This is a genomic window from Mesorhizobium sp. M1365 (genome assembly GCF_040317865.1).
GTDB lineage: Bacteria > Pseudomonadota > Alphaproteobacteria > Rhizobiales > Rhizobiaceae > Mesorhizobium.
Genome location: NZ_JAMYLG010000021.1, coordinates 1 through 55,045, shown reverse-complemented (window position 1 = coordinate 55,045; position 55,045 = coordinate 1). Strand labels below are relative to the sequence as shown.

55 protein-coding genes (1 of these 55 cut by a window edge) are annotated in these 55,045 nt (G+C 63.5%); 17 read left to right on the top strand and 38 right to left on the bottom strand.

All coding sequences use genetic code 11. The features are described from left to right. The 5 genes in view from NKH04_RS21345 to hmgA are tightly spaced (at most 48 nt apart) and all read right to left on the bottom strand, a layout consistent with a single transcriptional unit that may run on beyond the window. Positions 1-99, bottom strand: partial view of a DinB family protein gene (locus NKH04_RS21345; RefSeq protein WP_353044896.1) — the 5' portion only. The gene continues 450 nt to the left of window position 1, outside the view; the window shows 99 of its 549 coding nt (coding positions 1-99); its start codon is at positions 97-99; its stop codon lies beyond the left edge, outside the window. A gap of 4 nt (positions 100-103) precedes the next feature. After that, positions 104-397: a hypothetical protein gene (locus NKH04_RS21340; protein ID WP_352617748.1), complete on the bottom strand. Its 294-nt coding sequence runs from the start codon at positions 395-397 to the stop codon at positions 104-106. Further along, a complete protein-coding gene (locus NKH04_RS21335) occupies positions 394-1,416 on the bottom strand; it encodes a fumarylacetoacetate hydrolase family protein (RefSeq protein ID WP_353044895.1) in 1,023 nt (340 codons plus the stop codon). The genes NKH04_RS21340 and NKH04_RS21335 overlap by 4 nt, the downstream gene beginning before the upstream one ends. Before the next feature lie 48 nt (positions 1,417-1,464). Continuing rightward, positions 1,465-2,364 (bottom strand): MBL fold metallo-hydrolase, encoded by a 900-nt coding sequence (locus NKH04_RS21330; RefSeq protein ID WP_353044894.1) that lies wholly within the window; start codon positions 2,362-2,364, stop codon positions 1,465-1,467. Between the two features lie 10 nt (positions 2,365-2,374). After that, entirely contained in the window at positions 2,375-3,688 is a 1,314-nt protein-coding gene (gene hmgA / locus NKH04_RS21325; protein WP_352922647.1) for a homogentisate 1,2-dioxygenase, read from the bottom strand. Positions 3,689-3,842: 154 nt separating this feature from the next. Here hmgA and NKH04_RS21320 point away from each other — a divergent pair, with 154 nt between their 5' ends. Then, complete coding sequence (locus tag NKH04_RS21320; protein ID WP_352473669.1) at positions 3,843-4,280, top strand: MarR family winged helix-turn-helix transcriptional regulator; 438 nt, start codon at positions 3,843-3,845, stop codon at positions 4,278-4,280. Positions 4,281-4,310: 30 nt separating this feature from the next. Here the strand turns inward: NKH04_RS21320 and NKH04_RS21315 are convergent, their stop codons facing one another. Genes NKH04_RS21315 through NKH04_RS21305 form a run of 3 tightly spaced genes read right to left on the bottom strand, consistent with a single transcriptional unit; the run spans position 4,311 to position 7,223 of the window. Next, positions 4,311-4,934, bottom strand: coding sequence for a DUF4304 domain-containing protein (locus NKH04_RS21315; RefSeq protein WP_353044893.1), 624 nt, complete (start codon positions 4,932-4,934; stop codon positions 4,311-4,313). 18 nt (positions 4,935-4,952) lie between these two features. Beyond that, the gene (tdh, locus tag NKH04_RS21310) at positions 4,953-5,987 is read right to left on the bottom strand and encodes an L-threonine 3-dehydrogenase (protein WP_352452270.1); all 1,035 of its coding nucleotides are present in this window, start codon (positions 5,985-5,987) and stop codon (positions 4,953-4,955) included. A 48-nt stretch (positions 5,988-6,035) separates the two neighbouring features. Further along, a complete protein-coding gene (locus tag NKH04_RS21305; protein WP_352774953.1) occupies positions 6,036-7,223 on the bottom strand; it encodes a glycine C-acetyltransferase in 1,188 nt (395 codons plus the stop codon). 265 nt (positions 7,224-7,488) lie between these two features. Here NKH04_RS21305 and NKH04_RS21300 point away from each other — a divergent pair, with 265 nt between their 5' ends. Next, positions 7,489-9,561: a putative bifunctional diguanylate cyclase/phosphodiesterase gene (locus NKH04_RS21300; RefSeq protein WP_352473631.1), complete on the top strand. Its 2,073-nt coding sequence runs from the start codon at positions 7,489-7,491 to the stop codon at positions 9,559-9,561. A gap of 11 nt (positions 9,562-9,572) precedes the next feature. On the opposite strand, the gene NKH04_RS21295 is transcribed toward NKH04_RS21300, so the two are convergent. From NKH04_RS21295 to NKH04_RS21285, 3 genes are all read right to left on the bottom strand, one after another. Beyond that, positions 9,573-10,010, bottom strand: a complete 438-nt coding sequence (locus NKH04_RS21295) for a type II toxin-antitoxin system VapC family toxin (RefSeq protein ID WP_352473630.1) — start codon at positions 10,008-10,010, stop codon at positions 9,573-9,575. Positions 10,011-10,027: 17 nt separating this feature from the next. Further along, positions 10,028-10,270 carry a type II toxin-antitoxin system Phd/YefM family antitoxin gene (locus tag NKH04_RS21290; RefSeq protein ID WP_352473667.1) on the bottom strand — a complete coding sequence of 81 codons (243 nt, stop codon included), beginning with the start codon at positions 10,268-10,270 and terminating at the stop codon, positions 10,028-10,030. 79 nt (positions 10,271-10,349) lie between these two features. Further along, positions 10,350-10,775 (bottom strand): MarR family winged helix-turn-helix transcriptional regulator, encoded by a 426-nt coding sequence (locus NKH04_RS21285; protein ID WP_352473629.1) that lies wholly within the window; start codon positions 10,773-10,775, stop codon positions 10,350-10,352. A 117-nt stretch (positions 10,776-10,892) separates the two neighbouring features. Between NKH04_RS21285 and NKH04_RS21280 the strand changes: the two genes are divergently transcribed. Beyond that, positions 10,893-11,300: a hypothetical protein gene (locus NKH04_RS21280; RefSeq protein ID WP_023674396.1), complete on the top strand. Its 408-nt coding sequence runs from the start codon at positions 10,893-10,895 to the stop codon at positions 11,298-11,300. A gap of 140 nt (positions 11,301-11,440) precedes the next feature. Here the strand turns inward: NKH04_RS21280 and NKH04_RS21275 are convergent, their stop codons facing one another. Continuing rightward, entirely contained in the window at positions 11,441-13,486 is a 2,046-nt protein-coding gene (locus NKH04_RS21275; protein WP_353044892.1) for an oxidoreductase, read from the bottom strand. 113 nt (positions 13,487-13,599) lie between these two features. Here NKH04_RS21275 and queF point away from each other — a divergent pair, with 113 nt between their 5' ends. After that, on the top strand, positions 13,600-14,061 hold the full coding sequence (gene queF / locus NKH04_RS21270; protein WP_023674394.1) for a preQ(1) synthase: 462 nt from the start codon (positions 13,600-13,602) through the stop codon (positions 14,059-14,061). A 14-nt stretch (positions 14,062-14,075) separates the two neighbouring features. Here the strand turns inward: queF and NKH04_RS21265 are convergent, their stop codons facing one another. The 6 genes from NKH04_RS21265 to NKH04_RS21240 all read right to left on the bottom strand — a co-directional run bounded on the left by NKH04_RS21265 (position 14,076) and on the right by NKH04_RS21240 (position 20,556). Next, positions 14,076-14,861 carry an alpha/beta hydrolase gene (locus NKH04_RS21265; RefSeq protein WP_353044891.1) on the bottom strand — a complete coding sequence of 262 codons (786 nt, stop codon included), beginning with the start codon at positions 14,859-14,861 and terminating at the stop codon, positions 14,076-14,078. 110 nt (positions 14,862-14,971) lie between these two features. Continuing rightward, positions 14,972-16,156 carry a mandelate racemase/muconate lactonizing enzyme family protein gene (locus NKH04_RS21260; RefSeq protein ID WP_353044890.1) on the bottom strand — a complete coding sequence of 395 codons (1,185 nt, stop codon included), beginning with the start codon at positions 16,154-16,156 and terminating at the stop codon, positions 14,972-14,974. 11 nt (positions 16,157-16,167) lie between these two features. Next, positions 16,168-16,725, bottom strand: a complete 558-nt coding sequence (locus NKH04_RS21255; protein WP_353044889.1) for a hypothetical protein — start codon at positions 16,723-16,725, stop codon at positions 16,168-16,170. Between the two features lie 4 nt (positions 16,726-16,729). Next, entirely contained in the window at positions 16,730-17,209 is a 480-nt protein-coding gene (locus NKH04_RS21250) for a DUF3828 domain-containing protein (protein WP_352747026.1), read from the bottom strand. A 105-nt stretch (positions 17,210-17,314) separates the two neighbouring features. Further along, positions 17,315-18,964: an ABC transporter substrate-binding protein gene (locus tag NKH04_RS21245; RefSeq protein ID WP_353044888.1), complete on the bottom strand. Its 1,650-nt coding sequence runs from the start codon at positions 18,962-18,964 to the stop codon at positions 17,315-17,317. Positions 18,965-19,005: 41 nt separating this feature from the next. Beyond that, entirely contained in the window at positions 19,006-20,556 is a 1,551-nt protein-coding gene (locus NKH04_RS21240; RefSeq protein WP_353044887.1) for a trimethylamine methyltransferase family protein, read from the bottom strand. Positions 20,557-20,647: 91 nt separating this feature from the next. On the opposite strand from NKH04_RS21240, the gene NKH04_RS21235 reads away from it, so the two are divergent. Then, positions 20,648-21,550, top strand: coding sequence for a LysR substrate-binding domain-containing protein (locus NKH04_RS21235; RefSeq protein ID WP_352820510.1), 903 nt, complete (start codon positions 20,648-20,650; stop codon positions 21,548-21,550). Between the two features lie 17 nt (positions 21,551-21,567). Here NKH04_RS21235 and NKH04_RS21230 read toward each other — a convergent pair whose 3' ends face one another. Further along, positions 21,568-22,557: a zinc-dependent alcohol dehydrogenase family protein gene (locus tag NKH04_RS21230; protein ID WP_353044886.1), complete on the bottom strand. Its 990-nt coding sequence runs from the start codon at positions 22,555-22,557 to the stop codon at positions 21,568-21,570. Between the two features lie 102 nt (positions 22,558-22,659). On the opposite strand from NKH04_RS21230, the gene NKH04_RS21225 reads away from it, so the two are divergent. Both NKH04_RS21225 and mutL read left to right on the top strand, forming a co-directional pair. Further along, complete coding sequence (locus NKH04_RS21225) at positions 22,660-23,562, top strand: LysR family transcriptional regulator (RefSeq protein WP_353044885.1); 903 nt, start codon at positions 22,660-22,662, stop codon at positions 23,560-23,562. A gap of 88 nt (positions 23,563-23,650) precedes the next feature. Further along, positions 23,651-25,501 carry a DNA mismatch repair endonuclease MutL gene (mutL, locus tag NKH04_RS21220; RefSeq protein WP_352541553.1) on the top strand — a complete coding sequence of 617 codons (1,851 nt, stop codon included), beginning with the start codon at positions 23,651-23,653 and terminating at the stop codon, positions 25,499-25,501. Between the two features lie 205 nt (positions 25,502-25,706). Here the strand turns inward: mutL and NKH04_RS21215 are convergent, their stop codons facing one another. Then, positions 25,707-26,600: a DMT family transporter gene (locus tag NKH04_RS21215; protein ID WP_352817380.1), complete on the bottom strand. Its 894-nt coding sequence runs from the start codon at positions 26,598-26,600 to the stop codon at positions 25,707-25,709. 90 nt (positions 26,601-26,690) lie between these two features. Here NKH04_RS21215 and NKH04_RS21210 point away from each other — a divergent pair, with 90 nt between their 5' ends. Together NKH04_RS21210 and NKH04_RS21205 are read left to right on the top strand one after the other, a co-directional pair. Further along, positions 26,691-27,617 (top strand): LysR family transcriptional regulator, encoded by a 927-nt coding sequence (locus tag NKH04_RS21210; RefSeq protein WP_353044884.1) that lies wholly within the window; start codon positions 26,691-26,693, stop codon positions 27,615-27,617. Between the two features lie 234 nt (positions 27,618-27,851). Next, positions 27,852-28,085, top strand: coding sequence for a DUF2093 domain-containing protein (locus tag NKH04_RS21205; protein ID WP_031211156.1), 234 nt, complete (start codon positions 27,852-27,854; stop codon positions 28,083-28,085). A gap of 249 nt (positions 28,086-28,334) precedes the next feature. Here the strand turns inward: NKH04_RS21205 and lpxK are convergent, their stop codons facing one another. The 7 genes from lpxK to NKH04_RS21170 form a co-directional block, all read right to left on the bottom strand. Further along, positions 28,335-29,363 (bottom strand): tetraacyldisaccharide 4'-kinase, encoded by a 1,029-nt coding sequence (lpxK, locus tag NKH04_RS21200; protein WP_353044883.1) that lies wholly within the window; start codon positions 29,361-29,363, stop codon positions 28,335-28,337. Between the two features lies 1 nt (position 29,364). Next, on the bottom strand, positions 29,365-30,681 hold the full coding sequence (gene waaA / locus NKH04_RS21195; protein ID WP_352474386.1) for a lipid IV(A) 3-deoxy-D-manno-octulosonic acid transferase: 1,317 nt from the start codon (positions 30,679-30,681) through the stop codon (positions 29,365-29,367). Then, positions 30,678-31,457, bottom strand: a complete 780-nt coding sequence (locus tag NKH04_RS21190; protein WP_353044882.1) for a lysophospholipid acyltransferase family protein — start codon at positions 31,455-31,457, stop codon at positions 30,678-30,680. The genes waaA and NKH04_RS21190 overlap by 4 nt, the downstream gene beginning before the upstream one ends. 5 nt (positions 31,458-31,462) lie before the next feature. Then, positions 31,463-31,708 carry a DUF4170 domain-containing protein gene (locus NKH04_RS21185; protein WP_023674378.1) on the bottom strand — a complete coding sequence of 82 codons (246 nt, stop codon included), beginning with the start codon at positions 31,706-31,708 and terminating at the stop codon, positions 31,463-31,465. A gap of 61 nt (positions 31,709-31,769) precedes the next feature. Next, positions 31,770-32,588: a 3'(2'),5'-bisphosphate nucleotidase CysQ gene (locus NKH04_RS21180; RefSeq protein ID WP_352873244.1), complete on the bottom strand. Its 819-nt coding sequence runs from the start codon at positions 32,586-32,588 to the stop codon at positions 31,770-31,772. After that, on the bottom strand, positions 32,575-33,918 hold the full coding sequence (locus NKH04_RS21175) for a TldD/PmbA family protein (RefSeq protein ID WP_353044881.1): 1,344 nt from the start codon (positions 33,916-33,918) through the stop codon (positions 32,575-32,577). The genes NKH04_RS21180 and NKH04_RS21175 overlap by 14 nt, the downstream gene beginning before the upstream one ends. A gap of 253 nt (positions 33,919-34,171) precedes the next feature. Next, positions 34,172-34,861 carry a DUF8692 domain-containing protein gene (locus NKH04_RS21170; protein ID WP_352685493.1) on the bottom strand — a complete coding sequence of 230 codons (690 nt, stop codon included), beginning with the start codon at positions 34,859-34,861 and terminating at the stop codon, positions 34,172-34,174. Between the two features lie 89 nt (positions 34,862-34,950). On the opposite strand from NKH04_RS21170, the gene NKH04_RS21165 reads away from it, so the two are divergent. Then, complete coding sequence (locus NKH04_RS21165) at positions 34,951-35,085, top strand: hypothetical protein (RefSeq protein ID WP_352474393.1); 135 nt, start codon at positions 34,951-34,953, stop codon at positions 35,083-35,085. Positions 35,086-35,211: 126 nt separating this feature from the next. Here the strand turns inward: NKH04_RS21165 and epmA are convergent, their stop codons facing one another. Then, positions 35,212-36,258, bottom strand: coding sequence for an EF-P lysine aminoacylase EpmA (gene epmA / locus NKH04_RS21160; protein WP_353044880.1), 1,047 nt, complete (start codon positions 36,256-36,258; stop codon positions 35,212-35,214). A gap of 114 nt (positions 36,259-36,372) precedes the next feature. Here epmA and efp point away from each other — a divergent pair, with 114 nt between their 5' ends. Continuing rightward, the gene (gene efp / locus NKH04_RS21155; RefSeq protein ID WP_023674374.1) at positions 36,373-36,939 is read left to right on the top strand and encodes an elongation factor P; all 567 of its coding nucleotides are present in this window, start codon (positions 36,373-36,375) and stop codon (positions 36,937-36,939) included. Positions 36,940-37,071: 132 nt separating this feature from the next. On the opposite strand, the gene NKH04_RS21150 is transcribed toward efp, so the two are convergent. Next, complete coding sequence (locus tag NKH04_RS21150; RefSeq protein ID WP_352685496.1) at positions 37,072-38,079, bottom strand: AraC family transcriptional regulator; 1,008 nt, start codon at positions 38,077-38,079, stop codon at positions 37,072-37,074. Positions 38,080-38,305: 226 nt separating this feature from the next. On the opposite strand from NKH04_RS21150, the gene NKH04_RS21145 reads away from it, so the two are divergent. From NKH04_RS21145 to NKH04_RS21125, 5 genes are all read left to right on the top strand, one after another. Then, positions 38,306-39,688: an FAD-binding oxidoreductase gene (locus NKH04_RS21145; RefSeq protein WP_353044879.1), complete on the top strand. Its 1,383-nt coding sequence runs from the start codon at positions 38,306-38,308 to the stop codon at positions 39,686-39,688. A 661-nt stretch (positions 39,689-40,349) separates the two neighbouring features. Next, a complete protein-coding gene (locus NKH04_RS21140) occupies positions 40,350-40,502 on the top strand; it encodes a hypothetical protein (protein WP_352474399.1) in 153 nt (50 codons plus the stop codon). 142 nt (positions 40,503-40,644) lie between these two features. After that, entirely contained in the window at positions 40,645-41,625 is a 981-nt protein-coding gene (locus NKH04_RS21135; protein ID WP_023674370.1) for a hypothetical protein, read from the top strand. After that, positions 41,625-42,659 (top strand): hypothetical protein, encoded by a 1,035-nt coding sequence (locus tag NKH04_RS21130; RefSeq protein WP_352922766.1) that lies wholly within the window; start codon positions 41,625-41,627, stop codon positions 42,657-42,659. The genes NKH04_RS21135 and NKH04_RS21130 overlap by 1 nt, the downstream gene beginning before the upstream one ends. Before the next feature lie 113 nt (positions 42,660-42,772). Then, positions 42,773-43,513 (top strand): gamma-glutamylcyclotransferase, encoded by a 741-nt coding sequence (locus NKH04_RS21125; RefSeq protein ID WP_353044878.1) that lies wholly within the window; start codon positions 42,773-42,775, stop codon positions 43,511-43,513. Here the strand turns inward: NKH04_RS21125 and NKH04_RS21120 are convergent. The 6 genes from NKH04_RS21120 to NKH04_RS21095 form a co-directional block, all read right to left on the bottom strand. After that, positions 43,500-43,649, bottom strand: a complete 150-nt coding sequence (locus tag NKH04_RS21120) for a hypothetical protein (protein WP_353044877.1) — start codon at positions 43,647-43,649, stop codon at positions 43,500-43,502. The genes NKH04_RS21125 and NKH04_RS21120 overlap by 14 nt on opposite strands. Continuing rightward, the gene (locus tag NKH04_RS21115; RefSeq protein WP_353044876.1) at positions 43,628-44,503 is read right to left on the bottom strand and encodes a class I SAM-dependent methyltransferase; all 876 of its coding nucleotides are present in this window, start codon (positions 44,501-44,503) and stop codon (positions 43,628-43,630) included. The genes NKH04_RS21120 and NKH04_RS21115 overlap by 22 nt, the downstream gene beginning before the upstream one ends. A 201-nt stretch (positions 44,504-44,704) precedes the next feature. Beyond that, positions 44,705-45,211, bottom strand: a complete 507-nt coding sequence (locus NKH04_RS21110; protein ID WP_352474406.1) for a hypothetical protein — start codon at positions 45,209-45,211, stop codon at positions 44,705-44,707. A 14-nt stretch (positions 45,212-45,225) separates the two neighbouring features. Further along, positions 45,226-46,275: a methyltransferase gene (locus NKH04_RS21105; protein ID WP_353044875.1), complete on the bottom strand. Its 1,050-nt coding sequence runs from the start codon at positions 46,273-46,275 to the stop codon at positions 45,226-45,228. 168 nt (positions 46,276-46,443) lie between these two features. After that, the gene (locus tag NKH04_RS21100; protein ID WP_353044874.1) at positions 46,444-48,960 is read right to left on the bottom strand and encodes a two-component system VirA-like sensor kinase; all 2,517 of its coding nucleotides are present in this window, start codon (positions 48,958-48,960) and stop codon (positions 46,444-46,446) included. Beyond that, on the bottom strand, positions 48,957-49,871 hold the full coding sequence (locus NKH04_RS21095) for a cytochrome-c peroxidase (RefSeq protein WP_352474410.1): 915 nt from the start codon (positions 49,869-49,871) through the stop codon (positions 48,957-48,959). The genes NKH04_RS21100 and NKH04_RS21095 overlap by 4 nt, the downstream gene beginning before the upstream one ends. 233 nt (positions 49,872-50,104) lie before the next feature. On the opposite strand from NKH04_RS21095, the gene NKH04_RS21090 reads away from it, so the two are divergent. Beyond that, complete coding sequence (locus NKH04_RS21090; RefSeq protein ID WP_352749434.1) at positions 50,105-50,884, top strand: response regulator; 780 nt, start codon at positions 50,105-50,107, stop codon at positions 50,882-50,884. An 18-nt stretch (positions 50,885-50,902) separates the two neighbouring features. On the opposite strand, the gene NKH04_RS21085 is transcribed toward NKH04_RS21090, so the two are convergent. Genes NKH04_RS21085 through NKH04_RS21075 form a run of 3 tightly spaced genes read right to left on the bottom strand, consistent with a single transcriptional unit; the run spans position 50,903 to position 54,702 of the window. Further along, entirely contained in the window at positions 50,903-52,888 is a 1,986-nt protein-coding gene (locus tag NKH04_RS21085) for a glycoside hydrolase family 127 protein (RefSeq protein WP_353044873.1), read from the bottom strand. 27 nt (positions 52,889-52,915) lie between these two features. Continuing rightward, positions 52,916-53,773, bottom strand: a complete 858-nt coding sequence (locus NKH04_RS21080) for a carbohydrate ABC transporter permease (protein ID WP_254817449.1) — start codon at positions 53,771-53,773, stop codon at positions 52,916-52,918. Further along, positions 53,773-54,702: a carbohydrate ABC transporter permease gene (locus tag NKH04_RS21075; RefSeq protein WP_352452309.1), complete on the bottom strand. Its 930-nt coding sequence runs from the start codon at positions 54,700-54,702 to the stop codon at positions 53,773-53,775. Before NKH04_RS21075 ends, NKH04_RS21080 begins: the two co-directional genes overlap by 1 nt. Positions 54,703-55,045 lie beyond the last annotated feature (343 nt).

Here is a 55,045-nt window from a genome sequence, read left to right as displayed (position 1 = left end):
GAATTCGCCGGGCTCAAGCTGCAGCACGGCGCGGTAGAGCCGGTCGTTGGACCACAGATTGTTGGCTGCCATGCGCCGGAAATGGTTCAGCAGGTCCATGACTTCACGGCGCGACCCGGAATAGCGACACACCCGCCCATAGAAGCGCAAACCCAGCCAAAACAATTAGCAGCAGCCCGATCATGTGCCGCCGCATGGCTTGCGTTTCCTGGTCCAGCGCGACATTCGTGTTGGTGACGGTGTGAAACATCATCGCCTTGCGCGGAAAGCCGCTGCGGTTGGTCAGGCCTGGCGAGCGCGCCTCGATGCGATAGCTCAGGCGGATCGCCAGGATGAAGATCGCCAGCATGACAAGGGCCCAGACACCGCACAGTAGATAGAATGTCTCGCCCGTCATTCTCTTGCCCCCTCGTACTTCTCGACCCTCTGCTCGATGGCGCCGAAGATCGAATGCCCACCCCTGTCCTTCATCTCGATGCGCACGCTATCGCCAAAGCGCAGGAACGGCGTTTTCGGTTCGCCGGTTTCGATGGTCTCGATCATACGCAGCTCGGCGACGCAGGAATAGCCGGCGCCGCCCGCCGAGACAGGCTTGCCCGGCCCGCCGTCGAGCTTGTTGGAGACGGTGCCCGAACCGATAATGGTGCCGGCGGCCAGCGGCCGCGTTTTTGCGGCGTGAACAATCAGCGCCGGAAAGTCGAAGGTCATGTCGATGCCGGCGTTCGCCCGGCCGAACGGCTTGCCGTTGAGATCGACCAGCAGCGGCAGGCTGACCTTGCCGCCGTCCCAAGCATCGCCCAGCTCGTCCGGCGTCACCGCAACCGGCGAAAAGGCCGATGACGGTTTCGACTGGTAGAAGCCGAACCCCTTGGCGAGCTCGGGTCCGGTCAGGCCGCGCAGCGTTACATCGTTGACCAGCATGACGAGCCGGATCGCCGCCCGCGCCTCATCGAGGCTTGCGCCTATCGACACATCGTCGACGATGACGGCGACCTCTCCTTCCATATCGATGCCCAAGGCCTCGTCGGCCATCCGGATCGGGTCGCGCGGTGCGAGAAAGGAGTCTGAGCCGCCCTGGTAGATCAGCGGGTCGGTCCAGAAGCTTGGCGGCATCTCGACGCCGCGCGCCTTTCGCACCAGCTCGACATGGTTCACATAGGCCGAGCCGTCGGCCCATTGATAGGCGCGCGGCAGCGGCGAATGGGCGTCATGCTCGTGAAAGCGGACAGACGGCACCGCATTATTCTCAAGCGATTCGGCCATGGCAGCGAGATGCGGCGCGATGCGATGCCAGTCGTCGAGTGCGGCCTGCAGCGTCCGCACCAGGAACGAAGCGTCGGTAAACCGCGTCAGGTCGCGCGAGACGACGACGAGCTTTCCATCGCGCGTCCCGTCCTTCAATGTGGCAAGCTTCATGCGGTTTCCTCTCCTGGCGCAGCTTTGGCGCTGCTTTGATTTTTTGTTCTACGCATGATCTCTTCCGAAAACCGGTTCCCACTTTTCGGGATCATGCTCCAGCCTCACAACAAGGCCGTCGCGGGCGATCGTCAAGTCGCCGGCCCATGTTTTCCTGACGGCGGCAATCCAGTCGGCTTCGCCGATCTCGGGATCGTCGGCCGGAATGAGGTGGTTGACGACCAGTCTTTTGACGCCTGCGTCGCTGGCGATGCGGCCCGCCTCCTCGGCAAAGCTGTGGCTGGCAAGCAGGTGTTCCCTCAGCCTTGCGCCGTTGCCGGTCTTCGCGACCAGCCGCTCGATACCCACTTCCAGCATGGCCTCGTGGACCAGAATGTCGGCGCCCTCGGCGAAATCCGCCAATGGCGGAAAGAACGCCGTATCCGACGAAAAGACGATGCCTTGCCCCGCATGATCGAAGCGCAGCGCAAAGCAGTCCGTCACCGGCGGGTGGTCGACACGCAGCGCCGATATTTTGAGACCGCGCTCTTCGGCCACCTGGCCTTCACCAAATTCGACGATCGAGACCAGGTCGCGGAGATCCGGCCTGCCTTCATCGGCGATGCGGATCTCGATGTCGAACTCCATCGCCTGGCAAAAGCGCTGCCAATAATGGCCGATGCCGGGCGGGCCGAACAAAGTGACGGGCGCCGCCAGGCCGGCGGTCCAGGCGGTGTGGATGAGAGGTCCGAGTTCCAGAACATGGTCGGAGTGCAAATGCGTGATGAAGATCAGGTCGAGCGCCTTCAGGCTGATGCCGGCATCGGTCAGCCCGCGCGTTACGCCCAGCCCGCAATCGACGACGATGGTGCGGCCGCCAATCTCCAGCAGCGACGAACTCGGCCACGGGCCGCCCGGCCGCAGCGCCGGGCCACCCTTCGAACCCAGAAGCACCAGACGATCCGTCACGCGACGGCGCTCAAGACCAGTCGCCCTCTGGCGTGCCGTTGAAGCGCTTCTTCAGGCCGGCCCAGCAGTCGATGTAATTGTCCTGCCGGGTTTCGAGCTCGGCGCCATAGCGGGTCACCATTTGCGGAAAGCGCGTCTCGAACATGAAGGCCATGGTGTTGTCGAGCTTGACCGGTTTCAGCTCCGCGCGCGAGGCTTTTTCGAAACCAGACGCATCGGGTCCGTGAGCCAGCATCATGTTGTGCAGGCTGATGCCGCCGGGCACGAAGCCCTCTTCCTTGGCATCGTACTGACCATGAATCAGGCCCATGAACTCGCTCATGATGTTGCGGTGATACCAGGGCGGGCGGAACGTATCTTCGGCGACCAGCCAGCGCGGCGGGAAGATGACGAAATCGATATTGGCGGTGCCTTCCTCGCCGCTCGGCGCGGTCAGCACGGTGAAGATCGACGGATCGGGGTGGTCGAACAGGATCGCACCGACCGGCGAAAAGGTCGCAAGATCATATTTGTAGGGCGAATAATTGCCGTGCCACGCCACCACATCCAGCGGTGAATGATCAATCTCGGTGACGTGGAACTGGCCACACCATTTCGCGATCAGCCGACAGGGCGTGTCCTTGTCCTCGAACCAGGCGCAGGGCGTCTTGAAATCGCGCGGATTGGCCAGGCAATTGGCGCCGATCGGGCCGCGATCCGGCAGCGTCAGCTTGGCGCCGTAATTTTCGCAGACATAGCCGCGCACTTGCGGATCGACCAGTTCGACCTTGAACACCAGGCCGCGTGGCAGCACGGCAATCTCGCCCGGCCTGAGTTCGATAACACCCATCTCGGTGACGAAGCGCAAGGCTCCAACCTGGGGCACGACCAGCAACTCGCCGTCGGCGTTGAAGAAATGATCGTCGACCATCGAGCGATTGGCGACATAGACGTGTGCCGCCATGCCGGTCTGGCCGAGCACGTCGCCGGCGGTGGTGATCGAGCGCATGCCGGCGATGAAATCGGTCGGTTCCTTCGGCATCGGCACGGGGCTCCAGCGATACTGGCCGAGTGCGAGCTGATGGTCGCCGACGTTCGGCGCGCTTTTCCAAAGCGGATAATTCGCCGCTTTGAAGCGACCGGTGTGCCTGACGCTCGGCCTTATCCGATAAAGCCAGGAGCGCTCATTGGTGCCGCGCGGCGCGGTGAAAGGAGAGCCCGAAAGCTGCTCGGCATAGAGGCCGTAGGCCGGCCGCTGCGGCGAGTTTCGCCCTTGCGGCAGCGAGCCCGGCAGAGTCTCGGTCTCGAAGTCGTTGCCGAAACCCGGCATGTAGGAATAGGCCATGGAATCCTCCCGAATTCATGGTCTCGGAGCATCGTTTGCGCATCCGCAAAGATGCTCCGAGTTGACCATACCGGTTTCATTTGTAACCATTGAAAATGTAACCATCAACGGTGATTTCGGCATGAGCCGCCAGCATGCCCAGTCAGGGCCAACCATGGAAATTCTCGAGCTGGAATCCTTCCTGCCTTACCGGCTCTATCGGCTTGCCGATGCCGTCAGCCGCGAATTCTCAAGGATATACAAGGACCGCCACGGCCTGACCCGGCCCGAATGGCGCACGCTTGCGGGACTTGGACAGCACGGCACGATGACGGCGACGGCGCTCGGCGAGCAATCGGCCATGCACAAGACCAAGGTTTCGCGCGCGGTCGCCGAACTCGAGCGGCGCCGCTGGCTGACCCGCACGCCAGACGAGAAAGACCGTCGCGTCGAGCATCTGACGCTGACCAAAGCGGGGCTTGCCGCCTATCGCGAAATGGTGCCGCTGGCGAAGGAGTTCGAGCGCGAGCTGCTGGAGAGGCTTGGTGCGGAAGAGCGGGCGGCGATTGTCAGTGGGGTAGCGGCGCTGGAGGCAAAACTCACAGTGGGTTGAAATCCTCCATGGGTTTGACCGTCGTAGAAATCAGATCGCTATTGCGGCAGGTAACGCTCCTAGACCGTAGTAGGCGCGTTCGGCTACAATGAAGCCTCTGACACGGCTTCGAAATGCTATCGGATCATCGATGTAGCCCAAGAGAAGCTGCGCCTGCGAAGCCGCATGTCTCTGAGCGCTTTCAAACAGCCGCCTTGCCGTTTCAAAATCACCAGCCAAACCGGCCACCACCCCGGCGTGGAAGGCCGCCCACTCGCCGTAGGCGCCCGGCTGCAATTCATTCACGAGGATTGTCGCTGTCGCCTGCACGGAAGGGAACATTGATCGGTGAACCCGATCGATTTCGACGGCCTTCTTGGCCATTTGATCAACCGCGAGCAGAAACTGTGCCGGGCTCTCGAACGGAACGAACTGTCCAATGCGCTGAGGACGATCGAAGGTAACTGTTTCAGGGAGCGAACCCCAGAGCCAGTGGACTGCTACGTTAAGGTAAGTGCCTTTGGACCAAGAGCTGGGCTGGAACTCGACTACACTTAGCCAGAAGCCGCGATCGGCGATCCAGATTCGAGACTTCCCTTTGCGTTGAAATCCGGCGGGCTTCAGTACGATCTTTGCCTGCGAGGCAATGATGCGACCGTGCTCACTATCCGCCATCTTGCACCCCTATATGCCTCACCAATCCATCACCACCTTGCCGGAATTGCCACTCTTCATCGCCTCAAATCCCGAAATATAGTCGTCGATGCCGATGCGGTGGGTGATCAGGCCGCTGACATCGAGAGGACCCTGCACCAGCGCGATCATCTTGTACCAGGTCTCGAACATCTCGCGGCCGTAGATGCCTTTCAGATGCAGCATCTTGAAGATGACCTTGTTCCAGTCGATCTCGAAGCCGGTCGGCGCGATGCCGAGAATGGCAATCTTGCCGCCATTGTTCATGGTGTCGATCATGTCGCGGAAGGCAGGTGCGGCACCCGACATTTCGAGGCCGACGTCAAAACCCTCGGTCATGCCGAGCGCCGGCATGACGTCGCGCAGCTTTTCCTTCGACGCATCGACGACATGCTGGACGCCGAGCTTTTTCGCCAGTGCCAGGCGCACCGGGTTGATGTCGGTGATGACCACTTTTCGCGCGCCGACGCACTGCGCCACCAGTGCACCCATGATGCCGATCGGCCCGGCGCCGGTGACCAGCACGTCCTCGCCGACCAGATCGAAAGACAAGGCCGTGTGGACGGCATTGCCCAGGGGATCGAAGATGGCGGCGATCTCGTCCGGCACATCGTCGGGGATGGGCACGACATTGTGCTGCGGGATCGCAAGGTATTCGCCAAAGGCGCCCGGCCGGTTGACGCCGACGCCGAGCGTGTTGCGGCACAGATGCCCCCTGCCCGCCCGGCAGTTGCGGCAATGGCCGCAGACGATATGGCCTTCTCCGGAAACCCGCTGGCCGAGTTTGTACTCGGTCACCGCCGTGCCGAAATCGGCGACGGTTCCGACAAATTCATGGCCGGTTACCATCGGCACCGGCACGGTCTTTTGCGCCCACTGGTCCCAATTGTAGATGTGTACGTCGGTGCCGCAGATCGCCGTCTTCCTGATCTTGATCAGCACGTCGTTCGGACCGATTTCCGGCACCGGCACTTCTTCCATCCAGATGCCCGGCTCGGCCTTGGCCTTGACCAGCGCCTTCATCATGTTCGACATTCTTTTGTCCCCAGAACCTTAGTCGCTTGAATCTCTTGATCCGGCCGCTCAGGAAATCACGCCGAGTTCGCGACCGACTGCGGCGAACGCCCCAACCGCGCGTTCGATGTCGGCGCCGGAATGGGCGGCCGACATCTGCGTGCGGATGCGCGCCTGGCCCTTCGGCACCACCGGGAACGAGAAGCCGATGACATAGATGCCGCGCTTCAGCATCCGCGCCGCCACTTCCTGCGCCAGCGTCGCGTCGCCCAGCATCACCGGGATGATCGGATGGTCGGCGCCGGCCAGAGTAAAACCGAGCTTGCCCATCTCGGAGCGAAACCGCGCCGCATTGGCATATAGGCGCTGGCGCAACGCATCGCCATTGCGGATCATCTCGAAAACCCGGATCGAAGCGCCAGCGATCGCCGGCATCAGCGTGTTGGAAAACAGATAGGGGCGCGAGCGCTGGCGCAGCCAGTCGACCACCTGCTTCCTGCCCGACGTGTAGCCGCCGGACGCGCCACCCAATGCCTTGCCCAGCGTACCGGTGATGATGTCCACCCTGCCCTCGACGCCGCAATGTTCGGCCGAGCCACGGCCGTTCCTGCCGACGAAGCCAACAGCATGGCTGTCGTCGACCATGACCATCGCATCGTATTTGTCGGCGAGGTCGCAGACGCCTTTCAGATTGGCGATGATGCCATCCATCGAGAACACGCCGTCGGTGGCGATCAGCCGGAACCGACAGTCGCGCGCCTCTTTCAACCGCGCTTCCAGATCGGCCATGTCGTTGTTGGCGTAGCGGAAGCGCTTTGCCTTCGACAGCCGTACCCCGTCGATGATCGAGGCGTGGTTCAGCGCATCGGAGATGACCGCATCCTCCTCGCCGAGCAGCGTCTCGAACAGGCCGCCATTGGCGTCGAAGCAGGAGCCGTAGAGGATGGTGTCCTCCATGCCGAGGAAGTCAGAAATGGTCGCCTCGAGCTGCTTGTGTTCTTCCTGCGTGCCGCAGATGAAGCGCACGGATGCCATGCCGTAGCCGTACCGGTCGAGCGCCTGCTTGGCCGCCTCGCGCAGTTCGGCGCTGTCGGCGAGGCCGAGATAATTGTTGGCGCAGAAATTCAGCACCTTCTCGCCGCCGACCTCGATCTCGGCCGATTGGGTCGAGGTTATCACCCGTTCCGATTTGTAAAGGCCGGCCGATTTCAGTCCTTCAAGCTCGCTGTCGATGTGGGAAAGGAATGCTTCGGTCATGATCAGGCCCTGTTGAGATCGATGAGGACTGTCGCGCCGCGCGGACGAAAAATCCATCGCAAAAGCGACCGCTTCGGTGGCGGCAATGGCACGGCAGAGGCCACGATGTTCAAATGCGGAGGCGCCGCGAAAGATTGCAATAACCACTTTGCGGGTTTCTCGCCACGGTCGCCGCCGCCGGCATGCTGCCGTCCCAAACCTGTTAACACTTTGAAGCCAAAGGTTGTCGCACAAGAATTCGTTGGCGAGAGGGCCGCCTCAGAAAATGTCACAGCAGCCGGTGCACGCCGTTTCGGGCAGGCTCATACTCCTGATCAAATCCGGCTACTGGCTGGCTCTGCTGATCATCGCCGCCATGGTCGTGGCCTCCTTCATCCTGCTGCAGCAGATGATGGCGGCCCAGCAGCACAACCAGGCACTGCTCGATGTGGTCAGCACACAAAAAGCCCTATCGCAGCGCATCGTCTTCCTTGCCGGCGCCACCGGTACCGCCTCACGCGACCAGCAGCCGGCCCTGGTTAGCGCGCTCAAGCAAGCGACGGTGGAGTTCGAGGAGAACTACGATCTGCTGCTCGAACGGACCGCCGCCGATCCGGCGTCGCCGGCAAGGTTCGATCCGAGATCGATCGAGAGCGTACTTTTCGCCAAGCCGTACCATCTCGACTATTTCTCGGTCGGGCTTATCGCCAACGGCGAACGCCTGATCTCGTCATTCGAATCGCGGCTCAACATGGCCGGCAATGGTGGCTACAAAGGCGGAGAGGAGCGCGTCAACCTGAACGCTTCCGTTGCCAACGCAACATTGTCGGGCTATGCCGCACTTGGCCAGCGCATCAGTGCCTTTGCAGACCAGCGATCCGAAACACTTCTCGATCTTAACCGCACATTGTTCTACTCGACCATCGGCGTCATCGTGCTGGTGGCGCTTTTCATTTTCAGGCCAATGTCGAATGCCATCCTGCGCAGGACGCGCGAGCTGGTCGATGCGCGCAATTCCATGGCCTTTATCGCCGTGCATGACGGGCTGACCGGCCTGCACAACCGCACCTTTTTGACCGAGCATTTCGATACGCTGATCAATGCCGCGCGGCGACGGCGTGAACGGGTTGCCGTGGTGCAGTTCGATCTCGACCGGTTCAAGCAGATCAACGACACGTTCGGCCACGCCGCCGGCGATTATGTGCTGGTGGCGGCTGCGCAGCGCATGCGTGATTCGTGCCGTACGTCGGATCTCAACGTGCGGCTCGGCGGCGATGAATTCGTCATGATTCTCAACGGTGCCGGCAGCACCGAGGACATCGATACCGTCGCCCGGCGCATCCTGACCAAGCTCAACAAGCCGATCGTCTTTCGAGGCACGACAATCCATCCGGGCGTAAGTGCCGGGATTGCGGTCTACCCTGTCGACGCCGACAATGCGCAGGATCTGCTCGTCCATGCCGATCTGGCGCTGTATTCCGCCAAGAAGCAGGGCGGCGGCAGCTTGTCGTTCTTCTCCGAGGAGCTGAGGCACGAACTCGATTATCGCAAGCAGCTCGAGCTCGATATCAGGACCGCTATCTCGGAGAAGGCGTTCGAAGTCTATTTCCAGCCGCAAGTCTCGCTGTCGGACGGCGCCATCAGCGGCATCGAGGCTCTGGTTCGCTGGAGACATGCCGAGCGCGGCATGATCGCGCCGGGCGAGTTCATTCCGATCGCGGAAAAATGCGGTCTCATGCCCGAGATCGGCCGCATCGTCATCGCCAAGGCGATCGACGAAGCAGCCGAATGGAACCGCGCAGGCATCGCCTTCGGACGGATCGCCGTCAATGTATCCGGCTCGGAGCTGCGCGAGACAGATTTCGAAGTCTTCCTGTTCGACATGCTGGAGAGGGCTGGCCTGCCAGCGCACAAACTGTCGCTGGAGATCGTCGAATCCGTCATCCTCGACGACGAGAAGACCGGTATCGCGGCAAAGCTGCGGCACATTCGCGCCGCCGGTATCCATCTCGAGCTCGATGATTTTGGCACCGGCTACGCATCGCTCAGCCATGTCAATCCAAACGAGATCGATCGGCTGAAGATCGACCGCCGGTTCGTCCAGAACATCAACGAGAACAGCGGCAACACCAAGATCGTGCGTGCCCTCACCGAGCTCGCCCGCGGTCTCGGCATCTCGATCGTTGCCGAGGGCGCCGAAACCGAAGCCGAGCTCGATTCGCTGATGGCGATCGGCTGCGACCAGGTGCAAGGCTATTCCATCGCTTTCCCGATGCCGCCGGACAGCGTGCGCGAATGGCTGGTGGCGCGAACGCCCAAGAAGGCCAGGCTGACGGTGCTGCAGGGCTGCCGGGCGTAGGAAAGTCGGAACTACTGCAATGGCGGCAGGTTTCTCAGCGGATTGAGCATCGGCACCCCAAGTGGTGCGAAATGACGCTCGTTATCCGTCAGTATCACCAGGCCGTGAACCTCGGCCGTAGCAGCAATCGCTATATCTTCAAATCCCGGCCGATGAGCCCTTGCGCGATCAAGAATAGAACCCGCGGCATGCGCGGCTCGCAAATCGAAGGGCAGAATCCTTGCCCCGTAAAGGTGCTCGACTGCCTGCCACCAGTCGCGTAGCAGCGCGGCCTTTGTGGTCGCGCCGTCGCGCTCCGCCTTCGCTATCCCCGCCGCGATTTCGGACGCAGTCACAACGGATAGGAACAGGTATTCGCTCGCCATATCGAGCCATGCCATCAGCGCCGCCCGATCAACCTTCCTGGCTGGAGCCATTGCCGAGATGATGTTGGTGTCCAGCAGAAACATCAGGGCTGGTCGCCGCGCTACAACGCAACCTTGCGAGCCGGCTTACGGGAACGGGGCGGAATGTCGTCCTTGTCCCCGGGAAAAGCCGCCAGCAGCCGCCCGAAGCTCGGCACCCGAGACAGCCGCTGATAATCTTCGAACGACAGGATGACGGCCTGCTTCCGACCGTGGCGTGTGATAATGGCAGGCTCTCCTGCAACTGCCTGATCGACGACTGCCGAAAGCGTCGCCTTGGCGTCTTTCAACTGAATTTCGCGCATGTTGCCACCCTCGCATATGACTACCATGGTCATATAACATTGCAGACGGCTTGGAACAAGGGTTGCGGTCCAATCGGTATCAACTGACATTGGCCCGCAACGCGGCCAGCACCTGTGCAAACTCTGCCAGCCTGTCGTCGGACAGTCCTTTCCGCAGCCGCTTGTCGAAGGCTAACGCGGCGGTGCGCAATTGCAGGAACAGCGCTTCTCCGGCTTGGGTCAGCTCCACCTGGTGAACCCGGCGGTTCTCGGGATCGCGGCGGCGCATCAGCAGGCCTTGCGTCTCCATGGCGTTGAGGTGGTGGGTCAGCGTTGCGCCCCGGATGCCGATCATGCCGGCGAGCTCGCGTTGGTTGGCCAGCTCCCGCGACTTGACCGACAGCAACGTGACCCAGACCGGCAGCGTGCCGCCTGCCTCGACCAAGGCAGCGTCGAAAGCCTGCGCAACCAGCTTGGCGGTGCGCGCGAGATTCATCCCGATCGGCGGGCGGTCAAAGGGTGTCATGATCCGACACTAGAACAAGGGCAAAGCCTATGGAACCGGCTCGAGCTTATGCGTTGACATCTAATCATTTGATATCTATCGATATGCCTGGCGGTGGGCAAGAGAGGAAATGCGGTCATGCAATATGTCTACATCATCGTCCTCGGCCTTCACGTCATGGCGGGCGTGTTCTGGGCCGGCACCACCATCGCGGTCGCCCGCGAACCGGAGATCAGGGCGGAACGTTTCTTCCGGCCGCAAATGGGCGCAGCCGGCGTGGTTTTCCTCACCGGCTTGCTGCTGTGGTATTTCTTCCACAACGGCTCTTTCGGCTCGATGGAGAAGGTCTTGGCGCTCGGCATCTTGACGGCGTTAATCGCCGCCGGGGTTCAGGGCGCGCTGGTGGGTTCCGCCAGCAGGCAGTTGGCCGGCGCTGATGCGGCGAAGCAAACCCAGTTGCGCGCCAAGATGACAAAGGGCGAACGCATCGCCGGCGGCCTGCTGGTCATCACCGTGTTCTGCATGGCCACCGCCAGGATGTTTTGAGCGTCCTGCCGCAATCGCAAGATCGTACGGTGCCCGGCGATGGCCGGCGGCGTGCGCGGCGCGCAGACCGGACCCGACGTGCCTGGTGGCTCTCCGTACGGAGGTTCGGCTGCGCGCCACCAATCAATCCAAAATATTCCTCAGATTCGCAAGCCGAACCTGATGCCGTCATAGATGGCGGCGTGGATATTGCGTGAGGCTACCGCGTCGCCGATGCGAAAGACGACGAAACCGCCTTGCGGATTGCGCGCAGGAAAGATGTCGCCGCCATTGATCAGTTTTTCGTAATCGATCGCGCCGGCGTTCTTCGACAGCGGCTTCAGCGCCAGGTAGAGATCGTCGAGCGGCAGCGTGCCGTGCTCGACCACCACCTGGTCGACCCGCCGCTCGCCGCGCCAGCCATCGGCGAAGTCGGAGGCGAGCTCGGCGATCAGCTGGTTGCCTTCACGCCGCACAGAACGTAGCCGTGTGTTGATGGTCACCGTGACACCCTTTTCCTGGAAGGCGCGCATGTAGGGCACATGATTCATGCCGCCCATTTCCGGGGCGAAGAAGCGCTCTGGTGAAACCACCTCCAGCCTGGCGCCGCTATTGGCGATCAGTTCGGCGGCACCCATGCCCTGATGGCCGCCATTGTCATCATAGAGCAGCACGTTCTCGGCCGGCTTGACGCTGCCGGCCATGATGTCCCAGCTCGAGGTGACGAGATCGTCGCCCGCCGTCAGAGGCGGGTTCTGCGGCAGGCCGCCGGTGGCGACCACCACCACGTCCGGCGACAGCGCCAGCACATCGTCCTTTTCCGCCCATTTGTCGTAACGGATCTCGACGCCGAGCCGGTCGAGTTCGGCCAGGCGCCAGTCGATGATGCCGATCAATTCCTTGCGGCGCGGGTTTTGCGTTGCCAGCCGCACCTGGCCGCCGGCCTGGCTCGATGCTTCTAGCACCGTCACCTGGTGCCCGCGCTCGGCGGCGACGCGCGCCGCCTCCAGCCCGCCGGCGCCGGCGCCGACGACGACCACCTTCCGCTTCGGTCCCTCGGTTTTCGGAATAATATGGGGGATATCAGCCTCGCGGCCCGTCGCCGCATTGTGGATGCACAGCGCCTCGCCGCCCTCATAGATGCGGTCGAGGCAATAGGTGGCGCCGACGCAAGGGCGGATCTCGTGCTCGCGGCCCTCCATCACTTTTTTGACGATATGCGGGTCGGCAATGTGGGCGCGCGTCATGCCGACCATGTCCAGCTTGCCGGTGGCGATGGCGTGACGCGCGGTGGCGACGTCGGAAATCCGCGCCGCATGGAAGGTCGGGAATTTCGTCGCTGCCCTGATCTCGCCGGCAAAGTCGAGATGCGGTGACGACCGCATGCCGGTCACCGGGATGACCTTGGTCAGCGCCGCATCGGTCTCGATCGAGCCACGGATGATGTTGAGGAAATCGACCTTGCCGGAGCCGGCCAGCCGCCTGGCGATTTCGACGCCCTCCTGTTTCGACAGGCCTTTCTCGAAATCCTCGTCGGCGACCATGCGGATGCCGACGACGAACTTTTCGCCGACCGCGGCACGCACCGCGTCGAGCACCATTCCGGTGAAGCGCAGCCGGTTGTCGAGCGAGCCGCCGAAATCGTCGTCGCGCTGGTTGGTGGCCGGCGACCAGAAACCGTCCATCAGATGGCCGTAGGCTTCGAACTCGATGCCGTCGAGGCCGGCAGCCTGGCAGCGCTGCGCGGCCGCCGCATAGTCGGCTACGATGCGCTCGATATCCCAGTCCTCGATAGTCTTGGGAAAGGCGCGATGGGCCGGTTCGCGCACCGGCGAAGCCGACAGCACGGGCAGCCAGTCGGCCTTGTTCCAACCGGTGCGGCGGCCGAGATGGGTGATCTGTATCATCACCTTGCAATCGTGCTCGTGGCAGGCATCGGTAAGCTCGGCGAGCCACGGCACGATGCGGTCGTCATAGACATGCAGATTGCCAAAAGCGGCCGGGCTGTCGCGCGAGACGATCGCCGAACCGGCGGTCATGGTCAGCGCCATGCCGCCCTTGGCCTTTTCGGCATGGTAGAGCCGGTAGCGTTCCTTCGGCATGCCGTCCTCGGAATAGGCCGGCTCATGGCTGGTCGACATCACCCGGTTCTTCAGCATCAGATGCTTGAGCTGATAGGGCTGGAGGAGCGGGTCGTTGCTGGTCATCGTCTTCCTGCTGTTTCAAATTGTGCTAATGAGCGGCAAATTTTGTTTTTACGCATGTCGCTGTCCCAAAATCGCTGCGCAGTTTTGGGCGACATGCAGCAAGGAACCTGCTCATGACCGATACGAAAAACCTCACCCAGCTCGGCACCAACGTCGAGGCGCCACAGAGCCCTGAAGCGGCAGTCCTGGAAACCGTGCCGTTTTCGCGCGGCGACGGCCCGCCGGCCATCGTTCGCTTCACCTGCCCGGAATTCACTTCGCTCTGCCCGGTCACCGGCCAGCCGGACTTCGCCCATATCGTCATCGACTACGCACCCGATGCGCTGCTGGTGGAATCGAAGTCGCTCAAGCTGTTCATGACCTCGTTTCGCAACCATGGCGCCTTCCACGAAGAATGCACCGTCATGATCGGCCGCCGCATCATCGCCGCGACCAAGCCATTGTGGTTGCGCATCGGCGGCTACTGGTATCCGCGCGGCGGCATTCCGATCGACGTGTTCTGGCAAACCGGCGCGCCGCCGGAAGGTGTGTGGCTGCCCGACACCGGCGTCGCCCCCTATCGCGGGCGCGGCTGATCGGACGGAGCGGCTCACCTGATCCCGGTCCGGCACAGGTTGGTCTCCAGGAAAGGCATCACCGCGTCGCGGTACCGCTGTTGGTCATAGCGATAGAGATCAACATGCCGCGCGCCGTCGAACCAGACCAGCTTTGCGGCAGCGCCTGCGGCATCTTTCAGCGCCAGTGTCTGGCTGCGAGCGACAAACGGATCCGAATTGCCTGCTAGCAGCAATATCGGCCGATCAATCGCGCCGATGCGATCGACCGGCCTGACATCATCTACCCCGAAGCCAAGGCGGAGCTGCATCTGCGCCAAGAGGACGGTCGCCTGTACGTCGCGCAACATAGGCAAGGGCGCTCGCAACGCCGTGGTTTCCAGCAAAGTCGCGTAGAGCTGCTCCAGGACATAGGCATCGGCATGCTCCTGCTGAGCGCCAAATACAAAAGCAGCCGCACCGAGCGACGAGCCGATGGCCGCCACCTTGCGACCGGCGAAGCGTTGCCGCGCAAAGGCGAGGATGCGGCTGGCGTCCTGCCGTTCGATGTAACCAAAGCCTCTGATATCGCCGCCGCTTTCGCCATGTCCCGACAGATCGAACAGCACGATCGAGTAGCCGCTTTCGAAAAGCAGCTTCGCTCTTGGAACCATGGCCAGCTTGTTTGAACCGCGTCCGTGTAACAGCACGATTGTTCCGCAACTGTCCTGCCGATCCGCCACCCAACCGGCAAGGTCGGGCGCGCCCTCCTGCTTCAGAACGATGCGCTCCCCCGGTAACCCCACAGGCAGCGTGAAGCTTTGCTGAGGCACGCGGGCCACCGCGCGGCTTCCTGCCTCCCAGGTGACAGCGCAGGCCAGGACGCAAACCGCCGCGAATAAAGCAACCACGACAGGACCTCTTCTCATCGATCGGTCACATGCACTTCGCATCAGTTGAGCGGCAGCCGCCGGTAGCGGCTGGGGTTGTTCGGGTCGCTGAAATGGTGCATCGGCCCGTGTTCGGCAAAGTGCGCTGACCAGCGTTTCATTGCCGCCGGATCAAGTTCGACGCCCAGCCCGTCACCCTCCGGCACGCGCACCGTATTGCCCGTCTGGCGGAAAGGACCGTCCTTGATGACATCGCCGATCTGCCAGCGAAACAACGACTGCGATGCTTCGGTGATCCACGGTGTCGCCGCCACGACGTGCAGATAAGCCGATGTCATGATGCCGAGATCGTTCGAATAGCACCAGAACCCCTTGCCCATCGCCTCACAGGCGGCGATGAATTTCAGAGTTTTCGACAATCCGCCGAGTGCTGCGAAATTGCAGACGAAGTAATCCGGCGCACCGAGCGCGACTGCCCGTCTGAGATCCGGGATGTGCGTCGAGAACGGAATGCGCGAATGCTGGCGCAGCGCAGCCATCTCCTCGAAGGTCGCGACCGGATCCTCGTAGTTGCGGATGTTGAACGGCTCGATCTCGCGCAGCACCCAGCGCGCTGTGGTCAGCGACCACTGCATGTTGGAATCGAGTTTGATCTGGGCTTTATCGCCAAGCGCCTCGCGCAGCATGCGCACTGTCCTGATCTCGAGCTCGGGATCGCCCATGATCAGCTTGCCCTCGAAAATCGTCGAGCCGTGCTGTTCTCGCATGCCGAGACAGTAGTCGACGATCGCTTCGGCGGTCATCTCGCCGCCGGCTCCGCCGTGAGCGGGGCGAAAGGCGAAATATTCCGAAAACGGAATGTCCTTGCGCACCGCGCCGCCGAGCAGCTTGTAGAGCGGCATGCCGAAGACCTTGCCTCTTATATCCCACAGCGCCAGTTCGACGGCGCCGAACGCCACCGTGGCTGCATTCTCGCCGGTGTTGGCGGTAATCTGCCAGGGCGGCACACAGCGCGCCTCGCAGTCGGCGATGTCGAGCGGATCGGCGCCAATCAGCGCCGGCGCGATCTCGGCCTTGATCACCTCGCCGAAATGCCACCATGGCGCCTCGCCCAGTCCGACCACGCCTTCGTCCGTCTCGACCTCGATGATCGATTTCGAGGCGCCGCCGTAGAGACCAGCCGTCCACCAGAACGGAGCATCGAGCGGGACGTTGACGTGGGTGACGCGGACGTTGGTGATCTTCATCGGTTCCGTTCTCACTCGCACTGGTATTGGCTTAGCGCCCATTCGCCGGTCACCGAGAGCAGGTCCGATATCTTCCAGTCGCCATCGATCTTTTTGAACTTCCATTCCAGCCGGTGCGGATTGCCGGAGACGACAAAAGCGACGACGACCTTGGCCTCGTCGCCCCTGATCGCTTCGATGGTCTTCAGGCTTTTGTCGATCTCCGCCTTTTCGTATTCGGAATTGTCGAGCGCCATGTTGGGATCGAGGCACTCGCCCTGCCCCGACTTCCGCAGCGCGTCGCTCTTGTCCAGCACCGACTTTGCCGGGTCGGTGAAATGGCCCCGCTGAGCCGGATCGACCTCGAGCCCGGCATGCTCGTAGAACGGCTTCACCACCGCCGTCGGCGAGCCCGGCTGCACGGCTGCGGCCGGCGCGTCTTCTGCCGGCGGCGAAACTGCCGGCGGAGGTGCCGCACTGTCGGCCGGCGCGTTTGCGGGCGGCGCGCCGAACAGGCCCTGAGCGGCGGCGCTGCTCAATCCGGCCAGCAGGCACGCAGTCGCCAGAACCCAGGGACGGCAGCGGAGCACGGCATCACTCCGGCGACTGCCCGGCAAGGCATTCGAGCGCACTCAGGGTCCAGCCGCTGGTCTTCGAGGTGATGTCGGCGATCTTCCAATGGCCGTCGATCTTCTTCAACGACCAGACCATTTCGCGTTTGGAATCATCGCCTTCCGGAAAAAGGTTGAACGTCGCCGTCACCTCGGCGCTGTCGCCATCCAGCGTTTCGGCCAGCGTCAGCGTCTTGGCCACGGTCTTCTCGTCATAGTCCTGCGCATCGAGACCAGGGGCGAAGTCGATGCAGGGAACTTCATCCGGATGGTTCTTTGCGGCATTGTCGTTCAGTTCGAACAGTTTCGTCACCGGTGCGGTGAAGCGGTCGCGATATTGCGCATCGGCCTCGAATTTGACCGACGGGACATAAAAGAACTTCACGGCGTTGGCAGCAGGGCCGGCAAACGCGGCCGCCGGCACGGCCATCGAAAGCGCGGCAACAAAAAGTGGCAGTTTCATGGGTGTCCCCGATTGTTCACTGACGGAAGCTATCAGTACCACGCATCTTGCCCGTCGGCTTTCTTGCGGTCCATGAAATCCTGCAACGTCTCGTCTGCTGGCAACTCAGGCGCTCAGCCAGACATCCTGGAGATCCATCTCGAAGGTTTGGTGGACACCGTAGTTCTTCACCTTCTCATTCATGTGGCTGAACAGCTTCTGCCAAAACGGCTGAATGATGACGCCCGAATCCTGCAGGATCTGCTCGATGTCCTTCATGACCTCGCGGCGCTTTTCCACGTCGATGAGCGAAAGAGCCTGCTTGAGCTTGGCGTCGAAATCAGGGTTCGAGTAGCCGGTTTCGTTCCAGGCCTCGCCGGTGCGATAGCCGAGCGCCAACACCTGTACGCCAAGCGGGCGCATGTACCAGATGGTCATCGAATAGGGGTATTTCGTCCAGTCGTTCCAGAAGGTCGACCCCGGCAGCACGGTGCGCTTCACCTTGATCCCGGCATCGCGCAACTGGCCGGCAATAGCGTCGCCGGTGTTCTTTTGCCAATCGTCCTCGACGGTGATCAGTTCATGCTCGAAGTCGTCCTGCCCGGCATCGGCCATAAGCTTCCTGGCGCCCGCGGCGTCGCGTGTCTTCTTGGGCAGCGCGTAGTATTCCGGATGAATCGGGCTGACGTGGTGGTTTTCACCAACAGTGCCTCGCCCGGCGTAGCCAAGTTCGAGCACCGCTTTGTTGTCGACGGCCATCTGGAGGGCGTTGCGAACCCGCTTGTCGTCATAGGGCTTGTTCGTGATGTTGGTCCGGGCGACGAGCGTGGTCGCTGTCGCGACCTCCGATTTGACCAGCCCCATCTTGTCGAGGATGTCTATGAAGTCGGCCGGCGTCTCGAAGTTGAGGTCGATTTCGCCGGAGTCGAATGCATTTATCGAGGCGTTGAAATCGGTTCCGTAGTCGATGAATTCGACGCCGTCGAGAAGCGCTTCACCGCCCCACCATTTGCCATTCTCACGACGCTTGACGACCGCTTTCTGGCCGACCGCATAAGACACCAGTTCGAACGGCCCGGTGCCAATCGGCTTCTCAATCGGATTGGCGCCGTCGGCGTCGAAGTTGCGATGGACCACCAGCGCCGGATAGTCGGTGAAGTTCGGGATCAGCGAGATGTCCGGTTCGTTCAGCTTCAGCTTCACCGTGTTGTCGTCGACCTTGGTGATCGCCCCTTCCCTGGCCTTGCCGGTCTTTGCATCGATCAGCGCACCGACGCGCGCGGCCATCGAATTGCCGGCGGCAGCCTTCTCGCACCAGCGCGTCAGATTGTAGGCCACGTCATCGGCGTTGAAAGCATCGCCGTTGTTCCAGGCGATGCCCTTGCGCACATGCAGCACGTATTCGGTGGCGTCGTCGTTGACCTCCCAGCCTTCGAGCAGAACCGGCTCGAATGTGAACTGGCGGGTGTAGCGGACAAGCGGCTCGAGCCAGCAGCGTGAAATGTTCGCAAGTTCCACCCAGTCGTAGGTGCGCGTGTCCTTTTGCGCCTTCACCGACATCGAAACGTGCAGCGTTCCGCCTTTCTTCGGCTCTTCAGCCAAAGCCCGCTCCGGCACGGCAAGTCCAATCATGCCGTAGGCAAGGGCCGTCGATGCGCCGAAAGCGCTTGCCAGGGCCAGAAACTCCCGCCGGTCGACGCGACCGGCGCGCGCCTCGCTGGCCATTGCTTCGATGGCGCTCGGTACGCGATCGCCGTTGCTTCTGAAGAGTGTCATTTTTTCCTCCCTTATGGTTCGCATCGGGTCTTCGCCCGTGATCAACTAACGCTGTCCGGCAGTTTCTCCTCGCGCCGCGCAATCAAATCTTGGAGACCATCGGCGATGCCCTCATCGAGCTTCGGCTCCTCATAATCGGCGAGCATGTTGCGCGCTTTCTCGCGGCCGCGGGTGTCGTGGTCCTTTGCTCCTTCCGCCTTCCACTGTTCGAACGAATTGAAGTCCATGATGCTCGGTATGAAGAAGGCGGACTCGAAATGTTCAAGCGTGTGCTGGGTGCCGAGGAAATGGCCCTGCGGTCCGACCTCGCGGATAGCCGCCATAGCCTCCTTGAAATCGTCGAATGGCAGCCCGCCAGCATATTTGTACCAGCCGACAAGCTGCTCGCAGTCGGTGGCAAATTTCGAATAGCCGCAGGTCAGGCCGGCCTCGAGCCAACCGGCGGAGTGCCAGATGTAGTTGGCGCCGGCAAGGATGGCGGCATGCATCAGCATGTTCGCCTCGTAGCCCGCCTGGGCGTCGTTCAGCTTCGAGCCGACATGGAAACCGGACGTGCGCCACGGCAGACGATACTTCCGCGCCAGGGCGCCCATGAGATACATCATCTGGGCCGCCTCCGGCGTGCCGCCCATGGGAGCGCCGGTCTTCATGTCGACCGTCACCATGAACTGTCCGTAGATCTGCGGCGAACCCGGACGCAGGAGCTGTGTGAACGCGACGCCCGCCAGCGCTTCGGCATTGACCTGCGCGACCGCACCGACGGCAGAGGCCGAAGTCGAGGCGCCGCAAAGGGCGAAGGGGGCGAGGATCAGCGGCTGGTTGTGGCGCGCATAGACTTTCATCGCGTCCAGCATGGTGGCGTCCCACACCAGCGGCGAATTGCAGTTGGTGATCGACACCAGAACCGGGTTGTCGCGGACAAAATCCTCGCCGAACACGATGCCTGCCATCGCCATCGTGTCTTCGGCTCGATCCCTGGAGGTCACGATGCCCATGAACGGCTTGTCGGAGTGCTTCAGCGCCGAATGGATGATGTGGAGGTGACGTTTCGGCACCGCGATTTCCATCGGCTCGCAGATGATCGAGCTCGACGAGTGCAGCGCCGGCGCCATGTAGGCGAGCTTGTGGAAATTGTTGAGGTCGGCGAGTGTGCCGTAGCGCCGGTTGTTGTCGAGGTCGCGCACGTAAGGCGCTCCGTACATCGGCACGAAGATGGAGTTGTTTCCACCCACACGTACGGAACGCTGGGGGTTCCTCGCATTGAGCGTGAACTCCGACGGGACCTTCGAGATGAGCTCCATCAGCAGGGCGCGGTCGATCCGGACCCTTGTCTCCGAGACATCGGCGCCCGCCGCCTTCCACATTGCGATCGCCTCGTCGTCGCGGAACTCGCATCCGACTTCTTCGAGGATGGAGAGCGACTCCTGGTGGATCAGCTCAACCGCCTCGTCCGGAACCATCTGATAGACGGGAATCTGGCGGACCAGGGTTGGAAACGACGCTATGGGTGCGCCCCGCAGCGCCTTGCGCCCCAGGCGGCCACCGCTGCGGCGGTTGGTGTGTTCGCTCACTTCAACGGCCGGTGCGTTCATGGAGACTCCATCTTCCTGTCTCGACCAATCTAGCCAGACAAAATGCGGCTGTGACGCTGGAAAATCCTGATCTCTTGTATAAGCTCAGCTTATGCGAAGCTTGCGCCACCTGCTGCCGTCGGCCGGCAGCCTGATCGTTTTCGAGGCCGCCGGGCGGCTGTCGAGCTTTACCGCCGCCGGGCGGGAGCTCGGCATGACGCAGGCTGCCGTCTCCTATGCGATCCGCGGGCTCGAAGAGCAGCTCGGCGCCAAACTCTTCCAGCGCCGCCACCGGCAAGTCAGCCTGACCGAGGCCGGCGACCGCTTCCATGCCGACGTCTCGCTCGGCCTGTCGCACATTCGCAAGTCGGCGGAGGATCTGCGCCAGATCGCCGTCGGCGCGCATGTGACACTCGCCGCCTCGACCGCCTTTGCCTCGTTCTGGATGATGCCGCGCCTGCAGCAGTTTCGCGACGAATTGCCGGGCATCGACCTGCGCATCCAGACCGCCGACCGCGATCTTGACATCATCGCCGAAGACATCCCGCTCGGCGTCCGCGGCGGCGAGCCCAGGGAATGGCCGGATTATCATTCGCTGCCGCTGGCCGATGAGGTGATATTCCCCGTTGCCGGCGTTAGTTATGTGGCACGGTTCGGGCTGCCGGAGGGTGTCGCGGACCTTCAATCGCACCGCCTCATCCATCTCGAAGAGCCGTTTCGCGAGGCCGCGAGCTGGGACGAATGGTTCGCCTCGGCCGGTGTCGACATCGCCGATGCCGGACGCGGCTTGCGCATCAACGACTATGCGCTGGTGATCCAGGCAGTCATGGAAGGGCAAGGCATCGCGCTCGGCTGGGGTCACCTCGCCGAGCGGCTGCTGGCATCAGGGCTGCTGGTGCGCGTCACCGGCCACGCGATGACGACCGGCAAGGGCTTTCATGTCATCTGGTCGAAGAACCGCGAACTCAGCGACAACGCCCGCAAGGTGCGGGACTGGCTGGCGGCGCAGGCGTGAGGCCGATAAATGCCCGGTCAAACCGTCACGACGATCTTGCCGAATTGCTCGTTCGATTCGAGATAGCGGTGGGCCTCGACGATCTGGTCGAACGGAAAGGTTCTGGCGATTGCCGGCTTCAGCGAACCCGAGCTCAGTCCGTCAAGGATGAACGCCTTGGCGGCCTGCAGCCGGACCGGATCGCGCACGATCTCATGGACGAGATAACCGCGCAGCGTCAGTGTCTTGGCCAGCACTGCAGGTAGCGGAAAGGGTGTCGGGTCGAGGCTCAAGCCGCCATATTCGATGAGAATGCCACCCGGTGCCATCGCTGCCGTCAGTGGCTCGAAGATCGGGCCGCCGACGGCATCGAACACCACGCGCACGCCGTCCGGGCCGGCGATCCGCTTCAGCCCGGCTTCCAGGTCCTCCTCTGCCGAGGCGATGACGTGGGCCGCGCCGAACTCAAGCAAAGCCCGCTTCTTGGCGGATGTCCGTGTGACCGCGATCGGGGTCGCGCCAACCATGTTGGCGATCTGGATCGCGGCAAGTCCGACGCTGCTCGAGGCCGCAGTGATGACGACAACGTTCTGCCTGCCAAGTTTGGCAATGTCGATCAGCGCACCGTAGGCCGTGAGATATTGCATCCACGCTGCGGCGGCTTCTTCCCAGCTCAGCGATGGTGGATGCTTGACGACGAGCTCGGCGGGATATGTGGCAATCTCACCATAGGCAGGCCAGCGGGCCATCGATAATGGCGGCACGATGCTGACGGCATCGCCAGGCGCAAACCCGTCCACGCCTTCGCCGACCATCTCGACTATACCCGCGGCCTCGAGCCCAAGACCGGAAGGCAACGGCGCGGTCTGGATGTAGGTCCCCGAACGCAGCAGCGCCTCGGCGCGGTTTATACCCAACGCCTTGACGCGGATCTGAATCTCACCGCTCGCGGGCGCAGGCGTGTCAACATTCTCGATGCGCAGGACCTCGGGACCACCGAGCTCATGAAAGCGAACGACACGTGCCATCGGTCAAACTCCAAAATATTTGAACTGAATCAGCTATGCCAGCGCTCATCAGGCGGATAAATAGCCGCTTGAGTAGATCAGCAGAAACTGCAGGTTTTGAATATGGATCGCCTTACGAGCATGGCCGTGTTCGTCAAAGCCGTCGACCTGGGCTCGTTCGCAGCCGCGGCGGCGGCTCTCGATCTGTCCGGGCCGATGGTCGGCAAGCATGTCCGGTTTCTCGAGGAGCGCCTGAGCGTGCGCCTCATCAACCGGACGACGCGCCGCCAAAGCCTGACCGATTTCGGGCGCGCCTATTATGAACGCTGCCGGCTGGTGCTTGCCGAAGCGGAGGCCGCGGATGCACTCGCCGCCGACCAGCTTGCCGAACCGCGCGGAAAGCTGCGTGTCCTCATGCCGGTGCATTTCGGCCGGCGCTGCGTTGCCCCGATCCTGTTCGGGTTTGCGCAGCAATATCCGGCGCTGGAACTTGACCTGTCGTTCAGCGATGCCATCGCCGACCTCGCCGAGGACGGCTGCGATCTTGCCATTAGAACGGGCGACCTGGAGGACCAGGCCGGGGTGATGGCGCGTCGCATCGCGCGCCAGCACATGGTCGTCTGCGCGTCGCCGTCCTATCTCGACCGGCACGGCCAGCCGCAGGAAATAGATGACCTCGGCAGCCGTCACGCGATCATCTACCGCCGTTCCGGGCGTGCCGTTCAGCCGTGGCTGTTTCCGCGCAATGGCCACCCCGCGATTGAGATCAGACCAGTCAGCAGATTGCGGCTCGACGACCTCGATGCCATCGCCGATGCCGCGGCCGCCGGCATGGGGCTCGCCTGGCTGCCATACTGGCTGGTTCGCCAGCGCATCCAGGCGGGCGCACTTGTCCCGCTGTTGTCGGAACAATCCTGGTTTCTCTACGACGTTCATGCCCTGTGGTTGCAGACGCCTCATCTGCCGATGAAAGTCCGCCTTGCCGTCGATGCACTGTCGGCAGCGCTGCCCAAGCTCATGAGTTGAAGTGCACGAGCGGCCAGTCGCGATCAGCTGCGTGGATTTCCTCAATTCCGCCCTCCCGCATCGACCACGAATCCGCCTATAGTGCCCCATGCCGATCCGCCAGCTTTCCGAAACGATGATCAACCAGATCGCCGCCGGCGAAGTCATCGAACGTCCGGCAAGCGTGGTCAAGGAACTGGTCGAGAACGCGCTGGATGCAGGCGCTACCAGAGTCGAGATCGTCACCGCCGGCGGCGGGCTGAACCTGATCCGCGTCAGTGACGACGGCTCGGGCATTCCGGAAAAGGAACTGGCGCTGGCGATTGCGCGCCATTGCACCTCCAAGCTCGCCGACAACATTCACGACATCCGCTCGCTCGGCTTTCGCGGCGAGGCCTTGCCCTCGATCGGCTCGGTGGCACGGCTGTCGATCCGCTCGCGCACCGCGTCCAGTGAAAACGCCGCCGAGATCGGCATCGAGGGCGGCCGCGTCTCCGCGGTCAGGCCGGCGGCGGCCAATCGCGGAACCACGGTCGAGGTGCGCGACCTGTTCTTCGCCACGCCCGCAAGGCTCAAATTCATGAAGGGCGAGCGCGCCGAAAGCTCGGCCATCGGCGACGTGGTCAAGCGCATCGCCATCGCCTTTCCCGCCGTGCGCTTCACCCTGGCCGGCCCGGACCGCTCGACGCTGGAACTGCCGGCGACCGACGACAGCCCGGAAGGCCGGCTGCGCCGGGTGGCGCAGGTGATGGGCGCCGACTTTCCGGACAATGCGATCGCCATCGACGCGACGCGGGACGGCGTGCATCTCGCCGGCCATGTCTCGGTCCCCTCCTTCACCCGCGCCAACGCGCTGCAGCAATACGCTTATGTCAACGGCCGCCCGGTGCGTGACAAACTGATCGCCGGCGCCATTCGCGGCGCCTTCGCCGACGTGCTGCCGCGCGACCGCCATGCCGTCACCGTGCTGTTCCTGGCGCTCGATCCGGCGATCGTCGACGTCAACGTCCATCCGGCCAAGGCAGACGTGCGCTTCCGCGACCCGGGGCTGGTGCGCGGGCTGATCGTCGGCGCCATTCGCGAAGCGCTGGCCAATGCCGGCATCCGCCCCGCCACCACAGGGGCCGCCGGCATGATGGCGGCGTTCCGGCCAGGCGCCGCATCCTATGCGCATGGTGGCCCGGCCAACGGTCACCGCAGCTACGAGGCCGCCTATCGGGCATCGGGCTTTGCCGGGTTCGATCCTGCCCGTTCGCCGCAGCGGCCGCTCAATATGGGCGACGGGTTCGGCGAGGACGAGCAGGCGGCCTTCGACGCCGGGCCGCTGCACAGCGCCGATGCGCGCGCCGGGCAAAACGAAGCGGCGGAAACGCTGCTCGGCACGGCGCTGGGCGCGGCGCGCGCGCAAGTGCACGAGAATTATATCGTCGCCCAGACCAGGGATTCGCTGGTCATCGTCGACCAGCACGCGGCACATGAGCGGCTGGTCTACGAGGCCTTGAAGAACGCCCTCCACTCACGCTCGGTGCCGTCGCAGATGCTGCTGTTGCCCGAGATTGTCGATCTGTCGGAAGAGGATGCCGAGCGGCTTGCCAGGCATTCCGAGACGCTGGCCCGCTTCGGCCTCGGCATCGAGCGCTTCGGCCCCGGTGCCGTCGCGGTGCGCGAGACGCCGTCGATGCTCGGCGAGACCAACGTCCAGCAGCTGGTGCGCGATCTCGCCGACGAGATCGCCGACAACGACACGGTCGACACGCTGAAGGAGCGGCTGGACAGAATAGCCGCGACCATGGCCTGCCACGGCTCGGTACGTTCCGGCCGCCTGCTCAAACCGGAAGAGATGAACGCGCTGCTGCGGCAGATGGAGGCGACGCCGGGCTCCGGCACCTGCAACCATGGCCGCCCGACCTACATCGAGCTCAAGCTGGCGGATATTGAGCGGTTGTTCGGGCGGCGATAAGAAACTCGCAGGGCGCAGCCCCCACCCGGACCTTCGGTCCGACCTCCCCACAAGGGGGAGGTAGGGAGCCTACCCGCCGACGCCTCGCGAGGAGCTTACCCTCCCCCTTGTGGGGAGGGTCGCTGCGAAGCAGCGGGGTGGGGGTACGAAAAGAGCCGCTGTACAGCGGCTCTTTTCGAGTCAGGCACAGCCCCAAACCCTTTGCTCACCTCTTCAAATTCACCACGATGACGCCGCCCAGCGCCAGCGCGCCGCCGAAGATGCCAAGCAGCGTCGGCACCTCGCCCAGCCAGAAGAAGCCGATCAGCGTCGCCATCGGCGACACCAGATAGAGGAAGTTCGAGGCACGCGCCGCGGGCAGGCGGGAAAGCGCTGTTGCCCAGGCAGCGTAGGCGATCAGGCTGGGTACGATGCCGAGAAAGATGACGGCGCCGAGCCCGGCCGTATCGGCGACCGCCGCCTGCGCCAGACCGCTCGGCAGGAACGGCGACAGGCAGAGCGCGCCAAGCACCATGTTCGAGGCCGAGATCGTCAGCGGGTGATGGCGGGCAAACAGCGGCTTCTGGACGATGGTGTTGACGGCCGAGCACAGCGCCGAGCCGAGGACAAGCAGCGCACCGCTGTTGAAATGCAGCCCTTGCCCCTCGCCCATGGCGATGATCCCGATACCGGCGAAGGACAGGAATGTGCCGGCCCAGGCCAGGCCCGAGAAGCGTTCGCCGAGCAGCGCCATGGCCATGATGGCGGTGAAGATCGGGCTGACATTGATGATGAAGCCGGCCGCACCGGCCGAAACGGTCAGCTCGCCGAAATTGAGCATCACGGTGTAGAGTGCGACGAAGACGGCACCACCGAAGACAAAGCGCCAGAGTTCATCGAGCCTGGGCAGTGCCGGCCGCTTGACCGCGAGGAAGATCGCCGCCGGAACCGCGGCGATGGCAAAACGCAGCGCGCCAAGTTCCAGCGGCCCGAAGGCGGCAAGGCCGGCGCGGATCGCCGGAAAGGCGGAGGCCCAGCCGACCACCGTCAGCGCCACCGCGATGGCAGCCGTGGCATCCATGCGCTGTGTCGTATTCAACGTGCCGGTGTAAGCGCTCATCTGGGTGTCCTCGCGATCCAATGCCGTGAAGTAGAGAAACGCCATTGCGGGTCGGTTGACAAACGAACAAATCGAGGATCACCTGTGACTATGGATCACAGCTTAGACCCGATGCTGCCGCTCGAAACGCTGCGCGCCTTCGACGCCGCGGCTCGGACCGGCAGCTTTTCGGCGGCGGCCGAGAAGCTCAACATCACCCACGGCGCCGTCAGCCGGCAGATCGCCAAGCTCGAGGGCTGGCTTGGGCTGAAAGTCTTCGATCGCGGCGCGCGCGGCGTCTCGCTGACCATCGAGGGCAACCGCCTGCATCTGCGCACCACCGAAGCCTTTGCCCTGATCGCCAGCAATTCGGACCGCTGGGTCGAGCCGCGCGGCACGGCGGTGGTGCGGCTGACCTCGATCCCCTCGGTCAGCGGGCTGTGGCTGATGCCGCGCATGGCGGCGCTGGAGAACCACCCGTCCAAGCTGCGTATCGTGCTCGACGTCGACATCCGCCAAGGCGATCTTGCCGACGAGGGCATCGACCTGTCGATCCGCTGCGGGCGCGGTCGCATTCCGGGCCGGATCTCGGTGCAGCTTTTCGAAGAATATGTGTTCCCGGTCGCCTCGCCGGGACTGGCCAGGGAGATCGGTCGCGGAGATCCCGCCCGACTGCTCGAATTTCCGGTGATCAATGATTCCGACGCTTCAGCCTGGCGCGCCTGGTTTGCGGCGCAGGAGATGGACTATCGGCCGCGGCCGCACGACCGCCGTTTCGAGGACTACAACCTCGTGCTCGACGCCGCCGCGCACGGGCTCGGTATTGCGCTGGCACGTCCGCCGTTGACGGTGGACCAATTGAAATCGGGCCGCATCGTCGCCGTAGACGAGCGCAGTGCGCTGAGCCCGATATCTTACTGGCTCGACCGGCCGCTGGGGCGCCCGCGCGCCGCCGCCGCCGAACTCGCCCGGCGCATCGCGGTCCAGGCCGGGCTGCCAGCGGAGAAGATCGAAGAGTTTATCATCGCCGAGGAATGAGATGCCTAAGGCGCGTCGCGTTCGACCGGCCTGATGCGACGTGCTTCAGGTTCTTGTGTTTATGCATGTCGTTATCGCAAAACCGCTGCACACTTTTGCGCGACATGCATTGGCATCCGCTTTGCCGGCTTGTTCGAGCAAGTGTCACCAGAAACAGAACCAGGCAAGGCCAACCGAGCTTGACCTCGCCGCAATTTGTGGCGATGACATCGTCATGAATTTCGGCACCACCCCATGATGAACCGTTTCGAAGGACCCGGCGGCAAGGAAGCCCGCATCCGCTATCTCGACGGCGACTTCCAGGTGACCAGCCCCGGCGCCTTCGTGCGCTGCGCGGTGACCGGCGAGAGCATCCCGCTCGACGAGCTTAAATACTGGAGTGTCGCCAGGCAGGAACCCTATGTGAACGCCGCTGCCTCGCTGCGCCGCGAGATCGAAGCGCATCCGGAACTGCGCCGCCGACGCTAGTCCAGCGCAAATGGAAGCAGCCCCGTTGCGATCCTGCGCCCTCTGCCGCGGCGTCAGGCCGGCAACACCGAAACCTTAGAGGCCATGAAATAAAAAACCCGCCTCAAGTTCGAGGGCGGGCCACCGGCGAATCATCACCATACCCAAATTACTAGCATAGCTGCCGGCACAAAGCAAGAACAAAATACGTTCGACCGGCGGAAAGCCGCAAATTCCAGTCCCGCATTGCCTCGGTGCTCACGCTTCTGGTCAGCCTTTAAGCCGGCGCTGCCGCCAGGCATCCAGCGTCTCGTCGATGATGCGTTGCGGCACATGGTCGAGCTCGAAGACGGTGTCGATCTCCAGCACATCGAGCCCGTCGAGGAATTCCGGCGGCGCCGCGCCGTGACGCAGGCGGGCAGCGTCCTTGGCGGTGGTAATGAGGCCAAGCCCGGCTTTACGCGCCGTCGCCGCCAATTCGGCAAGTTCGTCCTCCCCATAGAAATGATGGTCAGGAAACGATTTGGTCAGCGCAAGCTCGCCGCCGGCCTCGCGGACAGTGTCGAAAAACCTGTCGGGATGGCCAATGCCGGCGAACGCCAGGAAACGCCTGCCGGCCAGCGTCACCTTGCTGCTCGGGGCAGTGTGCGCCTCGAAGATCGGCCTGCCGGCGCGCGCTGCCTGGCGCACGACCGTGTCGGCCGCGGTGCCCTCGCCCATCTTCAGCAAGGCGCTGGTGAAGACCAATTGGTCGACGATCTTTGCCCGCAGCGGCCCGCCGGGGATGACGCGGCCATTGCCGATGCCATGTCGCGCGTCGACGACGACGAGCGCATAGTCGATGTGGATGCGCGCGCTCTGAAAACCGTCATCCATGATCAGGAAATCGCAGCCGAGCTTCTCCAGCAGAAGCCTGGCGCCGGCGGCCCGGTTCGGCGTCACCGCGACCGGGGCGTGTTCGGCCAGAAGCAGCGGCTCGTCGCCGACATGCTTGGCGGCATCGTGGTGCGGATCGACGATATGCGGCCGCGCGAAGGAGCCGCCATGGCCGCGCGACAGGAAACCCGGATTAAGCTGCATGCGCCTGGCCTGCTCGGCCAGCGCGATCGCCACCGGCGTCTTGCCGGTGCCGCCGACGGTGAAGTTGCCGACGCAGAGCACCGGCGCCTCGACCTTTTCACGCGGCGCGTGCCGCATGCGGCGACCGGCGACAAGCGCATAGACGGCGGAGAGCGGCGACAGCGCCGTGACCCGCCAGTCCGGCTCTTCCCACCAGAAGGGCGGCGCTTCCGAGGTCACGTCAGCGCCCGTTCGCGCCCTTCAGGCGCGACTTGACGACCAGCGGCTGGATATAGGGCTCGAGCGACCTGAGCGTATGCGCCAGCGCACCGCGCATCTCGTCGACCGTCGCCGCACCCGCCGCCATCATCTCATGGCGGGCCGCCTCGTTGGTCAAAAGGAAATTAACGGCGCCGGCCAGCATATCGCGGTCGCGCACCAGCTTGGCGCCGCCGCTATCGAGCAGGCGCTGATAGGCCTCGCGAAAATTCTGGACGTTGCGGCCGGCAAGCACCGCTGTCTCCAGCATGGCTGGTTCCAGCGGGTTCTGGCCGCCCTCGGAAGTCAGCGAACGGCCGACAAAGGCAATTTCCGTCAGCCTCAGATAAAGCCCCATCTCGCCGATCGTGTCGCCGAGCAGAATATCGGTGTCGGCGGTGATCCTGTCGCCCTTGCTGCGCTGCGCCAGCTTCAGGCCCATGCCGGAAATCTGGGCGGCCAGCTGCCCGGCGCGATCGGGATGGCGCGGCACGATGATCGTTAAAAGCCCGTGGTGGCGCTTGTGCAGCATGGCGTGAACTTCGGCGGCGACCGCCTCTTCGCCGTCATGGGTCGAGATCGCCGCCCAGGTCGGGCGGCCGCCGATCTGGCGTTTCAGCGCCGCCAGTGCCCGCTCGTCGGCCGGCGGCGGCGCGGTGTCGACCTTGAGATTACCGGATACAGTGACCGGCCGGGCGCCGAGCGAAAGGAAGCGCTCGCCATCGAGGTCCGACTGGGCGACGACATGGGCGAGATTTTCGAACAATGCTTCGGCAATGTTGGCGCGCTTCTTCCAGGACTTGAAGGAGCGGTCGGACAGCCTGCCGTTGACCAGAACCTGCGGCACGCGGCGGGCGCCGAGTTCCAGGATGGTCATCGGCCAGATCTCCGATTCGGCGATGATCGCCAGGTCCGGCTGCCAATGGTCGAGGAAGCGGCTGACCGCCGGCTTGAGGTCGAGCGGCACATATTGGTGGATGATGCGGTCGCCCAGCCGTTCTTCGGCGACCTGCGCCGAGGTGACCGTGCCCGTCGTCAGCACGATGTTGACGCCGTAATCGAGAATGCTCTCGACCAGCGGCACGACGGCGATGGTCTCGCCGACGCTGGCTGCATGGATCCAGATCACCGGGCCTTCGGGGCGCTCGCGTCCGGCGACGCCGTAGCGTTCGCGCCGGCGAATGCGATCCTCCTTGCCTCTGGAAGTGCGCCAGGCGACATAAGGCCCGGCCAACGGGTAGGCGGCCGCCCCCGCGAAACGGTATGCGGTCAGGAAGGCGCGCGCCCAGCGCACACTCATTTCGAACCGTCCACAAGGCGATAGGCCTCGGCGGTCGCGGCATTGAGCGAGGCCGTAACCTCCTGGCGCTTGCGTTCCATTTCCGCGGCGTCGGCGTTGGCCGGCACGAAGACAGGCGTGCCGACGACGATCGAGGAGCGGCCGAAGGGCAGGTTGATCGTCGTCTTGTCCCAGCTGCCCTCGATCACCTTGCGGCGGCTGGTGGCTATCGCGGCAGGCAGGATCGGCCGGCCGGACAGCCGCGCCAGAAGGACGACGCCGAGCCCGGCATCGCGCGGCGTGCCGTGGGGAATATCAGCAATCATGGCGACATTCTTGCCGGTGGCGAGCGACTTTTTGAGGGCGATGAGCGCCTTGGCCCCACCCTTGTCGAGATGCCTTGCGCTTTCGCGCCCGCCAGAGCCGCGCACCGCCTCGATGCCGAATTTCTCGACCATCAGCGCGTTGAGCTCGGCATCGGCGCTGCGCGATACCATGGCAACCAGCGGCCGTCCCTTGGGATAGTAGGCCGGGGTCAGCAGGTGCTGGCCGTGCCAGAGCGCGATGATGCCAGGCTCGAGCTGCGCATAGGCGCCGCCGGAAAACTTGGCCGATCCGTCGACCATGCGGTTGGTCAAGCGGACAAGGCGGACGAAATACGCAAACAGCGCGGCAAGCACATTCTTGACGATTCGCGACTGCGCCAGCGGTTCGCGGATCTTGCGCCAGAACGTCTTCGGCTTGCGACGTCTGACCGCCGACCGCGGGGCTGATCGCTTGACCGCTTCATGGTTCATCGATGTCAACCGACAGCCTTGTTTTCGGGGTCGAGGAGGCGGTGCAGGTGAACGACGAAATAGCGCATATGAGCGTTGTCGACGCTCGCTTGCGCCTTGGCCTTCCAGACGGCGTGCGCCGATTGGTAGTCCGGATAGATGCCGACAATATCGAGCGCGTCGAGATCGCGGAATTCGGTGCCGCCCAGCTTCTTGAGTTCGCCGCCGAACACCAGGTGCAAAAGCTGCTTCTTTCCGTCTTCAGCGGCCATGTCGATCCTTCACATATCGTGAGTTTGGGACAGGTCTAGACCAAAGCCGCCGACTTTGGAACTATTGATAGTGGTCAATTGTCAGCCCGGCGATGACGCCGGCGAGCACGGCGAGGAGTTCGCCGCTGCCGGCGGCGAGCGGTCCGTGACGGATCACTTCGCCGGCATAGAGCGGCGCGCGGCCATGCCGATCGAGCAAGGCGCCGCCTGCCTCGCGCAGGATGAGATCGGCCGCGGCGATGTCCCAGTCATGTGCGTTGGCCTTGACGAAGGTGGCATCGAGCTGGCCGCCGGCGATCATCGCCAGCCGGTAGGCGAGCGAAGGAATATAGGGCACGCGCTTCAGCCGTTTGTGCCATTTCGCCGGCATCAGGTCGATCATCGCCTTCGGTCCGGCGATTTCGGCCGTTTCCGCCGGCGGACGCACGCTGATGCGCCTGCCGTTCAGGAATGCGCCCTCGCCCGGCAGCGCCCAATAGATTTCGCCCTTCGCCGGGCAGTCGAGTACACCGGCAAGCGTTCGACCGTTCTCGACCACCGCGACGCTGACGCACCATGTGGGCAGCCCTTCGAGGAAGCCGCGCGTGCCGTCGATCGGATCGACGACAAAGGTGCGGCGCGCGACGAGCCTTACCGGGTCGTCGACGGTTTCCTCCGACAGCCAGCCATAATCCGGCCGGGCCGCCAGCAAGGTCTCGCGCAGATATTTGTCGGCGGCGTGATCGGCTTCGCTGACCGGCGAGGTGCCGCCCTTCATCCACACTTGCGGATTGTTGTTGAAGTATTGCATGGCGATGAGCCCCGCCTCGCGGGCGGCATCGCGCAACAGCTGCAGGTCTTCAGTAGCGCCGGCCGAGACGGCCGGGTCAAGCTCCGGCAAGGGTCATTCCTTCGATCAAAAGCGTGGGCGCGGCGGTGCCGAAATTGCGGTCGAGATCGCTCGCCGGAACCATGTTGAGGAACATCGTCTTCAGATTGGAGGCGATGGTCACCTCGGCGACGGGATAGGCCAGCTCGCCATTTTCGATCCAGAAGCCGGAAGCGCCGCGGCTATATTCGCCCGTCACCATGTCGACGCCCTGGCCGAACACTTCGGTGACGTAGAAGCCGGTCTTGAGCGACTTGATCAGCTCTTCCGGCGTATTTTCCCCGGGCTCGATGGCGAGATTGGTCGACGACGGCGAGACCGACGAGCCGCTGCGCGAGCCGCGCCCATTGGTGACGAGGCCGAGTTCCCGAGCCGCCGAAGTCGACAGGAACCAGTGGTTGAGCACGCCCTTGTCGACCATGAACAGTTTTTCGCCCTCGACGCCTTCGCCGTCGAACGGGCGCGAGGCCTGTCCACGGCGCCGGAGCGGCTCGTCGGTGACGGTGATTGCGGCCGAAGCCATCTTCTTGCCCATCATGTCGCGGAGAAAGCTGGTCTTGCGCGCCACCGCGGCGCCATTGATGGCACCGGCAAGGTGGCCGGCAATGCCGCGCGCCACACGCGGATCGAACACCACGTCGACAGGCCCGGTCGCCGCCTTGCGCGCGCCAATGCGGCGTACAGCGCGCTCACCGGCCTTGCGGCCGATGTCTTCCGGCGCGTCGAGATCGGAAAAATGCTGGCGCGAGGAGAATTCGTAGTCGCGCTCCATGCCGGTGCCCTCGCCGGCGATCACGCTGGTCGAGCGCGAAAAACGCGAGGCAACGTAGTGGCCGACGAAGCCGTGCGAGGTGGCGAGCACCAGGCCGCCAAGCCCGGCACTGGCGCCACTGCCGGCCGAATTGGTGACGCCCTTGACGGCAAGCGCCGCCGCTTCGGCGGCAAGCGCTGCTTCCTTCAACTGGTCCGCCGACACCTCGGTGGCGTCGAACAGATCGAGGTCGCGCGGTTTCTTGACCAGCAAGGCCGGGTCGGCGAGGCCCTGATAGGGATCCTCGGGGGACACCTTGGCCATGGCGACCGCGCGCTCGGCCAGCATATTGGGGTCGGATGCCGCTGTTGCCGAAACGCTGGCTACCCGCTTGCCGACGAAGACGCGCAGCGAGACGTCCTCGCTCTCGGACGCCTCTGTGCCTTCGACCTTGCCAAGCCGCACCGACACGCCGGTCGAGCGGCCGCGTACCGCAACGGCATCGGCGGCATCGGCGCCGGCCCGTTTGGCAGCCTCGACCAGGGCCGCGACGCGATCGGTCAGTTTCGCTGCGTCGAGCGTATCGGTCATGCGCATGATCCTGTTATTTCCGGCCGGCTGAAGGGCAGCCGCTGCTGCACCATCTATTGTCCCGATGCCGCTTCTGCAATGGGAGAAGCGGACAATCAGGAGGCATCTAGCCCCAGGTCAGCGCGACCGATCCAGAGATGGTGCGTCCTTCCAGACGCACAAAGGACGGCTTAGATCCGAGGTGGCCGTGACCGAAAGCCGCGACGGCGGCACCGCTGCCGGCGACGAGTCGAAGATGCGGCGCGTGCGACCGTCAGCCTGTAGAGTTGGGATCGGCTGGATCCACCCACGGGCGGCCCAACCGTGTCACCATCGCCGCGTACCCGACGGCACCTGCCGCCCAAAGGAAGATGCCAAGCTCTTTGACAGCGTCTTCGGCGATGTCGACCGCCGAACCCGGGCTAGGAAACAGCTCTCCCAGCTGGTCGATCGCTGCTGACATCGCGAGTAAGAAGCCTGCGGCCACAAATACGATCGAGCCGTCGAATGTCTTCCGTCGCAGCCGAAAGAACCAGAACAACCCGGCGACGGCGTAGGCAATCATCGTAACAATCTCTGGTATCGCGACAAACGGCAGCACGTCCTCATGGATCAACAACAGGTCATCGAGGCCCATGACCAAGGTAAGGCCGCCGAGAAACGTGCAATCCCATCGGTGCGTGAGCAGACCGGCAAACAGGGTCGCCGCGCCGGTGCCGATCCACAGTGAAGCACCTAGGGACGAAATCCACCCCGTATAGAAGCCGACATCCGCGGCTGCAGATGGATCTCGATAGAAGATTGTAGCGTCCAGACCAAGAGTTTGCGCGACGAACAGCGCGGCCAAGAGCATCACAACATTAATCGCCACGGCCGCAAGTATGACCAGGCGCCAGGACATTGTCCATTCGCTGCTATGTTTTGCGTTCAGCGCGTTTTTGTCTGGCATTGTGCCGAAGGCCATTCTGAGTACGACGGCCGATAGCTCCGCGGCGCCGAGAACCCCGCCAGCACTATGCCGGCCCACCATGATCGTGGCAACACACGGAACGGTTGCAGCGTCTCGCACATGACGAGGTCGTCGCGGTGCAGTTCCTGGCCAGCGCCAACCAACGCACCATGCCGCTCGAAATGTTCATCGGCTTGCGCGAAAAGCTCTCCCCGGCAATAGCGCCGCCGCCACGCTGATGATGGGGCTGTCGATAATCCTCCTGGTCGTCGCCAATCTTCTGGCTCGACGGAGCCGGCGGCGGCCTGGACCGACCATCTGATCCTGGCTTTCAAGCCGGGCGAGATCGGCTTGTCCAACCTTCCTCAGGGACCAGCCACCGGCGTCCAGATCACGTCGTCGATCCTGAGCGCGCCGGTGGCGAGCATCACCAGCCGGTCGAAGCCGAGCGCCGCGCCGCTCGCCTGCGGCATGATGGCGAGCGCGGCGAGGAAATCCTCGTCGATCGGGTAGCGTTCGCCATAGACGCGCTGCTTCTCATCCATTTCGGCGGCAAAGCGTCGGCGCTGCTCGGCCGGATCGGTCAATTCGCCAAAGGCGTTGGCGAGTTCGATGCCGCAGCAATAGAGCTCGAAACGCTCGGCGGTGCGTGGATCGTCGGCGCTCGGCCGGGCCAATGCCGCCTCCGAGATCGGATATCCGAAAAGAATGGTAGCGCGCCCCTGCCCCAGCGCTGGCTCGATTTTTTCGACCATCACCCGGCTGAACAGGTCGGCCCAATTGTCGTCGGGCGCGGTCCGCAATCCGGCCTGGACCAGGGCGGCATGCAACCCCGCGCGGTCGGTGCTGCCATCGGCTGCAACCGTCGCCAGCAGATCGATGCCGGCATGGCGCATGAAGGCTTCGGCGACGCTCAACCGTTCCGGCCCGGCGAACGGATCGGCCTCACGGCCGCGGAAGCTAAAACGCTTCGCTGCGGCCCGTTCGGCCGCCAGCGCTACGAGCTCGGCGCAATCGCGCATCAGGCTCTCATAGGTCTCGCCGACGCGGTACCATTCGAGCATGGTGAACTCAGGATGGTGCAAGGGGCCGCGCTCGCGGTTGCGCCAGACAGCCCCGAGGCTGAAGATGCGCTCCTCGCCGGCGGCAAGCAGCTTCTTGCAGGCGAATTCCGGCGACGTGTGGAGGTAGAGCGGCTGGCGCTGCCCGTCCGGCCCGATCGCCTCGGTGGCAAAGGCCGACAGGTGCGCTTCATTGCCGGGCGAGACCTGCAGGGCCGATGTATCCACCTCGACGAAGTCGCGGCGGGCGAACCAGTCGCGCATCCCGGCGGCAATGGCATTGCGCAGGATCAGCCGCGGCCGGCGGTCGGCGTGGACATGCGGCGTCCACCACGGCGAGGCGGCGGTCATCGGCTTCAGGGGAATTGCACAGAGGACTGGCGATTGCGGCCAAGATGCGCTAGGCCGCACGCAACGGCCTCTCCAGCCGATTTGCGCCAACAAATTTTATCAGGATGGAAACCCGTGAAGGTCATCGCCAGCTCCTTACGCAAAGGCAACGTCGTCGAAAAGGACGGCAAGCTTTATGTGATCCTCTTTGCCGAAAACATTCATCCTGGCAAGGGTACGCCGGTCACCCAGCTCGACATGCGGCGTATCTCCGACGGGGTAAAGGTTTCCGAGCGTTACCGCACCACCGAGCAGGTCGAGCGCGCCTATGTCGAGGAGCGCGAGCACACGTTCCTCTACCGTGACGGCGAAGGCTTTCACTTCATGAATCCGGAGACTTACGACCAGGTCGCGGTGCCGGAAAGCGTGGTCGGCGACATGGCGCCCTATCTGGTGGAAGGCATGCCGGTGCAGATCTCGCAATACAACAACATCGCCATCTCGCTGGTACTGCCGCAGCGCGCCACTTTCGAGGTGGTCGAGACCGAGCCGGTGACCAAGGGCCAGACGGCGTCCTCGTCCTACAAGCCGGCAACGCTGTCCAACGGCGTGCGTACCCTGGTGCCGCCACACATCAGCGCTGGCACCCGCGTGGTGGTGATGACCGCCGATGGCGCCTATGTCGAGCGCGCGAAAGATTAAGGCGCGAAGTCTGACACGCCTCGCCGAAGGCGTCGCGGCGGCCGGTCATCGTCTACCCGCTTTGTGCCAGGGGCTTTCGAGCATTGGGACGCTTTACGCGGACCGAAGCGTCAACGCCCTGCCAGTTCTTTCCTATTGCACGACGCCAGCGGGCAATCTCTGAGCCTCGAGCAACGCCGACCGTCCCTTTCGCCAGGTGCCAGGTGGAATGCCGACGAACTTTTTGAAGGCGCGATTGAAGGCGGCTTCCGACTCGTAGCCGACCTCGGCACCCGCTTGCGCGATGCTCATTTCGGGGCGTTCGAGCAAGCGTCCTGCCAGTTGCAGACGCCAGCGAGCAAGATAGTGCATGGGAGAGACCTCGACATAGTGGGTAAAGCGGCTCGCAAACGCCGTGCGCGAGAGCCCTACTTCGCGGGCGAGCCGGTCCAATGTCCATTCCTCCCTGGGGCGAGCGTGGATGAGCCGGAGCGCCTCGCCGACATGTGGATCCCGTAGGCCTGACAGCCAGCCGCGCGAATCGTCGGGCAGGGTCTCGAGATGGCGGCGGATGATCTCGACAAACATCAGCTCGCTCAGCTTGGCGAGTATCGTCTCACAGCCCGCCCGCCCACTGCCACCTTCTGCCAGCGCCAGCCGAAAAAGGTCGATAACCCAGCTGCTTCCATCGGCGGGCTTGCGGGCGCACAGGATGGCCGGCAATGCGGCCAGGAGAGGATTGAAGGGACGTGCATCGCAGCCAAGATACCCGCAAATGAACCGGGTCCGCTCGTCTCCCCCGCCACCATGGATCACCGCAAACGGCAGGCTCTCGTCTATCGGCCGATAATACATCGCCATATTGGGTTCGCCCCGCGCCCCCGGCGAGGAGCTCAACACGTTCGGAACACCACCGGGGAAGACAACGACATCACCGGCGTTCACGAGCACCGGCGGCACCGAATCGTCTCCCAGCGCGGCCCAGCACGAGCCCGACATCACGGCATGAAAAGAAATGATGTGCTCTGCCTCCGGCATGATGGCGGCGGCAATGTCGGCCGTGCCCGGCGACTCGCCAACCCAGGGAGAGCTGGCGTCGACGTCGAAATAGATCGCCCCGGTGAGGCGAACGGCTCGGAGCACATCGGAAAGGACATCCATGCACTACACCTCCGGAAACGATCGGCTACTCCCTTTGACAACGAGTTTTTCCGCCAGGCATCTCGAACTATCCGGCAATATGGCCGCCCGAGCAACTATCCATCCGGTCTAATCCTACTCTGAACGATCGGGCAACAGAAATGGACGATGTGACATTTGCGGGAACAGCGGACGGGATTAGCGTTTCATCGGCCGGCCGACAGGTCCAATAACAGGGAGGAATGTCATGAACGATGAAGACATCACCAAATTCGCAGCAAGCCTGCGAGGCGAAGTCATCCGCGCCGGCGACGCCCGCTATGACGAGGCCCGCAAGCTCTACAACGGCATGATCGACAAGCGGCCGCTGATCATCGCCCGCTGTGTCGACGTCGCCGACGTAATCACAGCGGTGAATTTCGGCCGCGACAACAATTTGCTGGTTGCGGTACGTGGCGGCGGCCATAATGGACCAGGATTGGGGAGCTGCGACCACGGTCTGGTGATCGACCTGTCGGCGATGAACGGCGTGCGCGTCGATCCGGATGCTCGCACGGCGCGGGTAGGCCCGGGCTGCACTCAGGGCGACCTCGACCATGCCACCCATGCCTTTGGCCTGGCCGTACCGGCGGGCATCATCTCGACCACCGGGGTCGCCGGACTGACGCTGAGCGGCGGCCATGGCTATCTGACGCGCAAATATGGCCTGACCATCGATAACCTGGTCGAGGCCGATGTCGTGCTTGCCGACGGAAGCTTCGTCACCGCCAGCAAGGAACGGAACCCCAACCTGTTCTGGGCGCTTCGCGGCGGCGGCGGCAATTTCGGCATCGTCACCAGCTTTGTGTTCAGGCTCCACCGGGTCAGCATGGTCTTTGCGGGACCGATCGCATGGGATCAGCGCCACGCCCGCACCATCATGCAGCATTATCGCGAGTTCCTGCCGAACGCGCCCGAAGAACTCGGGATCTTTCTCGGGCTCAAGACCGTCCTCTCGAGCGCACCCTTCCCGGAAGAGTTTTGGGGACAGCGGATGTGTCTGCTGATGTGCTGCTACAACGGCCCGGAGGAAAAGGGCAGAGAGGCGCTGGCCCCGCTGCTCGATGCGCTGCCCGCGCCCTGGTTCAACTGGATGGGAACGATGCCCTATCCCGCGGTGCAGAGCATGTTCGATGGGCTCTACCCGAAGGGAATGCAGTGGTACTGGCGGGGCGATTTCGTCAAGACGCTGTCCGACGAGGCGATCGACGCCCATCTCGAGCAGGCGGCGAAGACGCCGAGCGAGCTATCGCTCATGCATCTCTACCCGATCGATGGTGCGGTCCATCGCGTCGGCAAAGACGAGACGCCCTGGAATTACCGTGATGCGACCTGGTCGATGGTCATCGCCGGGATCGATCCGGACCCACAGAAAGCGGGGCCGGTGACGCGCTGGACCAAGGCCTACTGGGAGGCCGTGCATCCGTTCGATCTGGGTGGCGCCTACCTGAACTTCATGATGGATGACGAGGGCGATGCAAGGCTCAAGGCGGCTTATGGCGACAACTATGAGCGCCTCGCTACGCTGAAAAAGAAATACGACCCGAACAACCTCTTCCGGGTGAACCAAAACATTCGACCGGCTGCTTGACGGCGGCTCTCGTCAGGCCGGCAAGCGTACCGGCCGGCCCAGCTAAGGCTCGGCCGGTACGATAGCTTGCCGGTCAGGACGCTCTGATCCAGACCAGCATCTCGCCGGAATCGTGGTGTCCCGGGCGAAATACGGCACGGTGACTTTTGCTGCCTCGACCGCCGGTGATTTTTCAAACGCCTCTTTCCTGTCAACAGCCGACAGCGTGACGCCGCCGGGCACGTTCGAGAGCTGACTACATTTGAAACCAGGCCAGACGACCGCCGAGTGGCGTCCAATGAGCCATGCCGGGCTGCTTTTCAGGCTACCCCGCGCTTCTGATCGTGGTGGGCCGCGTACTGTCCATGCACAAGTCCGGACCTGTTTGGCGACACCATCATTGACTGGATCGTTCGCACATGATCGACAAAATGACCCGGAAATGACCGAGATACAAAGCTTTCCTTCAGTTGTGCATCAATAAGCCGCGACAATTTTTTAGCAATCTTTAGGCAAATTCTCAGGTTTATCGACAAACAGCAGACAATTCGGCAGCAGACAATTCGGCACAACGGTCTTTACTGGATTTATGTGGATGGCAATGCATCCCTACTTGACACCGGGACAAGCTGAAGAGCTATGCTGAACATCGGTCGCAAGTTTGCGCGGAGGGAATCTGTTCATGGATTTCATCGAGAGTTGGTTTGGTATTTCCCCTGACGGCGGCGACGGATCGACCGAAGCTCTCTACATACTTGCCGTTGTCGCAATATTGGCGCTCGCATTCCACAAGCACATCGTGCAGTTCGCGCGCGGTTTCTTCGCGCGGAAATAGCCCGCGTACCGTTCGAGCCCAGCTTTATTCGTCTGACCAGAGTACAAACGGCACCAGTCGTCTGACACGCCAATACACTGTTGCCGCGCGAATCCCGCTGTTATCAGAGCGTTGCCCTGCGTTAGCTTCAGAGGGGAAGTCGATGCGAGGAATAGCGGCAATCCTGCGAGCACTGTTCTCCGCCTGGATTCCGGCACTGATCGAGATGGCTCGCCGTTTCTGTCGCCGGTGGCGGCTAGGGGGCGACCGCCGGGTCGACCAGAAAGGGTCCCGGGCGCATTGCGTACCGATCGATCACCCTGCTTTCTGCCGGCCTGACCCGCTGATCTACGATCAATATTACCTGATCGGCCTTGGTCTCGCGGTCACCTGGGATAATCCCGATATCGAGCTACGCCAGGGTGGTGTGCCCGTTCCCGCCGGCAGGTTGCAGGCGGATACCGACTACGAGGTGCGGGTTCGCGTCTGGAACGCCTCCCCGGATGCCGTCGTCGTCAAGATGCCGGTCCATCTGTCCTATCTGTCGTTTGGCATCGGAACCGTGTCGAATCCGATAGCCACCAGGCCGGTCTCGGTCGGGGTGATCGGATCCGCCAGCCAGCCTGGGTTCGTCTCCTTCGACTGGCATACGCCGCGGCAAGCAGGTCACTATTGCCTGCAAGCTTTGCTCGACCCGGCCGATGACGCCAACTTCGCCAACAATCTCGGGCAAGAAAATACCGATGTCGGACTGGCGCAGTCGCCAGCAACATTTCAATTCGAGTTGCGCAACGCTACCCGTCGGCCGCATCGGTACCGGTTCACCGTCGATGCCTACACCATTCCGCCGCTCGGCCCCTGTCGCGACGACCGGCAGCCAACGGAAGAGACCGCCAAGGCGGAGCAAAAGCGCCGGCTGGCGGCACACTTGCCGTCGGCTCATCCCCTGCCGCCGGGCTGGAAGGTCGAGATTTCGCCTGACCTGCCGTCGCTGGCGCCGGGCGAACAGGTGACGATCACGGCGGTCGCTACGCCGCCGGACGGCTGGACCGGCCGGCAGGCCCTCAATCTGAATGCGTTTGACGAGGGTGACCGCGCCAGCGGCGGCGTCACCTTGACCGTCCTCAGCAGCTTGGAGCCGTGATGGCCACCGACGACAAATCCTGGACCAAGTGCACGACCGCCGACGAGGTGATTTCGGTCAACCAGTACATCAGCGCGGCGATTACCAGCGGCATATTCGCAGCCGTGATGGTCGTGGTGGTGGTCGCGATGGGCGAGCCGTGGTGCATACCGATCGCGCTGGTGGTGACTGAGATTGTGTGGATTCTCGCTTATTGCGACTGGTGGCTCAACAAACGGCTGGTTTGCCTGGGCGAGCCGGTGAGTATCGTCGGCATGGTCATCAGCATCGAGCCGCCGTCGGAAAAGACCTGGCCAGGAAGCCTGGACTCCGACTACAGCCTCAATTTGCTGCTGCCGAACAACCCGGTGGGCGTCTCCCAGGCCGTTGCCGCCGCCAGTGCCCCGTTCGGCTATCTGATGGCCGAAAACGCAATCACCTCCTCGCACGGCTTTCTGTTCACGGGGAACCCGGCGGAGGACAAGGTGACCGGAGTAAAGTCAGAGGCGCTGCATGTGGAGTTCGAAGGGGCATCGATCCATGACCTGCAGACCGTCAACATCCTCGCCCTAGCCGCGGCATTGATTGCGCTGGCGGTATGCATGTCGGGCGTCGGCGCGGTCGTCGCCTACGTATTGGCGCTTCTCGCCTTGCTCGCTTCGCTGCTCGGCGCGGCCTTCAGCAGTTCGGACACCGCCAGTCCGAGCGATGCCGGCCTGCCGAGCATCGAGACCAACAAGGGCGACGGAACCGGAGCGACAATCCTGGGGGTGACGGGCCGGTGGGTCTATGATGCCGGACACATCCACGACAGCTTTCATGAAGGCCACAACGAACTGCATCCGGTCCAGCAGGCCCAGATTCTGGGACGGCCATGGGACGGCGACTGGCCCGACGATATCGACGAAATCGTTCGGGGCTACCAGGACGGCTACGCGCAGTCTCAGGATCCGCTCACCAAGGCGCAACAGGCCCGGCCCGGCTCCCGGTGGTCGGTCCATCCCTATGTTGACGGCTGCAACGACACCGTCCGGCCAGATCAGCCTCCGCACTAAGCCAGTCAGGCTGTTGGACACGATAGTTCGAATCCCGATACCGCGCTGGTTTACTCGGCCCTTGAGAATCCTTCAGCCTTCGGCAACATGGCGGCGAGGCTGAGAGCATGAGGATGAGCAAGGTCATTTCCGCCGCATCACGGCGTTCGCCGCGCAAGACACCGATGGCGCTGACCGAGGCGCTGGTCGCCCGCACCTTGCGTGCGGTCGAGGATGCCGGGCCGACGCCGGGCATGGTCTACATGACCGATGCCGATTACGCGCGCATTCGCGACGAGGTGCTGGCCGGCGCGCCGGGCGGGCCGGTGAAGCTGTTCGCCTATGGCTCGCTTCTGTGGAAGCCGGCCGGCGAGGTCAGGGGTGGCGAACGGGCCGTGGCGACGGGCTGGCACCGTTCGTTCTGTTTTACGGTGCAGCGCTTCAGGGGCACCGTCGAGCAGCCCGGCCTGATGATGGCGCTCGACCGCGGCGGCCAATGTCAGGGCATGGTGTTCGAGGTCGCCGAGCCATTGGGGGCCAATCTCGAAACGCTGCTGCGACGTGAGATGACCATCCTGCCGGCCGTCAACGTGCCGCGCTGGCTGCAGGTCAGGACGGGCGACGGCACGGGCCAAGCGCTTGGTTTCGTTGTCGATCCCGCCAATCCGCGCTATGCCGGCAAGCTCGAAAAGCGAGCGATAGCGGCGACCCTGGCCACGGCCGTCGGCCATTGGGGTTCGGGCGCCGAATATCTGTTCCAGACCATTCGCCATCTCGACGCCTGCGGCATCCGCGACCGCAATCTCTGGCAGTTGCAGGAACTTGTGGCCGAGGAGATCGGTCGGGCGCTGCGGTCGGGCTTCATTCGTCCCTGAGCCAGACCAGCATCTCGTCAGGCTCCCAGGCGAAATCGATGTTGTGCAGGTCGACGAGATGTCCCGCGCGCTCGCCGATGGCAGTATCGAGTATCGTGTGTCCTTCCTTCGGTTCTATGCCAGTGTGTTCGCCCATGCGCCGACAAAGGGCGGCAGCATGATGCACGTCTGCTGCTCGACAGCCTCGTTGCGCAGCCGCTCGGCGAGGGTATCGACTTCCACCTCGGCGGCGGTTGCGGTACCGACTGCCTCGGCCATCGGTAACAGGCTGCGCAACGTGCCGGCAATGTAGTCGTAGATCGGCGAGTCGGGTCCGCTGCCGGCGAGGCCGGCGGAGTTCATCCGCGGCGCCGGCAACCCTGCGCCGGCGAACACCATGGGCAGCCTGCCACCCATGTCGACCTCGAAACCCGCGCGCTCGATCGTGTCGATGATCCAGCCGCGGCATTTGCCGAACAGCGGCGCCTCTGGAAAACTGCGGGTGAGCGGCATCGCCATTTCCTGAACGGCGACGATGCCGCCAGGCCGCAGGAAACCGGCAAGCCTGCGCAGGGTTGCGGCCGGGTCGGGCAGATACATCAGGACAAGCCTGCCGATCACCGCATCGAAGCTCCCGTCGGGCGAGAATGTATCAAGCTCGGCCGTCGTGAAACGAGTCCAGTAACACTGGCCGGATTCAGTGGCGCGCCGCTCGGCAATGTCCACAGCCTCTGCCGAGCGATCGACACCAAGCACGCTTCCCGCCGGTCCGACCAGCCTTCCGGCCAGCAAGGAGACATCGCCTACGCCGCAGCCAATGTCGAGCACGCGCATACCGGGTCCTATGCCCGCACTGCGCAGGACATGCTCGGTAAGGTCGTGAATGAGCGCTCCCTGCAGCTCCAGGCGCTTGAATTCGCTTTGCGTGTAACCCAACGCATAGGGACGCGGATCCATGGGGCTCTGATCACGGCCGGTCTTCGGCGCATGTTCGGCAAGCAGATTGTACATTTTTGACTCCATGATCGATTTATCCGGGATTTGTGACCGCTGGGCAGCCTGATGACCGCCCGGGGCCCGACCGTCACCATCGGAGATCGGTGCTACAACGTGATTTCCGGAATCGGGAATTGCGTTACGAATGAAACAGGCGCCCGTGCCTGGCGTACCACGCAAGCGGAGAACCACCCTGCGCCCGGCGTTCGGACGCCACTATGATTTCGGCGCCCGCGGAACGAACACGATATGCGGCGTCTTCGGCGGACGACCGGGCGGCACATAGTCCGGAACCGGCGTATCGTCTGCCGGGAGCGAAAGCACATATCGGTGGATGGCGCGCAGGTCGGGCTCGCTCATGGCGCGCAGGTTGAACCATGGCATGGGCGGGCGCGTCTCGATCGTGCGCGCGAACTGTACCCAGTCGTCCTCGTCCATGGTCCGCAAAAATTGGCGAAGATTGGTCGGGTAAGTCGTACCCCAGGGCCCGTTGAAGCCGAGCGAGTCGCCGATCAGCCATCGATCCTGCGGAACGTTGCCGGCCTTCTCCAGGTACCCTGGCGTGTGGCAATCGTTGCAGCCGCCGATTTTCACCAGGTATCGACCGTGCTCGATCGAAGCGGTCGCGGACGCCGCGCCGACTTCACCCTGGTTGAGCGTTGCGGCGGTGAATGCTGCGGCCAGGCCAAGGGCGGCAATTGCGATGAGAGCTCTTCGTGTCATCAGCTTCTCCGCTGCTATTTGATGCCGACGATCATCGAGTGAGGCCCGGCGAGATGCTCGCAGCGGACCTCCGCAAAGCCCGCCTCCCGCATCCAGCCCATGCCGTCGGCGCGCGTGTAGTCGAACCCGCCATTGGTGTTGACCAGCATGTTGAGGCTCATCAGCAGACCCGCAGCGTTGTCCCGTCGCTCGTCATCGATGATCTGGTCGTAGACGATGAGCACGCCTTGCTTCGGCAGCGCGGAATGGGCCTTTGCCAGCAGCGCGCGCTTCACCTCCAGGTTCCAGTCGTGCAGGATATGACCCATCACCAGCACGTCGGCGGAAGGCAGCGGCTCGGCAAGGAAGTCGCCGGGATAAAACCGAAGCCGGTCTGCAAGTGCGTGCCTCTCCACATAGGCCTCGAACACCGGCCGCATCGGCGGCAGGTCGAAACCGCCGCCGGTGAGATGCGGATGGGCGCGGCCGACCTCGACCGGAAGCCTGCCTTCGGCTGTGCCGATATCGATGAAGGTACAATAGTCCGCCCAGGGAAAATGCCGGGCGAGCGCCTCCGCCACCTGGAGGCTGCCGCCGGTCATCGCCTGCGCGAACATCTTTACCTTGTCCGGGTCCGAAAACAGCATGTCGAACAGATCTTCGCCGTCCTGGGTGCCGTTTTGCGGTTTGCCCGTCCTGAGCGCGTCGGTGAGCGAGCCCCAGTTCGCGTAAAGCAGCTGACCGGCCCTGGCGAGCATCCCGCCAACATAGGTCGACTTGTTGCGGTCAAGGTAGCGGTCAGTCACGGGCGTGTTGCAGTAGACGTTGCCCTCGCGCTCAAGCATGCGCAGCGCAACCAGTGCGTCGAAGAAATCCTGCGCTCCCGGCTCATGCAGTCCGAGCCGGTTTCTCAGTGTTTCCCCTTCGAGGGGTCCGGCCGCCAACTCCGTGAAAAGGTCAAGTTCGACGGCGCTCAGCAACGTCTTCGATGCCCAGAAGCCGAGGCCGAGTTGCATAAGGCTTTCGGGCGACAGTTCTGCGACGTCATTCGCCTGTTTCGTTACCTCGGTGATGGTTGCGTCCATAAGATTTCTCCTTCCTCAAGAGACCATGACCTCCCAAAAAACCGGTTCCCGGTTTTTTGGGATCATGGTCTGGGCGCGGGAGGACCATCGACTGGCCCGGCTACGGGTCGATTTCAGCCAGCTGGGATTTTGGTTACGGTTGTAACGAAGAAATCCGGCCGGCCGTGATCAGCCTGAATGCAGATGGCGGGCAAGACATTGTGCGACGGCGGCCGACAGCAGCGGCTTCTTGATGACTTCGCTTATGCCGGCCGCCGTCAGTTGGCGCGACCGCAGCTGACGGCCGTAACCGGTCATCAGCACGACCGGAAGGTCGGGCCGGATCTTGTGCAACCGGCCGGAGAATTCGATCCCTGTGATGTCGGGCATGACCTCGTCGGTCAGCACCAGGTCGAAGCGTTCCGGATCGGCGCGGAATGCGCTGAGAGCCGCGGGGCTGCGGTCGAACCCGACCGGCTCGTAGCCGAGCGCGGCGAGCATTTCCTCCGCAAGTTGCATCAGCGGCGTGTCGTCGTCGACGACGAGGATCGTCTCGCCGTTGCCATGCTTGACCGGCACCTCGGCGGCGTCGCTCTCGTCCTCGTTCTGGGTTGCTTCGGCGGCCTCGATCTGCGGAAAATAGATCTCGAAGGTCGTGCCTTCGCCGGGCTTGCTGTTCACGTCGACCGCGCCTCTGTGCGCCATGACGATGCCGTGCACCGTCGACAGGCCGAGCCCGGTGCCTTGCCCTGCCGGCTTGGTCGTGAAGAACGGCTCGAAGATACGCTCGAGCGTCGCCTGATCCATGCCGCTGCCGGTGTCCCTGACGGCAAGGCGGAGGTAGCGCCCGGCAGGCAGGTTGCCGTGCGACAGCATCCGCGCCTCGACGAATTCCGTCGTGTCGAGACCGATTTCCAATGCGCCGCGGTTGTTCATCGCCTGCGCCGCGTTGGTGCCGAGGTTCATCACCACCTGCTGAAGCTCGGTCGGATCGCCCATCATCGCCGCATCCGCGGCTGCAAGACGCGTCTGCACTGAAAGCGTGGCGGGGAACGAGGCGCGCAGCAGGTCGATCGCTTCGGCAACCACGGCTTCCGCCCGCAGCGCGTGATGCTGCCGCTCGTGACGACGGCCGAAGGCGAGGATCTGCTCGGTGACGTCCTGCGCCCGCCTGCCGGCCTGCATGATCTGCTGGACGTAGCGCCGCGCGCGCGACTCCTTCAGCAGCACCGCCAGCGCCATCTCGCTGTAACCAAGGACGGCACCGAGGATGTTGTTGAACTCGTGCGCTATGCCGCCGGCGAGCGTCCCGATCGCTTCCAGCCGTTGCGACTGATTGAGCCGCGCCTGCAGTGCCTCACGCTCGCGTTCGTTGTGCTCGCGCACGATGGCATTGGCGAAAATCTCGGCCGCGGTGCGCAGCAGTGCAATGTCGTCGTCGGCCCAATGCTTTTCGTGCGTGACGGTATCGAGAGCCAGAAAACCCAACCGCTCGCCGGCATGCCACATCGGTATGCACAGCCACGATCGAAACTGGTGCGCCTGCAGGGATGCCTTCTCCCGCCCCTCGGGAAGCTCGCCGACGCGGGGAACGTCGATGCAGCCCTGCCGCTCGTGGTCGGCCAGCGTCCAGCGTGAAGCCAGCTCGATCATGTCCTTCGACAGGCGGGCCGGCCTGCTCCCGCCCGGACGGCGATAGAAGTAGCCGCCGGAAGGATCGGCGATGTGGCTGACGAAAATCTGGGCGCCGTCGAGCCCGGCATGTTCGACCAGGCGCGCGAGGCCCTTGCTGATGCCGGCGCGGATGCGGTCACGCGGCAGATTGATGAACTGCGTGGAGATCGAGGCGATCAGGCCCTCGAATTCCAGCCGCTCGCGCAGGATCCGCGCGTTGCGGCGCAGGCGGGCGAACAGGTAGGCGACATAGCCGACGAGGCCCAACGCGGCGACATAAAGCAGCGTCTGGAACAGTTCGGCCCGCGCCGCGGCCCGCCCATGCGCACCGAGATAGACGTCCTGCAGCGCGCGAGCCCGCTCGCTCGTCGGCGCGGTCTGCAGGCGGGCGACGAGATCGTCGACCGCCGGAAGCCTGGTGACGATAAGCCGGCCGTGGGAGACGAGCGAGAGTACATCGCTTGCAGGCACGGCATCGACGGAGGGCCTTGCCAGCCGGTCGAGTGCGGCGTTTACTGCTTTTGCCGCATCCGGCTGGGGATCGCTGATAAACCGCGACATTGCGACCATCAGGGCTCCTATCTCGACCGCTCGAAGGCCGTCACCCTCGCTCGTGAGACGACCGCTCATATAGTTGAAAAAGTTCAGCGAGTTCTGCAGCAGCGCGTTATCGGACTTGAACCTCTCGACGAGCGCTTCCTCGTCGCGGATCGCGGCGATGACTTCGGCGATCCGCTTGTCGATGTCCGCCCGTGTTTCGCCGCTTGCTGCGTCGCGGGCAGCCGGCAGCGTCTGCGTCGCCTCATCCAGGTTCTCGATCGACCGCACAAGCGGATCGTAGCTGCGCAGCAGCCCCGCGCGTGCCCGCAACACATCGCGCTGCAGCGCGGCGTTATAGAGGATGACGGTCCTGAGCGCATCGAGCGTGCGCTCGTGGCGCGCCGCATCGGGAGCCGTGCCCTGCACCAGGAGGTAGGTCAGGGCGATGAGCAGGCAGGCAACGATCGGCGCCAGGATGCGTAGCGACTTCATTGCTGCAGACGATCGGCTGCGCTGGTCAACGGCCGGCCGCGATACTCGCCCGTCAGTGTCCCGAGGAATTCGACGATGAGATCGGCATCGCGCTGGTCGAGTTCCCGGCCGAGTTGGTTGCGCGCCATGATCTTCACCGCGTCTGCGAGCGATGCGGTGCGGCCATCGTGAAAATACGGCGCCGTCACCGCGACGTTGCGCAGGCTGGGAACGCGGAACACATGGCGGTCGCTCTCGGCGCCGGTAACGGCGAAGCGGCCGAGATCCGCCTTGGTCAGGGTCTTCTGGCGAGCGAAGGGATCCTGGAAGATGCCGAATTTCTGAAACAGATTGCCGCCTACGTTGGCGCCCTGGTGGCAGGCGACGCAGCCATACGCTTTGAACAGTTGATAGCCGTGCTCTTCGTCGGTCGTGATGGCGTCGCGTTCGCCCTTGAGATAGCGGTCGAAACGGGCATCGGGCGTGATCAGCGACCGTTGAAAGACAACAAGCGCATCGAGCACGCTTGTCCGGTCGGGAATGGCGCCGTAGACCCTCGCGAACCGCTGCGAATACTCGGCATTCGAGCGCAGCTTGGTCAGCAATTCCTCCCAGCTCGTATTCATCAGCCTGTCATCGAGCAGGGCTGCCTCGTTCTGCTCCTCGAAAGTGCGGAAATTGCCGCGCCAGTTCAGCCGAAAATCGAGCGCCGCGTTGAAGACGGTCGGCGTGTTGAAATCGAGCGGCTTGCCATCCGCCGCCACGGAACGGGCCAGACCGTCGTCGCCGCTGAAATCGAGCCTGTGACAGGAACTGCAAGCGACGACATCGCCATGCGACAGGCGGGCATCGTTGAACAGGCTCTCGCCAAGCGCGATCTTCGCCCGGTCGGAGGGGCCGCTGGCCGTGATCGGTGCAATCGGCTCGCCCATCGGCGGGGCCGGCTGATTGCTCTGGGCCAACGCAAAAGGTGCCGCCATTGCCAGGCAAAGCGGAACAAAAAGCCCCGCCCGAACCTTACCAATCTGCTGATGTGCCATCGAGCGAGCCTGCGGCAGGGTGTGCGATCACGTAGATCATCGGCGTTCACCAATAAATCGCCGAAAATCGACGTTTAATAAAGCAACGGCTCGGTCATGAGTTCCATGCTTGCGGACGGTGCGAGATGTCAGCCGAACAAAACATTCGCCACGAACAGCAGTCGAAAGGCAGTACCGAGCAGCCAGCGGCGCCGAAGCATATCCTTGTCGTCGACGACGACCCCGAAATTCGCGATATGCTCACCAATTACCTGGAGAGCCAAAACTTCAGGGTTAGCGCGGTCGCCGACAGCCGGGCCATGTCGCGCGTCCTCAATGAAAAGCCCGTAGACCTGACGATCCTCGACATGCGGCTTGCCGATGAGGACGGGTTCGACATCATGCGGCAACTCGGCAGTCCGCCGGAAGCGCCCATCATCATCATCACCGGCCACAGGTGCGACGAGGTGGATCGCGTCGTCGGCCTGGAACTCGGCGCCGACGACTACATCACCAAGCCCTTCGGCCTCAGGGAGCTGCTGGCGCGCATTCGCGCCGTGCTGCGGCGATCGCGGTCGACGCAGCCGCAGCCGCGCAGTAAGAAACCCATACGCTATCGTTTTGCCGGCTGGGAGCTCGACATGCGGATGCGGCGCCTGAGGTCGGCGGCGGGCGAGACGACGCCGCTGACCGCCGGCGAGTTCAACCTGCTGACGGCGTTCCTGAAATCGCCGCAACAGATCCTGAGCCGCGAGCAGCTTCTCGCTGCCAGCCGCGTGCACGACGAAGAGGTGTTCGACCGCAGCATCGACGTGCAGATATTGCGGCTGCGCCGCAAGCTCGAGGTCAATCCGAGCGAGCCGAAGCTCATTGTTACGGAGCGTGGCGCCGGCTACATATTCGCGACTGCGGTCGAGGTACTTTGAGCCGCTGCCGCGCCCAGCCTACTCCGCGCTTCTCAGCCAGACCAGCATCTCGCCGGGATCGCGGTTGTCCCAGGCAAAGTACGGCACGGCGGTGATTTTCGCGCCCTCGAGCGCCGGCGGTTCGGTGCGGTAGAGCCCCTCTTCCCAGTTTTCGAAAGCCTCCTTTTTGGCAATCGCCGAAAGTGTCACGACGCCGCCCAGAAGGTTCGGCTGCTGATGCGCCTCGATGTCGGCCGTGCGCGGTAGTGCGATGCGGTGCAGCTGGCTGGAATTGTCGGTCTCCTCGACGCAATAGATCAGCGGGCCGCGCGCCAGTGCGACACGGCCGATATCCTGCCGCACCTGCGGATTGGCGTAGAGGCGGTCGACGGCCATTTCGAGGTCGAGCTCGACGCGGTCGCCCTTGCGCCATTCGCGGCGGATCGCGGCATAGCCGTCGCTGCTGATCGCCTCCAGATCAACATCGGCGCCGTTGACCTTGAGCGCTGCCTTGCGGCACCAGGCCGGCAGGCGCAGGTGCAAAGTGAACTCGGTCGGAGCTTCCGGTTCGACAGAGATCGAGACCGCGCCGTCCCAGGGATAATTGCTCGTTTGGGTGAGCTCTATCTGCCGGCCCGCAATATCGAAACGAGCCGTGCCGTTTCCATAGAGATGGACGGCGAGTGCGTCGTCCGACAGGCCGTAGAAATAGCTGCCGATCGAGGCGACCATGCGCCCGACATTGGGCGGGCAGCACGGGCAGCGGTGCCATTTCCAGCGGTGGTGGGCGCCGCGGCTTTCGAGCGGATTTTCGTAGAAGAACAGCGAGCCGTCGAGCGACAGGCCGGAGATCGAGCCGTTGTAGAGCGCCCGCTCCATGATGTCGGCGTAGCGCGCATTGGGACCCATGCCGAGCATGCGGCTTGCCCAGAACACCAGGCCGACCGAAGCACAGGTTTCGGCATAGGCGGTGTCGTTGGGCAGGTCGTAATCGGCGGTGAAACCCTCATTGTGCGACGACGGCCCGAGGCCGCCGGTGACGTAGAGGTTCTTGGTCATGAGGTCGTCCCACAGCCGGTCGAGCGCCACCCGCAGCGTGTCGTCGCCATATTCGGTGGCGATGTCGGCCATGCCCGAATAGAGATACATCGCCCGCACCGCATGGCCGACGACCTTGTCCTGCTCGCGCACCGGTCTGTGCGACTGGTTGTATTCGTAAGTCTTGAAATGATAGGCCTTGGGGTCGGCGCCGCGGGCGCGCGCCTCCTCGTCGAAATAATGCGGCTCAAGGCCGCGCTGATCGATGAAGTATTTGGCTAGCTTCATGTATTTGCGCTCGCCCGTCACCCGCGCCAGCTTGACCAGCGCCAGCTCGATCTCCTCATGGCCGCAATAGCCCTTCTTCTTGCCGGGTTCCGGACCGAACGTCTCGGCGATATGGTCGACGTAGCGGCACATGATGTCGAGTAGCTTGCGTTTCCCCGTAGCCTGGTAATAGGCGACCGCGCCTTCGATCAGGTGGCCGGCGCAATAGAGCTCGTGGCAGTCGCGCAGATTGGTCCAGCGCAAGCCCGGCTGGATGCGCTGATACCAGCTCGACAGATAGCCGTCGGGCTGCTGCAGCTTTCCATACATGTCGATGACGGCATCGATCTTCTTCTCCAGCTCGTCGTTGCGGCGGCGGTAGAGCGAATAGGCGGCGGTCTCGATGGTCTTGCCCCAATCCGAGTCCCAGAACATCTGCGTCGTCACCGTCGATCCGGTGAACTCGTTGCCGGCGGTGGCCGCCTCGTCCGGTGAAGGTGAGTGGAACGGAATGACGACGCCGGGCGATGGCCGGTCCGGGTCGATCTGCTCGAGCATGCGCGTCTCGACGCAGCGGTCGTAGAGGATGCCGGCGGTCTTTGCGGCGACGGCATCGACGCGGTCGCCCCAGAAGCCGCGCACGTCGACCTGCGGCACCGGCAGCGGGCGGAAGGCGAGTTTCGGCTTGGCGCCCTGACTGGCGGATTGCGATGCGGTCATCAATTTACTCCGGTTCGGTTCGATTGGTCACTTCACGGCCCCTGCCATCAGGCCGCGGATGTAGAAGCGCTGCAGCAAAAGGAAGAGCACCAGGCACGGCACCATCATGACGGTGACGCCGGCCTGCACGGCGCCCCAGTCGATGGCGCCGAAGCGGCCGGACTGCAGCGCCGTCATCATGATCGGCAGCGTGAATTTCGACTGGTCTGTCATCAGCACGAGCGCCGCCAGAAACTCGTTCCAGGCGCCAAGGAAGGCGAACAGCGCGATGGTGACGATGCCTGGCCAGACCAGCGGCAGCATCACCCTCAACAGCATGGTGACATTGTTGGCGCCGTCCATGCGCGCCGCCTCCTCGATCTCGCGCGGCACCGCATCGAAGGCGTTGCGCATCATGAAGATCGAGAACGGCAGCTGCAGCGTGACGTAGACGCAGACCAGCCCGGTCAGCGTGTTGTGCAGGCCGATCTTGGTCAGCACCAGGAAGATCGGCGTCAGGATCGACTGGAACGGGATCATGATCGTCGACAGGATGACGACGAACAGCAGGTTCTTCAGCGGAAAACGGAAGCGCGAGAAACCGTAGCCGGCGAGCACGCTGACGATCACCGACAGCACCACGGTCATGACCGAGACGTAGATGCTGTTTTGCGCCGGCAGCCAGAGGCCGTCGCCGAAGGTGTTGAGCGTCGCGTAGTTCTCGAGCGAGATGCCGCTGGTCGGCCAGGGCGGCAGCGGCGGCTGACGCGCCTCCTGCGCCGGCTTGAAGGCCGAAAGCACCGTCCAGGCGATCGGCGCCAGGAACAGTATGGACGCGATGATGCCGGTCGAGTGCTCGGCGATCTGCATGCCGATGCGGCGTTTGCGGCTCCTTGCCTGCGCCATCAGTCGACCCCTTCCGGATTGCGCAGCAACCGCAGCTGGATCAAGCTGAGCGCCACCAGGATGACCAGCAGGACCATCGACAGTGCCGCGCCATAGCCGAGCTTGAACGACACGAAGGACTGGTTGAAGATCCAGTAGACGGCGGTCAGCGTCTGGTTGCGCGGGCCGCCGCGCAGGATGATGTAGAACTGGTCGAAGGCGAGGATCGAGCCGGCAACCGACAGGATCAGCGCCAGTGCCAGCGTGCGGCGCATCAAGGGCAAGGTAATCGCCCGGAACCGCGCGAATGGCCCTGCCCCGTCGATCATCGCCGCCTCCTGCAGGTCCGGCGGGATCGACTGCAGGCCGGTCATCAGGATGATCATGGTGAAGCCCGCCACCTTCCACACCACCATGGCGATGATCGACCAGAAGGCCGGCTGGAAGGTCGCCAGCAGGTTGAATTTCTTCTCGGTCAGGCCAAGCTCGAAGGCGGCCGGGCTGAACAGGCCGGAATCGACATTGAGCAGCCACGACCACAAAAGGCTGGCCGAGGCGAAGCCGATGACCGCCGGCATGAAGAAGGACGTGCGGTAGAAGCCGGTCAGCTGCCGCGGCCTTTCGATGAACAGCGCCAGCGGAAAGGCGACGGCGAAGATCGCGATCGTCACCACCACCGTGTAATAACCGGTGAACTTCAGCGCGTTCCAGAAGCGGGTATCGCGCAGGATCGCCCAGTAATTGTCGAGCCCGATGAAGCTATGCGCGCCCATCAGCGGCCAGTTGTGCAGCGACATCCAGGCGGTCATGCAAAGCGGCACGATGAAGAAGACGACGACAAGCGCGACGGCCGGCGCGACATAGAGCAAGCCGATCCACTGCCGGCGGCCGGCGCCGACCAGTTTGTATGCGCGCGCTGGCGCGGCGGTGGTTGCTGTGATGGTGGTCATCGCTGGCCTTCTCCTTCTCCCCTTGTGGGAGAAGGTGGATCGGCGCGAAGCGCCGAGACGGATGAGGGGTGTTGGAAGGAATGCCGTCCGAGCCAAGCTGGAGCACCCCTCATCCGTCGCCTTCGGCGACACCTTCTCCCACAAGGGGAGAAGGGGGAGCCAACGTTGCGACGGCGTACTGTGATGGTGCTCATGCCTGTTGTTCCATTGGCGGGACGTCCCCTCCCCCTCGAGGGGAGGGTCCGGCCGAAGGCCGGGGGTGGGGTCCTCTGCGAAGTGGGGGGCCCGGTCTTTTTTTTGGGGGCCCCCAGGCGGATTAAAAAAAAAAAACGGCCGACCGCAA

Excerpts from the sequence above, each read along its gene's own strand:
- NKH04_RS21210 (WP_353044884.1), top strand. The coding sequence starts at position 26,691 with ATGGATCACAGCTTAGACCCGATGCTGCCGCTCGAAACGCTGCGCGCC.
- NKH04_RS21280 (WP_023674396.1), top strand. The coding sequence starts at position 10,893 with ATGCAATATGTCTACATCATCGTCCTCGGCCTTCACGTCATGGCGGGC.
- NKH04_RS21145 (WP_353044879.1), top strand. The coding sequence starts at position 38,306 with ATGAACGATGAAGACATCACCAAATTCGCAGCAAGCCTGCGAGGCGAA.
- NKH04_RS21105 (WP_353044875.1), bottom strand. The coding sequence starts at position 46,275 with ATGGACGCAACCATCACCGAGGTAACGAAACAGGCGAATGACGTCGCA.
- NKH04_RS21240 (WP_353044887.1), bottom strand. The coding sequence starts at position 20,556 with ATGAACGCACCGGCCGTTGAAGTGAGCGAACACACCAACCGCCGCAGC.
- NKH04_RS21305 (WP_352774953.1), bottom strand. The coding sequence starts at position 7,223 with ATGACCGAAGCATTCCTTTCCCACATCGACAGCGAGCTTGAAGGACTG.
- NKH04_RS21085 (WP_353044873.1), bottom strand. The coding sequence starts at position 52,888 with ATGACCGCATCGCAATCCGCCAGTCAGGGCGCCAAGCCGAAACTCGCC.
- NKH04_RS21335 (WP_353044895.1), bottom strand. The coding sequence starts at position 1,416 with ATGAAGCTTGCCACATTGAAGGACGGGACGCGCGATGGAAAGCTCGTC.
- NKH04_RS21295 (WP_352473630.1), bottom strand. The coding sequence starts at position 10,010 with ATGTTTCTGCTGGACACCAACATCATCTCGGCAATGGCTCCAGCCAGG.
- NKH04_RS21080 (WP_254817449.1), bottom strand. The coding sequence starts at position 53,773 with ATGGCGCAGGCAAGGAGCCGCAAACGCCGCATCGGCATGCAGATCGCC.
- NKH04_RS21185 (WP_023674378.1), bottom strand. The coding sequence starts at position 31,708 with ATGGCCGCTGAAGACGGAAAGAAGCAGCTTTTGCACCTGGTGTTCGGC.
- NKH04_RS21135 (WP_023674370.1), top strand. The coding sequence starts at position 40,645 with ATGCGAGGAATAGCGGCAATCCTGCGAGCACTGTTCTCCGCCTGGATT.
- NKH04_RS21205 (WP_031211156.1), top strand. The coding sequence starts at position 27,852 with ATGATGAACCGTTTCGAAGGACCCGGCGGCAAGGAAGCCCGCATCCGC.
- NKH04_RS21290 (WP_352473667.1), bottom strand. The coding sequence starts at position 10,270 with ATGCGCGAAATTCAGTTGAAAGACGCCAAGGCGACGCTTTCGGCAGTC.
- NKH04_RS21175 (WP_353044881.1), bottom strand. The coding sequence starts at position 33,918 with ATGACCGATACGCTCGACGCAGCGAAACTGACCGATCGCGTCGCGGCC.
- NKH04_RS21115 (WP_353044876.1), bottom strand. The coding sequence starts at position 44,503 with ATGTACAATCTGCTTGCCGAACATGCGCCGAAGACCGGCCGTGATCAG.
- NKH04_RS21285 (WP_352473629.1), bottom strand. The coding sequence starts at position 10,775 with ATGACACCCTTTGACCGCCCGCCGATCGGGATGAATCTCGCGCGCACC.
- epmA (WP_353044880.1), bottom strand. The coding sequence starts at position 36,258 with ATGACCGCCGCCTCGCCGTGGTGGACGCCGCATGTCCACGCCGACCGC.
- NKH04_RS21100 (WP_353044874.1), bottom strand. The coding sequence starts at position 48,960 with ATGAAGTCGCTACGCATCCTGGCGCCGATCGTTGCCTGCCTGCTCATC.
- NKH04_RS21260 (WP_353044890.1), bottom strand. The coding sequence starts at position 16,156 with ATGAAGATCACCAACGTCCGCGTCACCCACGTCAACGTCCCGCTCGAT.
- NKH04_RS21225 (WP_353044885.1), top strand. The coding sequence starts at position 22,660 with ATGGATCGCCTTACGAGCATGGCCGTGTTCGTCAAAGCCGTCGACCTG.
- NKH04_RS21130 (WP_352922766.1), top strand. The coding sequence starts at position 41,625 with ATGGCCACCGACGACAAATCCTGGACCAAGTGCACGACCGCCGACGAG.
- NKH04_RS21090 (WP_352749434.1), top strand. The coding sequence starts at position 50,105 with ATGTCAGCCGAACAAAACATTCGCCACGAACAGCAGTCGAAAGGCAGT.
- NKH04_RS21125 (WP_353044878.1), top strand. The coding sequence starts at position 42,773 with ATGAGCAAGGTCATTTCCGCCGCATCACGGCGTTCGCCGCGCAAGACA.
- NKH04_RS21340 (WP_352617748.1), bottom strand. The coding sequence starts at position 397 with ATGACGGGCGAGACATTCTATCTACTGTGCGGTGTCTGGGCCCTTGTC.
- NKH04_RS21235 (WP_352820510.1), top strand. The coding sequence starts at position 20,648 with ATGCGAAGCTTGCGCCACCTGCTGCCGTCGGCCGGCAGCCTGATCGTT.
- NKH04_RS21120 (WP_353044877.1), bottom strand. The coding sequence starts at position 43,649 with ATGGGCGAACACACTGGCATAGAACCGAAGGAAGGACACACGATACTC.
- NKH04_RS21315 (WP_353044893.1), bottom strand. The coding sequence starts at position 4,934 with ATGGCGGATAGTGAGCACGGTCGCATCATTGCCTCGCAGGCAAAGATC.
- NKH04_RS21075 (WP_352452309.1), bottom strand. The coding sequence starts at position 54,702 with ATGACCACCATCACAGCAACCACCGCCGCGCCAGCGCGCGCATACAAA.
- mutL (WP_352541553.1), top strand. The coding sequence starts at position 23,651 with ATGCCGATCCGCCAGCTTTCCGAAACGATGATCAACCAGATCGCCGCC.
- NKH04_RS21140 (WP_352474399.1), top strand. The coding sequence starts at position 40,350 with ATGGATTTCATCGAGAGTTGGTTTGGTATTTCCCCTGACGGCGGCGAC.
- NKH04_RS21110 (WP_352474406.1), bottom strand. The coding sequence starts at position 45,211 with ATGACACGAAGAGCTCTCATCGCAATTGCCGCCCTTGGCCTGGCCGCA.
- NKH04_RS21275 (WP_353044892.1), bottom strand. The coding sequence starts at position 13,486 with ATGACCAGCAACGACCCGCTCCTCCAGCCCTATCAGCTCAAGCATCTG.
- NKH04_RS21170 (WP_352685493.1), bottom strand. The coding sequence starts at position 34,861 with ATGGCCTTCGGCACAATGCCAGACAAAAACGCGCTGAACGCAAAACAT.
- hmgA (WP_352922647.1), bottom strand. The coding sequence starts at position 3,688 with ATGGCCTATTCCTACATGCCGGGTTTCGGCAACGACTTCGAGACCGAG.
- NKH04_RS21245 (WP_353044888.1), bottom strand. The coding sequence starts at position 18,964 with ATGACACTCTTCAGAAGCAACGGCGATCGCGTACCGAGCGCCATCGAA.
- NKH04_RS21300 (WP_352473631.1), top strand. The coding sequence starts at position 7,489 with ATGTCACAGCAGCCGGTGCACGCCGTTTCGGGCAGGCTCATACTCCTG.
- queF (WP_023674394.1), top strand. The coding sequence starts at position 13,600 with ATGACCGATACGAAAAACCTCACCCAGCTCGGCACCAACGTCGAGGCG.
- NKH04_RS21215 (WP_352817380.1), bottom strand. The coding sequence starts at position 26,600 with ATGAGCGCTTACACCGGCACGTTGAATACGACACAGCGCATGGATGCC.
- NKH04_RS21150 (WP_352685496.1), bottom strand. The coding sequence starts at position 38,079 with ATGGATGTCCTTTCCGATGTGCTCCGAGCCGTTCGCCTCACCGGGGCG.
- NKH04_RS21190 (WP_353044882.1), bottom strand. The coding sequence starts at position 31,457 with ATGAACCATGAAGCGGTCAAGCGATCAGCCCCGCGGTCGGCGGTCAGA.
- waaA (WP_352474386.1), bottom strand. The coding sequence starts at position 30,681 with ATGAGTGTGCGCTGGGCGCGCGCCTTCCTGACCGCATACCGTTTCGCG.
- tdh (WP_352452270.1), bottom strand. The coding sequence starts at position 5,987 with ATGTCGAACATGATGAAGGCGCTGGTCAAGGCCAAGGCCGAGCCGGGC.
- NKH04_RS21230 (WP_353044886.1), bottom strand. The coding sequence starts at position 22,557 with ATGGCACGTGTCGTTCGCTTTCATGAGCTCGGTGGTCCCGAGGTCCTG.
- NKH04_RS21250 (WP_352747026.1), bottom strand. The coding sequence starts at position 17,209 with ATGAAACTGCCACTTTTTGTTGCCGCGCTTTCGATGGCCGTGCCGGCG.
- NKH04_RS21095 (WP_352474410.1), bottom strand. The coding sequence starts at position 49,871 with ATGGGCGAGCCGATTGCACCGATCACGGCCAGCGGCCCCTCCGACCGG.
- NKH04_RS21320 (WP_352473669.1), top strand. The coding sequence starts at position 3,843 with ATGGAAATTCTCGAGCTGGAATCCTTCCTGCCTTACCGGCTCTATCGG.